Below are 56284 nucleotides of genomic sequence, written 5' to 3'. Positions count from 1 at the left end.
CTCGTACAGCAGCAGGGCCGCGACCAGCCCGGCGACGGCGGTCGGCAGCCCGGCCAGCATTGCCTTGCGGCCGGCGCTGCCGCCCGCCCTGCCCCGGGCCGTATCCTGGGTCATGCCCCGGGTCGCGCCTTCCGCCATCGGCCCTCTCCCCTCCCGTCCGGCCGCCGGTCCCCTGCCGCCGCCATGGCGGCCATCATGACGGAAGGGGCGGGCGGCCGGCTGTGCGAAGAGGGGCTATTCCCGCCTGCCGGCGCTCAGGCCAGCCCCTTCTCCATGGCGCTCGCCAGGCGGCGGGCGAAGGCGGCGGGGTCCGGCAGGCTTTCGCCCTCGACGATGCGGGCCTGATCGAGCAGCAGCCAGGCCGCATCCTCCAGCGCGTCGGTGGCGCCGGCCCCCGTGGCGCGCTCGGCCAGCCGCTTGATCAGCGCATGGGACGGGTTGATCTCCAGGATGCGCTTGCCGACCTCGCCGTTGAGCTGCTTGTGCTGCTTCAGCAGGCGCTCCAGGTGCATGTCCATGTCGTTGTCGTCGGCGACCAGGCAGACCGCGCTGTCGGTCAGGCGTTCGGACTTGCGGACATCCTTCACCGCGTCGGACAGCGTCAGCTTCAGCAGCGCCAGCAGGTCGGTCAGCTCGCCGTCCGCCGCCTTCTCCTCCGGCTTCTCGGCCTCCTCGCCCTTGATCTTGCCGAGGTCGGCGCCGCCGCGGGTCACCGACTTGAAGGGCTTGCCGTCATAGACGCCGACCGACGGCATCCAGAACTCGTCCACCGGGTCGGTCAACAGCAGCACCTCGACGCCCTTGGCCCGGAAGCCTTCGAGCTGCGGGCTGCGCAGCAGGGTGTCGATGTCGTCGCCGCTGATGGTGTAGATGGCGTCCTGGCCTTCCTTCATGCGGCCGACATACTGCTCCAGCGACACCAGATCCTCGCCGGCGGTGGTGCGGAAGCGCAGCAGCTTCAGGATGTCGTCCCGGTGCTCGTAGTCCTCGTAGAGGCCCTCCTTCAGCACCGCGCCGAAATTCTCCCAGAAGCTGTCGTATTCGGCGGTGTTCTCGGTATCCCTGGCCTTCTTGCCCAGTTCCGACAGGACGCGCCGCGTGATGCCGGCCTTGATCTTGGCCAGCATCGGGTTGTGCTGCAGCATCTCGCGGCTGATGTTCAGCGGCAGATCCTCGCTGTCGACCACGCCGCGCAGGAAGCGCAGGTAGGGCGGGATCAGCCCTTCCGCCGCGTCGGTGATGAAGACGCGCTTGACGTACAGCTTCACCCGGTGGGCGCGCTTGGGATCGAACAGGTCGAAGGGCTTGGTCGAGGGGACGAACAGCAGGTTGGTGTATTCCAGCGCCCCTTCGGCCCGCCAGTGCAGGGTCAGCCACGGCTCGTCGAAGGCGTGGCCGACATGGTGGTAGAATTCCTTGTACTGGTCGGCGGTGATCTCCGACTTCGACCGCGTCCACAGCGCCGACGCGCTGTTCAGCGCCTTGGCCTCGTCGCCCTCGCCGAACAGGATGGGAATGGCGATGTGGTCGGAATATTTGCGGACAATGCCGCCGAGCCGGGTCTCGTCCAGATACTCGTCGTCACCCTCGCGCAGGTGCAGGACGATCCTTGTGCCGCGCGACAGGCCGTCGGCCTCGGAAATCGTGAACTCGCCCTTGCCGTCGGACTCCCAGCGCCAGCCGGTGGCCTCGCCGGCCTTGCGGGTCAGCACGGTGACCTTGTCGGCGGCCATGAAGGCCGAATAGAAGCCGACGCCGAACTGGCCGATCAGGTTGACGTCCTTCTTGCCGTCGCCCTTCTCCGCACCCTCCAGCGACTTCATGAAGGCGGCGGTGCCGGACCGGGCGATGGTGCCGAGATTCTCGACCAGATCCTCGCGGTTCATGCCGATGCCGTTGTCGGCGACGGTCAGGGTCCGCGCGTCCTTGTCGACCAGCAGGCGGACCTTGAGGTTCGGATCCTCGGCCGAGAGTTCCGGCTGGGTCAGCGCCGCGTAGCGCAGGCGGTCGCAGGCGTCCGATGCGTTGGAGACCAGCTCGCGCAGGAACACTTCCTTCTCGCTGTAGAGCGAGTGGGCGACGATGTCGAGCAGGCGGCTGACCTCGGCCTGAAAACTGAGCCGTTCCTCGGTCATGGGTGGGCACCTTCGTTGGGTTTCACGGGTGATGGCGTCAAGACGGCGGAGATATGTGAAAGCACCCCCGCCGTTCAAGAGGCTTTATCCCGTGCAACCGCGGGCGGTGTACGCATGCCCGCCCGCGGTTGCCGCCCGCCCGTTACTTCTTGGTCTTCTTCGGCGGCTCGGCCGGGGGCTGCTCGACCGGGGCGGCCTCGGCGCCGCCTCCCAGCAGCGGGGTCATGTCGGCGCCGTTCAGCATGAACTGGCCGGCCTCGGTGACCTCGAACTTGTAGCTGCGCACGTCGGCGCCGCTGTCGTCCTTGCCCGCCTGGCCAAGCGCCTGCAGCATGGCGAGGCCGGCCATCAGGCTCTGGGCGTTGGGGTCGGCGTTCGGGTCGGGCTTGGCGCCCGGCTTCGGCTGCATCGCCTTGACCGCGGCGTCGATGCCCCGCAGCAGCACGGTGGCGCCGCCGGTGACGCCGAAGGCCGCCGGGGCGGCGACCGCCAGGGCTCCGGTGGCGGTGCCGGCGGTGGCTGGCGTGTCGATCGTCAGCAGGTCGAGGCGCATCTCCGTCCCGGCCTCGCTCATCGCCGCCATCGCCCGCTGCATGGCGAGTTCGGCGGGCGGCGGGGCGGGCGGCGCCTTGGCGGCCTTGGCGTTCGGCTTGGCGCCCTTCTTGGGCGGCGGCGCCTCCTCCTCGGCCTCGACCGCCTTGGCCAGGTCGGTGAAGGTGCTCCACAAGGCGGCGTTCGGCACCTTGGCCAGCGACAGCTTCATCTCCAGCTTGCGCGGGCTGAAGTCGGCCGGGATCGGCGACGGGGTCATCGCGAATCCGCTCGCCTCCATGCCGAAGCTGGCATTCGAGAGCGCCTGGTCGAGATCCAGGAGGCCCATCTGGAAGGCGAAGCGGCCCAGCGTGACCTTGGTCCCGTCCTCGGGGCTGACGGCGGCGAGGTTGGTCAGGCTCATCTTGCCGGTGAGGCCACCGAACAGGCCCTTCATCATCGGCAGCAGCTCGCCGCTGGTCGGGACGGTGCCCTTGGCGGCGGCCTGCTCGGACAGCCTCTGCAGGGCGATGATCTTGGTCAGGTCGATGCGGTTGTAACCGCCCTCGGCGGCGATGCCGCCGATCTTCAGCATCTCCCGGTTCTTCTCGTCCAGCACCGACAGGTTGCCGAGCGCGAAGGCGGCCGGGCCGCTCCACAGCGTGTTGCCGGCCGAGCCGGGCTCCGGCTTCAGGTCCTGGACCATGGTGAGGGTGGAAACCGCGACCTTGCCCTTGCCGTCGGCGGCGGTGACGGACAGATCGCCGAGCGCGGCGTCGAGCGTCAGCATCGTCTCCATCGCCCCCGACCAGGTGCCGGTGATCGCCTGCTTGCCGATCCCGATGGTGGCGGCGTCGGTGTACTCGTCGTTCTCGTCGAGGTTCTGCACCTTGAGGGCGCTCGGCAGAGTCACCGAAACCCCGTAGAGACCCTCGTCCTTCGGCGTCACCGTCAGCAGGATGGTGCCGATGTCGAAGAGCGTGCCCTCGGCATCCTCGGCGGACAGGCTGGGCAGCGCCACCTCGTAATGATCCCCGGACGGCTTGACCGTCGGTTCGCCCTCCCATTGGAAGCCGACGCCCTCGTTGTCCTCGGTCGGCGGCGGGAACCAGCGGGCGAGACCGCTCTTCAGCGTGGCGGCGAGCGAGCGGGCGCCGGCATCGTCGACCGCGGGCACGGCCGCCTGGGACGGCGACCAGGCGCCCACCAGCGCCAGCAGACCGCCGGCCAGCAGGGCCGGGCGCAGGGAACGGACCGGCAGGACCGGCAGGGACGAGGAACAACTTCTCAGAGGCATCGAGGATGAACTCCCAGGGACGTTTCGGCAGGCACGTTAAGCCTGATACGCGACACCGGTCCATCGCCCTAATGGATCTGGTGTGGCGGCGGCTTCAGAAATCCAGGTCCGCGTAGTGTTTTGGCGGCGGACAACCGGTGATGTTGTCGGCCAGCAGGGCGCGGAAGCTGGGCCGCGACTTCATCCGGGCGTACCAGTCCCTGGTTTCCGGGCTGCGGTCCCACGGCACGTTGTCGATGTAGTCGAGGCAGGAGAGCTGCACCGCGGCGGCGATGTCCGCCAGCGAGAAGGCCGATCCGGCCAGCCAGGACCGCCGCTCGGACAGGAAGGCGATGTAGTCGAGGTGGTAGGTGATGTTGGCCAGCCCGGCGCGAATCGCCGGGGCGAAGGGATGGCCCTGGCCGGACAGCCGCTTGACCAGCTTCTCGCCCACCAGGTTCTCGGTCACCTCGCGTTCGAACTTGCAGAGGAACCAGTCGGCGAGCCGGCGGACCTCCGCCCGCGCCGCCACTTCGCGCGGCAGCAGCGCGGTGTCGGGATAGGCCTCCTCCAGATACTCGATCACGGCGAGGCCGCCGGCCACGACCGTCCCGTCCTCCTCCACCAGCACCGGCACCTCGGCCGCCGGGTTCATCTTCAGGAAGTCGGTGCGCCGCTCCCACGGCTTCTCGATCACCGGCTCGAAGGGCAGGCCCTTCTCGGCGAGCATCACGCGGACGACGCGCGACAGGGCATGGATCGGATGATGGTACAGGGTTCGCATGGCGGCGGGACTGTACCGCAACGCCGCAAGCGAAAACAGCCCGTCCGGAGACAGCGGCCGGGTCTCGTTCGGATAGGACCGGTGGGGCCGGAACCCCCGGTCAGCCGGCGCTCGACAGGCGGTACAGCACCAGCGCCTCGGCATGGTCCGGCGCCAGCCCCACCGGCGTCCAGCCATTGCGCTCGTAGAAGGCGCGGGCGGCGGCGTTGCGGGCGGCGCAGGCCAGTTCGGCCGGCTGCGGGCCGCCGCGCAGCAGCAGCAGCGCCTCGCGCAGCAGGGCGGATCCGATGCCGCGCTTGTGCCAGCGGGGGTCGATGAACAGGTTGTGGATGACGCCGGCCTGGGGGTCGAGCGATATGAAGCCGGTCACCGCCCCGTCCAGTTCGGCGACCAGCACCGCGTCCTCGCGCACGCAGTCGTAATAGTCGTCCAGCCCGAAGCGGTCGGCCGGCTGCCAGGAGAAGGCATGGCGGCGCCCATGCAGGAAGATCTCGGCGCAACGCGCCGCGTCGGCGGCGCGGGCGGGCCGGATCGTGACGCGTTGTCCCTTGCCGGTCGGCATGCCTCCCCTCTCCTCGCCCCCCTCCGGTCCCAGCGTTCCGGTCCCAGCGCTCCGGTCCCAGCGTCCCGGTTTCAGGTGGCGGGCCGCCGGATGACACGGGCAGGCGATCCGGCGATCCGACTCGCCGGCCGGTCCGCAGAGCCGGTCGCCCAGCCTGTCGCCTGAGGGTATCAACCAGGGACGGACCGGAATATTCCGCCAGGATAAGCCGCCGGCGGGAAGGCAGGGAACGCTTCTTTGGTCGTGTGCGCGACCGGCGGACCGGACGGGGACCGGGCGGGGAGCGGGCCGTTCAGCGGGTCGCCTTGCCGGCGTCGGCGCCGGAGGGGGTGCCGGCCGCCGCCGGCTCACCCGGCCCGGCATCGGTCCGGCTGTCGGGCCGCCCGTCCGCCGGTTCGCCGCCTGGGCCACGGCCGGAGCCGGAACCGGGCTGGCCGGCCGGGTCGCGCGTCGGCTCGTTGGCGGCGCTGCCCAGCAGCCCGGCCTCGCGGTAGAAGCGCTCGGCCCCCGGATGCAGCGGCACCGAGACGTTGGCGATCGCCCGGGCGGGGTCGAAGCGGCGCCCCTGGGGATGGCCCTCGGCCAGGATGCGGCGGGTGTTCTCGTGCCAGAGCGCCCGGACGACGCCGTAGATCAGGTCGGGATCGCGGTCGGCGCGGGTCAGCATCTCCGCCCCCAGGCTGAGGGTCGGGGTCTGGGCGGTGCCGGGATAGGCGCCGGCCGGGACCTCGTCGGCGATGTAGAAGCGCTGGGTGCGCAGCAGCCGCTCGGCCGGTTCGCCGTCCAGCGGCACCAGCCGCACCGGTACCCGCGCGGCGACGTCGCTGACCGCCGACACCGGATAGCCGCCGACCATGAAGAAGCCGTCCAGCTCGCCCTTCGCCAGCCGGTCGGCCGCCGCCCCCGGCTTCAGGTAGAGGGGAGTGATCGAGCTCTCGGACAGGCCGTAGGCGTCCAGGATCAGCCGCGCCTCGACCAGCGTGCCGGAGCCCTGCTCGCCCAGCGCGATGCTGCGCCCCTTCAGGTCGGCCATGCGGTCGATGAAGCCGTCGGAGCGGACGACCACCTGGATCGCCTCGGCATAGAGCATGCCGAGCGAGCGCAGCTCGGCGAAGGGGCGCGTGCCGGTGAAGATGCCGGTGCCGCTGTAGGCCCAGTAGGCGACGTCGGCCTGGGCGAATCCCGCCTCGACCGACCCGCCGCGCAGCATCTCGATGTTCTCGACGGAGCCGTTGCTGGCCTGCGCCACCACGATCAGGCCGGGGATGCCACAGCTCCCGCCCTTCTCGCAGGGGCGGGCACCCGGCGGGTTGGAGATGGCGTTGGCGATCAGCCCGCCGATCGGGAAATAGGTGCCGGCGGTCGTGCCGGTGCCGATGCGGAAATAGCGCAGCTCCTGCGCCGCGGCGGGGCCGCTTCCCCCCAGCGACGCTCCGGCAGCCAGAAGCGACGCCCCGCCGGCCAGCCCGCCCAGCAGGCGGCGGCGCGACAGTCCGGACGGTTGCGCAGGCCGGCCGCCAGGATGCGCCGGCGAGCCCGGCGGCAGGTCAGGCAGCGGATCCGGCGAGGAGGAGCAGGCTTTGTCGGCTGCGCGGGGCACCGGATCATCCCATTCTTCTGGTTCGAAAAGGGCTTGCCCCCAAGATTTCCGCGCAACCCCTTCATTTCAAGGCACAACCGGTCAAATCACGCCGACGAAATCGAGAACCCCGGCGACTGCCACCGCACCGCCACACAGGCGGACGGCGCGCTCCGACTCGGCCTGCGTCACCGCCACCGACAAGCCGAGCCCGCCGCAGGCGACCAGCATCAGCCCGCTGGCGAACCCGGCCCAGTAGAGCGGCGGCCCCTGGTGGGCATGGCCGTGGAACACCGCGGCGACCGCGGCGACCAGGACCGCCAGCGCCGACGGCGCCCGCACCCCCAGCGCGACCAGGGCCCCCACCAGGACCAGCGAGGCCGACAGCCCCGGCCCGGCATAGGGCAGCCGCAGCCCCATCTGCGCGGCGATGCCGGCCGCCAGCGCCGCGGTCACGGCGGCGGCGGGCACCTGCCAGACCGCGGTGCCGCCCGACTGTCCGGCCCACATCCCGATGCCGAGGATACCGAGCAGGTGCTGCAGCACCCACACCGGCGTGGTCAGCCCGTTGCCGAAGGCCCCCGTCACCGTCGTCATGCGCGCGCCACCCCTGCCCGTCCATCCCTGACCCGTCCGGGTCCCGCGGCCGGTATGACGGCAGCGGCCCCTCGCGGTCAAGCGAAGCCCAGGCTGGACTGATGGACAGGTGGCATGGTCGAGGCGCGCAGGCGGGCGCCGGGGCGGAGGGTCAGTGGGCCGGCGCCAGAGATCGGCGTCAGCGGGCCAGCGGGTCGCCGTACTGGCGCAGGTCGTTCTCCCGCTTCATCAGGTCGCGCTGGCCGAACGGGTCGAGACGGCCGAGCGCGTCCTGCTCGCGCAGGCGCTGAACGTCCGGCTGCAGCAGGTCGCGCTTGAACGCGTCGGTCGTGCCCTGCGTCGACGGCGGGGGCGGCATCTGCACCGGCCTCGGCGGCTGCGGCAGCACCGCCGGATCCGGGGGTGGCGACGAACTGCCGCGGCGGCGCGGCGGCGGCTTCCGGGGCTGCTGCCCCGTCTCCTGCTCCTGCCGTCCCGCAGGGTCGGGCCGGCCGTCGTCGCGTGAGGCGGCCCTGGACGGGGAGGAGGCCCGCGACTGTTCCGCCTGGATCTCGCTCCACATCCGCCGCTCGCCGCCGGGGATCAGCGTCTGCGTGTGGACGGGGGGAAACGCCTGGGCGCGGCCGGGCGTCTCGTCACGGAGGTCCGGCGCCGCGCAGGCTCCCAGCACCAGCAGCGCGGCAAGCGGAACGGCGAGCGGAACGGCCAGTCGGATGGAGAGCGGCGGGGACGTTGTCATCGAGTCAATGTCGGCGCTCCCGGACGGTTCGGCAAGGTGCCCCCAAAGGAGGGGCTCGCGCAGCGGACAAGCTGACGCTAAAGTGTTCCTGATTTGTTCGAACCATGCCGAGCTCCCGCCCCCGATGTCCCGCCGCATCCTCTCCCTCTGGCTTCCGCGCCTGGCGACCGACGCCCGCGAACGCGGCGCGCCGGCGGAGACGCGGCGGCTGCCGCTGGTCCTGCTGCGGACGGAGCGGCGGCGCCGGATGGTGGTGGCGGTCAACCCGCCGGCGGCGGCGGCAGGCCTCCGGCCGGGACAGACCCTGGCGGACGCCCGTGCGCTGGAACCGGGGCTGGAGGCGGCGGAAGCGACGCCGGAGGCCGACGCCGCCCTGCTCGACCGCATCGCCGGCTGGGCGCGGCGCTACAGCCCCTGGACGGCCGCGGACGGCCCGGACGGGGTGGTGATCGACATCACCGGCTGCGCCCACCTGTTCGGCGGCGAGCCGGAACTCGCCGCCGACCTGACCGGCCGTCTCCGGGCCGCCGGCTTCGCCGCCCGCGCCGCGGTCGCCGCCACTCCCGCCGCCGCCTGGGGGCTGGCGCGCTTCGGCACCGCGGAGGATCTGCGGCACGAGCGGCTGGACGGCCTGCCGATGGCGGCGCTGCGGCTGCCGGCGGAGACGCTGGAGGCGCTGCACGCCGTCGGGCTGCGGCGGGTCGGCGACCTGCACGCCATGCCGCGCGCCGGGCTGGCCGCCCGTTACGGCACGCGGCTGCTGCAACGCTACGACCAGGCGTTCGGCCGGCTGGACGAGCCGATCTCGCCGCGCCTGCCGGTTCCCGCCCACCGCGAGCGCCTGGCCTTCGCCGAGCCCATCGCCACGCCCGAATCGATCGCCGGGGCGCTGCGCCATCTGCTCGGGCGGCTGTGCGCCGGGCTGGAGGCGGCCGGCCACGGGGCGAGGCGGCTGCGGCTGGAGGCGCACCGCACCGACCAGCGGCTGGAGGACGAGCCGCAGAGCCTGGCGCTCGGCACCAGCCGTCCGGCCCGCGACCCTGCGATGCTGGCGCGGCTGTTCGCCCCGCTGCTGGAGCGGATCGAGCCGGGGCCGGGACTGGAAACGCTGACCCTCTCCGCCACCGAGACGGCGCCGCTGGCGCCGGTGCAGACCGGCATCGACGGCGAGGATCCCGACGACGGCCTGGCCGAGCTGGTGGACCGGCTCGTCCTGCGGCTGGGGGAGCGGGCGGTGCTGCGGCTGGTGCCGCGGGAAAGCTGGCTGCCGGAACGCAGCGTCGCGCCGGCACGGCCGCTCGACCGCCTGTCCGGCCCGGCGGTCCCACCCGCCTGGCCCGCCGACCGGCTGCGCCCGCTGCGGCTGCTGACGCCGCCGGAACCGGTCGACGCCACCGCGCCGGTGCCCGACGACCCGCCGTTGCAGTTCCTGTGGCGCGGCGTGCGCCACCGGGTCCTCCGTGCCGAGGGACCGGAGCGGGTCGAATGCGAATGGTGGCGTCCGGAAGGCTCGCTGGGATGGGCCACCCGCGACTATTACCGGATCGAGGACGGCGACGGCCGCCGCTTCTGGCTGTTCCGCGCCGGCCTGTACCGGCCGGACGAGACCCCGCGCTGGTTCCTGCACGGGCTGCTGGGCTGAGGGGCCGGCGGGAGCCCCCCGCTCCTACACCCGCTCGGCCACCCAGATCACCGCCCGCGTGCCGGCCTTGATCGCCGCCGACAGCACCGGATAGGCGGGGGCGCGTTCCGCCTCGTTGACCAGGCCGATGTCGCGGTGCTCGACCTCCTCCGCCTGGAACTGGCGGATGCTGCCGGCGAGGTCCTGCTCCTCGGGGCCGAGATGCTTGAGCTGCTCCTCGTAGTGGCCCTCGATCACCTCTTCCACCGCCACGGTGCAGGCCATCGCCGCCCGTTCGCCGAGCAGGGCGGTGCCGGCGCCCAGCAGGAAGCCGGTGGCGTGCCACAGCGGTTGCAGCAGGGTCGGGCGGACCCGGCGCTTCACGAGCTGCTTCTCGAAATACTCCAGGTGCACCCGCTCCTGCTCGGCCATGTGGCGCAGCGTCTTGCCGTGACGGCCGCGCCCGATGACGGCGATCTGGCCCTCATAGATGCGCTTGGCGCCATATTCGCCGGCATGGTCGACGCGGACGACGCGGGCCAGCCGGTCGCGCGGCGGCGGGTCGCCGGGCAGCGCGCCGCGCATGAAGGGACGGTTGGAGGGATGGGAGGTGGCTTCGCTCACAATGCAGTCCTCGACACCGGGGTGCGGGTGTAGGCGGTCCGCGCCGAGACGAAGGCGTAGGCCGCCAGCCCCAGCGAGATGACCACGTTGTAGCCCGCCATCGAAATCCCGAACAGCGACCACGCGACTTCGTCGCAGCGGGTGACCGGGGCGGCCATCACCTGGGCGCGCAGCGCGTCCAGCGACGTGGCCGCGGCCGAGCCGCCGCAGGACGAGGTTCCCGCCCACCAGTGCTGCTCCACCCCGACATGATAGGCGGCGATGCCGGCCCCGGCCAGCAGCGCCAGCCCGCTGGCCACCAGCAGGGCGTCGCCGAGCCCCTTCCAGCGGCGGAACAGCCAGGTCGCCAGCGCGAACACCATCACGGCCACATAGGGCCAGCGCTGCATGATGCAGAGCACGCAGGGCTGGTAATCCAGCACGAACTGGAAGAACAGCGCGGCCAGCAGCACCCCGGCGCTGGCCAGCGCCAGCAGGAGGGAGGCGATGCGGGGATCCTCGAAGGCACGGGAAAGGAAGGGTCGGGTCGTCATGGCCGACAAGGTAGCGCGTGCGCGGCCGTTCGGCCAGCCGTCCGCGACATCCGCCCCGCCCCTGCGACGGCATGGCAGGGGCCGCCGCCCCGGCCGGGAATAAGCGCGACCTGCGCGGCGTCGCCGCCTCCCGCGACGGAACCCCGCGTTTTGCGCTTTGCGATTCCAGCAGGTTGCGCTAGAAGAGGCGTCGCTGCGGGCGTGGCGGAATTGGTAGACGCAGCGGACTCAAAATCCGCCGTCCTTACGGATATGTCGGTTCGAGTCCGACCGCCCGCACCACCTTTCCTCCGGGCCTCCCCGGATTTCGGCCTGCCCCCCGCGTGAACTGGTCGAAGGCTTCGACCGCCTGGGCGGCAGACATCACCGGCCGGCCGGCGCCCCTGTAGGCCGCCATCCCCACCGTCCCCATCACCTCCGCACGCGTGGCCCCCTGCCTCATCGCCGCCTCGGCATGGAAGGCGACGCAACCGTCGCAGCGGATCGCCACGGCGATGGCCGGCGCGATCGGTTCCTTGGTCCCGGGGTCGAGCGCATCGGGCTTCAACGCCGCCCGGGCCATGCCCGAGAACGCCCCCAGCACCCCGGGCGCGCTGCCTGGACGGTCGCGGATCGCGCCGGACAGTTCGCCGCTCATCTGCGGCCGGTTCCTGTGCGTGACGATCTCCGTTCTAGAAAATGGCGTTCAGCGGAAGGCGGCGCCGACCTGCCTCAGCACCATGGCCATCGGGCAGACCCCGGTGACGGCCGCCTGAAGCAGGCCGGCGCCGACGGCGGCGGTCAAGCAGAGCCAGAGCGGGCTGTGCAGGTGCGACAGGGCGAGGCTGGCGAGGACCAGCACGCCGGCGGCGGCCGGAAGGATGCGGTCGATGGTCATGGCGGTTCTCCCGAAGAGGATGCCCCCGGCATTGCGTTTCCCGGCGTCGAGGGCCAATCCCCACGCCGGTGCCGGGCATCCGTTGACAGTAGATTAGAATATGCTAATTTATTGGTCAGCAGCATCCCGCCGGACCGTTCGCCGGCGGGAGCGTCATCGACATGATCAGTCCGGAGGCACCCGTCCCATGTTCCTGTGCACCCTTGTCCGCCGCCTGTTTCCCGCCGCCCGTTCCGCGGACGGCGTCCCCCGGGACCGCTCGGCGGAGCCGGCGGGAGATGCAGCAGCGGGTCCGGGGAACGGGAATGGCGCCTCAGTCCGTCAGGTCGACGCCGAAACCGTCATGGGCTGGGCGGCGGCCGGAGAGGCGGTGATCGTCGACGTGCGCGAACCGCAGGAACACGCCGCCGGCCACGTCCCCGGCGCCGTCCTGAATCCGTTGTCGAGCTTCGACCCCGCAAGGGTGCCGGTGGAGCCGGGCAAGCACCTGGTCTTCCACTGCCAGGGCGGCATGCGCTGCGGACCGGCCGCCGAGCGCATGATGGCCGCCGGCTTCACCGGCACCATCAACCGCCTGCGCGGCGGCTTCGCCGCCTGGAGCCGGGCCGGCGGCGCCGTCGAGCATTGAGCGATCGGGGTCAGGCCTGGGAGCATTGAAGAGGGAAAAGGACCGGACAGTTGGTGCGGGCGGCGGGACTCGAACCCGCATACCGAGAGGTGAGGGATTTTAAGTCCCTTGCGTCTACCGATTCCGCCACGCCCGCGCCCTGGGCTGCCGCCATGACCCGGCAACGGCGACCGGATCGTGTCGGCAAAGCCATTGCCGTCCGGACCGGCCGCGGGCTGCCCGCGGGGATTGCATACCCGAGCACGCAACGCACCGTTCCGTGGCCATGACTTAGACAATCGCGGGACTGCGGGTCAAGGGATCTTCGCAACACCGGCGGCATTCCCATATCACGGGAAACGCAACCGCGGCAGAGCGGCCGCAAGCGGAGATCGGAAGGGAGACGGTGGCGTGGGGGAGACGGACTGGCTGGCGCTGGTGGCGCTGCTGATGGTGGCGGTCCTGGTGGTGCCGGCGGCATTGCGGCGGAACCGTGGGACCGTGCTGCGCAACGCCGCCCTGTGGCTGGCGGTGATCGTCGCGCTGGTCTGGATTTACGACCGTTTCGGGCCGTTCGGCACACGCTTCTGACCAGGCGGCGGGACATGGCCCGCCGCCTCTTTCATCCCGGCCCTGCCTGTCAGGGCCGCGTATCCTCGTTCAACGCCATGATGCCGATTCCCATCGACACGCTGCCGAAGGTCAGCATCAGCCCGGCATAGAGCATCACCGTGGCGGTGATGCCGTATTCGCTGCTGCCGATCAGCGTCGCCAGGCGGGCGACGTCGAACCACAGCAGCCCGGACGCCAGCACCACCGCGCCGGCGATGCCGGCCAGCAGGTGGCGAAGAAGGAACAGCAACGCCGCTTTTTCAAAGGATTTCATGGCGGGACGCTTTCGATGAATTCGGTCCGGAAGCCAATACCCTAATATGGGACGGGTCTGGTCCCGGACAATCGATCCATCGGCATAGCGTCCCTTCACCCTTTGGTGCCCACGGTGATCACCGGCGTGCCGCCCAGCCGCCGGAGGATCCCCGCCAACTCCTCCGCCGTCCCCGCCACCTCGGCCTCGTCGATGCCGCGCAGCACCAGGCTGACGCCGAAGAAGCCGTTGCGGAAATAGGGATAGCTGCCGATCTCCAGCTCCGGATGACGGTCCTGCAGCGCCGAAAGCTCGGCGGCGATCACCCCCTCGCCCAGTTCGCAGGCCACGGTGCGGGCATGCAGCGGCGGACCGCCCGCCAGCCGCGGCAGCAGGCCGTCCAGCATCGCCTGCATGATGTTGGGCACGCCCGCCATGACGAAGACGTTGCCGATCTGGAATCCCGGCGCCTGGCTGATCGGGTTGTCGATCAGGATGCCGCCGGCGGGGACGTTCGCCATGCGCAGCCGTGCCTCGTTCAACTGGCCGGCGGCGTAATGGCGCTCCAGCCGGGCCACCGCCTCCGGGTTGCGCTCCAGCGCCACGCCGAAGGCCTTGGCGACGCAGGCGGCGGTGATGTCGTCGTGGGTCGGGCCGATGCCGCCGGTGGTGAAGACGTAGGTGTAGCGGGCGCGCAGGGCGTTCACCGCGGCGACGATCTCCTCCTCGACGTCCGGCACCACGCGTGCCTCGCGCAGGCGGACGCCGATCCCCGTCAACTTCTCGGCGATATGCCCGAGGTTGGCGTCCTTGGTGCGGCCCGACAGGATTTCGTTGCCGATCACCAGGACGGCAGCGGTGGGGTTGGCGGCAGTCGGGTTGGCGGCAGCGGCGGAAGGCGCGGCAGCGGAAACGGTGGCGTGCTGACCGGAAACGGATTCTGACGTCATGGGGCAGGCATCTCCGATGGAACGCCCTTGAACGCCCTTGTCGAGCGGAAGGGCCGGCGGTAGCGTCGCCGCCAAGATGCGCTTTCCCTCCCCCCTTCTTCAAGGCCGCCTGATCCGCCGCTACAAGCGGTTCCTCGCCGACGTCGAGCTGGGCGGCGGCCCCTCCGGCGCCGCGATGGTGACCGCGCATGTGCCGAACTCCGGCAGCATGATCGGGCTGGACCTGCCGGGCTCCGCGGTGTGGCTGTCGCGCTCCGACAGGCCCGGCCGCAAGCTGCCCTACACGCTGGAACTGGTGGAGGCCGCCGCCCCCTGGGGCGAGGGGCTGGTCGGCGTCAACACCGGCCACCCCAACGCGCTGGTGGCCGCGGCGATCGCCGCCGGCACCATCCCCGAGCTGTCCGGCTACGCCCGCCTGCGCCGCGAGGTGAAGTACGGCCGCAACAGCCGCATCGACGTCCTGCTGGAAGACGACCCGGACCGGGACGGCGGCCGGCCGCCCTGCTATGTCGAGGTCAAGAACGTCCACCTGCGCCGTCCGGGCTCGGTCCACGCAACGGCGGCGGAATTTCCCGACTGCGTCACCGCCCGGGGGGCCAAGCACCTGGAGGAGATGGCCGCGATGGTGGCGCAGGGCTGCCGTGCGGTGATGCTCTATCTTGTCCAGCGCAGCGACTGCACCTATTTCCGCACGGCGGCCGATCTCGACCCGGCCTATGATGCCGGACTGCGCCATGCGCTGCAGGCAGGGGTCGAGGCGCTCTGTTGGTCTTGCGCGATCACCCCCGAATCGATTGAATTGGACAGGCCGCTGCCGATTCGGTTGTAGGATCGCGGCATGTTTGAGCCATTGGCATAAGGGCACTCGTCTTGGAACAGGATCACGTCGAATCCAACCGCGTCCGTCTCCATGGTCCGGAGGGATTCGAAGGCATGCGCAAGGCCGGCCGCCTGGCCGCGCTGACCTTGGACTTCATCGTCCCCTATGTGCAGCCGGGGATCACCACCGGCGAGCTGGACCGCCTGCTCGAGCAGTTCATCCGCGACCACGGCGCCGTTCCCGCCCCGCTCGGCTACCGCGGCTTCCCGCGCGCCAACTGCATCTCGGTCAACCATGTGGTCTGCCACGGCATCCCCGGCGACAAGCGGCTGCTCGACGGCGACATCCTGAACATCGACGTGACCCCGATCCTCGACGGCTGGTACGGAGACAGCAGCCGCATGTACCTGTGCGGCGACGTCGGCGTGAAGGCGCGCAAGCTGGTGGACGTCACCTATGACGCGCTGATGATCGGCATCGCCGCGGTGAAGCCGGGCGCGACGCTGGGCGACGTCGGCCACGCCATCCAGACCTTCGCCGAATCCCACCGCTTCTCGGTGGTGCGCGACTTCTGCGGCCACGGCCTCGGCCGCGTCTTCCACGAGCCGCCGTCGGTCCTGCATTACGGCAAGCCGGGACAGGGGATCACGCTGAGGGAAGGCATGATCTTCACCATCGAGCCGATGATCAACACCGGCCGCCCCGACGTGAAGATCCTGGGCGACGGCTGGACCGCGGTGACCAAGGACAAGTCGCTGTCCGCCCAGTTCGAGCATTCCATCGGCGTCACCGCCGACGGCGCCGAGATCTTCACCCTGTCGCCGGCCGGGCACACCAAGCCGCCCTACCCGGAAGCCTGACCACCGCCGGCCATGGCCGGAACCGCGACCGGACAACCAAGACCGGACACGGGCGCCGCATCTCCGGAGGCGGCGCCTTTTCTGTTTCAAGCCTCCGGCCCCGCTCGCGTCACTGGAGGCGCCGGCAGAAGGCGATGCGGTCGCGGCCGTGCGCGGTGTAGACGCCCTGGCCGTAGATGCGCCACGCCCCGCCGACCCGCACCCCGGTCACGAAGCCCAGGCCCTGGCCGTTGCCGAGGTTGCGGTAGTCGTTGCGCTGGAACGTGTGCTGGTAGCCGAAGGCCGACAGCGTGCCGGTCATCGCCTGGTGGTCGGTGCCGCCTGCGGCGTCCTGGATGTTGTGGTGGGCGACCTTGACCGTGCCGTTGGGGCCGGCGACGCAGCCGAAGGAGCAACCGTCCATCATCGCGTTTATGAAGAACTGCGCCTGGCCGCCAAGCACGATCGAATAGCCGAAATCCTCATTCCAGGGCAGGAAGCATCCCTGCGCCGCGCCGGACCCGTCCTCCACGATCTGATAGGAATGCCCGTCGGCGTTCCAGCCGCCGAAGAGGCCGTATTTCCCCGGAGAATAATACTCCACCTGGATGTCGTGCCGCCTGACCGTGAAATTGGACAGCGTCGGTGCGCTGACGGACGAGGGCGCACAAATCCAGTAGACGGCATTCCGCCTGAAGAATCCGTCCGGATCGCCCTGGATCAGCGTCAGGAACTGCTGGGCATCGACATCCACGTACATGCGTGTCTCCCCGGGAACGCCAGCGCCTCCCGTCCAAGGCGCCATACGCGACCTGCGCGAGGATCTTACCCGTGCACACCCCTTTGGTGAAGCAGGCTGGTGCCGTGGCTGCCGGAATGGCGCGGATGCCGCCCGGCCCAATCCCGGCGATCCTGGAAATGCGCCGGAACAGAAGAGGCATCGGAGGCGGCGGGGGCTCGGGCGAACGGGCCGGGGCACTTCGGGTCCGTGTTCCGAGTATCGGAAACCGCCGGATGAGACGAAGCGGGTCCCGGACATGCAAAGGCCCCGAAACGCGGTGCGCTTCAGGGCCTTTGAAACTGGTGCCGCAACAGGGATTTGAACCCCGGACCTACTGATTACGAATCAGTTGCTCTACCCCTGAGCTACTGCGGCGTCGTCGTGGCGCGGAACATAGCGATGTGCTTTTCAGGATGCAAGCGGTGAATTCGGGAAAAATCGCACCCCGGCGTCCGGCCGGCCATCGCATGCGAGGCCGGCCGGCCCAGGCTCAGCCATGCTCGCGGATCACATCCAGGAAGGCGTCGGCGTAGCGCTCCAGCTTGCGCCCCCCCACCCCCGGCAGGTGGGCGAAGGCGGCGCGGTCGAAGGGGCGCTGGGCCACCATCTCCAGCAGCGTGCTGTCGTGGAAGATCACATAGGGCGGCACGCCCTGGTCCTTGGCCAGCGCGGTGCGGCAATCGCGCAGCGCGTGCCACAGCCTGTCGTCCTCCGCCGACATCGCGCCGCGGGCGCCGGCGCGCGACACCGCGGTCCCGCCGCCGCCCTTGGCGGTGTGACGGCGCAGCGCGTCGTGGACGCCGCGGCGGCGCTCCTGCACCGGGTCCTTGCGCAGGCGCACCTCGCGCTGGTTCTTCAGCACCGCCACACCGGCGTCGGTCAGGCGGAAGCCGCCATAGCCCTCCAGGTCGACGGTCAGCAGGCCGGCCGCCACGAGCTGGCGGTAGACCGACTGCCATTCGGCCTTCGACAGGTCCTTGCCGACGCCGAAGGTCTTCAGCCGGTCATGCTGCTGCTGCGCCACCTTCTCGGTGGAGTTGCCGAGCAGCACGTCGATCAGGTGGCCGGCGCCATAGCGCTGGCCGGTGCGGTAGACCGCCGACAGCGCCTTCTGTGCCGCGACGGTGCCGTCCCAGGTCTCCACCGGCTCCAGGCAGGTGTCGCAGTTGCCGCATGGCTCCGGCAGCACCTCGTTGAAATAGTTCAGCAGCACCTGGCGGCGGCAGTCGGACGTCTCGCAGTAGCCGAGCATCGCCTCCAGCTTGCCGCGCTCCACCCGGCGGTGGCTGTCGCCGGCCTCCGACTGCTCCAGCATCTGCCGCAGCATCACCACGTCGGCCATGCCGTAGGCCATCCAGGCGTTGGCCGGCAGGCCGTCGCGGCCGGCGCGGCCGGTCTCCTGGTAATAGGCCTCCAGGCTCTTGGGCAGGTCGAGGTGGCAGACGAAACGGACGTTGGGCTTGTCGATGCCCATGCCGAAGGCCACCGTCGCCACCATCACCAGCCCCTCGCTCTTGATGAAGCGGTCCTGGTTGGCCTCGCGCACCTCGGCCGGCAGGCCGGCATGGTAGGGCAGCGCCTCGCGGCCTTGGCTGTTCAGCCAGGCCGCCACGTCCTCCACCTTGTTGCGCGACATGCAATAGATGATGCCGGCGTCTTCCGGGTGGTTCTCGCGCAGGAAGGCCAGCATCTGCTGGCGCTCGGTCTTCTTCGGCACCACGCGGTAGGTGATGTTGGGCCGGTCGAAGCTCGACAGGAAGACGCGGGCCTCCAGCAGGCCCAGCTTCTCCCTGATCTCGGCGCGTGTCTGCACGTCGGCGGTCGCGGTCAGCGCGATGCGCGGCACCATCGGGTGGCGTTCGTGCAGGATCGAGAGCTGGAGATATTCGGGGCGGAAGTCATGCCCCCATTGCGACACGCAATGCGCCTCGTCGAGCGCGAACAGCGCCAGCCTGGTGCGGTCGAGCAGGTCGAGGAAACGCGGCGTCACCAGCCGTTCCGGCGCGACATAGAGCAGGTCGAGGTCGCCCTGCACCATCGCCCGCTCCACCTCCCGCGCCTCCGCCGGCCCGAGCGAGGAGTTGAGGAAGGCGGCGCGCACGCCCAGCTCCCGCAGCGCCGTCACCTGGTCGCGCATCAGCGCGATCAGCGGCGACACCACCACCGTCACCCCATCGCGCACCAGCGCCGGGATCTGGTAGCACAGCGACTTGCCGCCGCCGGTCGGCATCAGGACCAGCGCGTCGCCGCCCTGCACCACATGGTCGATGATCTCGGCCTGCTGGCCGCGGAAGGAGTCGTAGCCGAACACCGTCCGCAGCGCGTCGAGCGCCGTGGCCGGCCTGTCGCCGAACCCGTCGCCGTCACTGCCGGCCGGGCCGCCGCCGCTGTAGGAAAACAACGAATCCACGCCGATGCGATTCAAGAAAGTGGTGTCAGGAAAGTGGTGCCGGAACCGGCTTGTCGTCTCAACCTCGCGCCACGGGGCGCCCCGCCCCACGGCTCCCCATCATGTGACACAGATCGCCCGCACGGCAAAGCCGCAAAGGAGCATGGCCGGGAACAAAGCTCGGACACCGGCAGCGCCCACACCTGCCGACAGGTCCACCGTCACATGCCGGTGCAAAGCCATAGCGCACGCTCATCCTCCGCGTGTAAAATGAAAACGGCGGGCGGAATAGGCCGCCCGCCGTTTCAGAAGGAGGAAGGTGGCATGAGCAAAATGCCCTTCTTCCTGGTGCTCCAGTGGCGCCGATGGCGGATTGAGATCCGCCTCACTCGTCGCTGGACACCGGGAGAGTGCCGGCGGGTGTTAGCGCACCCGCCGGCCACCTCCGTACACTATAGTCCCGTTTGGACTATTTTTCAACGCAGGGTCACAGCAGGTCGCGCAGCATCGCCACCAGCGGCACGTCGGCCGGCGGCATCGGGTAGTCGCCCATGCGGTTCGGATAGACCCAGGCGAGCCTCTGGCCCTCCTGCGGCATGACGTCGCCCTCCCACACCCGGCAGACATAGAGCGGCATCAGCAGGTGGAAGCGCTCGTAGCTGTGCGAGGCGAAGGTGAAGGGGGCGAGGCAGCTCGCCGCCGTGTCGATCCCCAGCTCCTCCTTGAGCTCGCGCACCAGGGCGGCTTCCGGCGTCTCCCCGGCGTCGACCTTGCCGCCGGGGAACTCCCACAGGCCGGCCAGCGACTTGCCCGGCGGGCGCTGCGCCAGCAGCACCCGCCCGTCGGCGTCGACCAGCGCCACCGCGACGACCAGCAGCGTCGGCAGCGTCCCCGGCGCCGGGGTGGAGGAGGGATCGAAGCAGGCGGTCACGGCCGGTCAGCTCCGGTAGCTGCCGTTGATGTCGATGTAGGCGTGGGTCAGGTCGCAGGTCCACACCTTGGCCGTGCCCTTGCCCAGCCCGAGGTCGATGTCGACGTCGATCTCCTTGCCCTTCATGTGGGCGGCGACCGGCGCCTCGTCATAGCCCGGCACCTCCATCCCCTCGGCGCAGATCAGGGTGCCGCCGACGGTGATCTTGATCAGGTCGCGGTCGGCGCGCTCGCCGGCGCGGCCGATGGCGGCGACGATGCGGCCCCAGTTGGCGTCCTCGCCGGCGATGGCGGTCTTGACCAGCGGCGAGTTCGCCACCGTCATGCCGATGCGCTTGGCGGCGGCGTCGCTGTCGGCGCCGCGCACGGTGATGGCGACGAACTTGGTCGCCCCCTCGCCGTCGCGCACGATCTGGAGGGCGAGGTCGAGCAGCAGATCCTCCAGCACGGCGCGGAACTCCGCCAGCTCGGCGGCGTCGGCGCTGGCCACCGGGGCGTTGCCGGCCTTGCCGGTGGCGAACATCAGCAGCGTGTCGCTGGTCGAGGTGTCGCCGTCCACGGTGATGGCGTTGAAGGTGCGCTCGGTGAACTCCGACAGCATGTCCTGCAGCGCGGTGGCGGCGATGGCGGCGTCGGTGAAGACGAAGCCCAGCATCGTCGCCATGTCCGGCGCGATCATCCCCGAGCCCTTGGCGAAGCCGGCGATGGTCACCGTGGTGCCGCCGATGGTCGCGGTGCGCACCGCGCCCTTGGGGAATGTGTCGGTCGTCATGATGGCGCGGGCGGCCTTCTCCCACGCCGCGGAATCGGCGGCGAGAGCCGGTGCCATCGGCGCCAGGCACTTGCCGATGGCGTCGGCGGCCAGCGGGATGCCGATCACGCCGGTGGAGGCGAGATAGACCTCGTCCGGGGCGCAGCCGGCCAGCCCGGCGGCGGCCTGGACGGTCGCCTGCACGGTGGCGTCGCCGGCCTTGCCGGTGAAGGCGTTGGCGTTGCCGGCATTCACCACCAGCGCGCGGGCCGAACCCTTGGGCAGGCTGTCGCGGCACCAGATCACCGGCGCCGAGCAGGTCAGCGACCGCGTCAGCACGCCCGCCACGCTGGTGCCGGGGTCCAGCACCGCCAGCAGCAGGTCGTCGCGGCCCTTGTATCGGATGCCGCTGTTCGCCGTGGCGAGGCGCACGCCGGCGATCGGCGGCAGCGTCGGGAAGCTGGCGGGAGCCAAGGGGGAAAGGGTCGTGGCCATGGACGGGTTCCCGTGATGGGGCGTGGTGGGGTGCTGACTTGAAAGGGCTTGCCCCGTCCCCCCTCCCCCGCTTTGCGGGAAAGGGGGGCTGCCGCCGCTCTGCCATAAGGCACCCTCCCCCGCTCACGCGGGAGAGGGGTGGGGAGGGGGCAGGAGGGGCTGGCCTCAGCCTTACTTCTTCGCCGGCTCCGCCGGGGCGGCGGGGGTGGCCGGAGCCGGGGCCGGGGTGGCCGCCGGCTCTTCCTTCGGCATCGGCGAGCCGTCGAGCTGGAAGGTCTCGATCTTCGCCTGACCGCGCAGCTCGTCGACCAGGGCGGTGACGAGATCCTTGGACAGGGTCTGCTCCAGCTCCGGCTTCACCTCGTCGAGGGTGGGCTGCGGCTGGGTGCGCTTGTCCTCGACCTTGATGATGTGCCAGCCGAACTGGGTCTTCACCGGCTCCTTGCTGACCTCGCCCGGCTTCATGGCGAAGGCGGCGTTGGCGAAGGGCTCGACCATCGCGTCCTTGGTGAAGTAGCCGAGGTCGCCGCCCTGGGCCGCCGCGGCGGCGTCCTTGGACTTCTCCTTGGCCAGCTTGGCGAAGTCGGCGCCCTTCTTGAGCTGGGCGATGATCGCCTTGGCCTCATCCTCCTTCTCGACCAGGATGTGGGCCGCCTTGACCTCTTCCTGCGCCGGGTTCTGCTTCAGGTAGTCCTGGTAGGCCTTCTGCAGGGCTTCGGGCGTGATGCGCGCCTTGATCTCCTTCTGGACATAGGCGCGCTGCACGGCACGCTCCTCGGCGCGCTTCAGCTCGTCCTTCACCTCGGGCGAATCGGCGAGCCCGGCCTTGTAGCCGGCCGACGCCACCAGCTTGCCGCTGACCAACTGGTCCAGCACCGCCGGATAGATCATCTCGATCGGCATCTGCTGCACCTGGGGCGGCAACTGCGCGACCATGCGGGTGACGTCGGACTTGTGCAGCTCTTCGCCGTTGATGCGGGCGACGACCGGGTCGGCGTCAGCGGCGGCGGGCGGCGGGGCCGCGGGGGCGGTGGCCGCGGGGGCCGGGGTCGCCGGCGCCTGGGGCGCCGGAGTCTGGGCCTGCGCGGCCAGCGCGATGCCGCAGGCGGCCACCGACAGGAGCGCGGTGCGGAACACTCGATTCACCATGGCGTGTCTTTTTCCTTCCGGCGGATGCATCGCAACATTGGGGCAATAGTGAAGGGCAACAAGGAGGTCTGTCGTCCGTTTCGCATGGCCTGCGGCAATCGGAGCCATCCGCCGCTCCGTGCCCGATTCCGCAGGGGATTAAGCATGGCTCGCCCGCACGGGGCAAGGGCCGCCGTCGTTCCCCTGCGGGAACGGCGCCCGCCCACCCGCCAATAGCAGCCCGGACCGCCCGCGCCAACCGCCTCCCCGTTTCCTGGACGCGATTTCATGGTCCGTCCATGCCGGTGCCGGCCGGCCGCCCCGGCATGACGGAGCATAAGGCTGAAGGCGCTCCGGCCGTCCCGGCGAAGGGGCTGGTCTCGTTGACACAGACAGTCCATAGGCCTATGTCAGACGCGTCGATAAGCTGGCCCACATTCCGCTTTACTCCCGAGGTTTTCATGTTCGGTGCTCTCGCCCGCAAGATTTTCGGCACCGCCAACACGCGCACGGTCAAGGCGCTGCACAAGACCGTCCAGCAGATCAACACGCTGGAGGCGTCGGTCGCAGCCCTGTCGGACGACGAGCTGAAGGCGCGCACCGGTTGGCTGCGCGAGCGGCTGGCCAAGGGCGAGACGCTGGACGACATCCTGCCCGACGCCTTCGCCACCGTGCGCGAGGCGGCCAGGCGCGTGCTCGGCCAGCGCCATTTCGACGTCCAGCTCATGGGCGGCATGGTGCTGCACGAGGGCAAGATCGCCGAGATGCGCACCGGCGAGGGCAAGACCCTGGTCGCCACGCTCGCCGTCTACCTCAACGCGCTGCAGGGCAAGGGCGTCCACGTCGTCACCGTGAACGACTACCTCGCCTCGCGCGACAGCGGCTGGATGAGCCGCATCTACGGCTTCCTCGGGCTGACCACCGGCTGCATCGTCCATGGGCTCGACGACGACGAGCGCCGCGCCGCCTACGCCGCCGACATCACCTACGGCACCAACAACGAGTTCGGCTTCGACTACCTGCGCGACAACATGAAGTTCCGCCAGGAGGAGCTGGTCCAGCGGCCCTTCAACTTCGCCATCGTCGACGAGGTCGACTCCATCCTGATCGACGAGGCGCGCACCCCGCTGATCATCTCCGGCCCCTCCACCGACTCCTCGGAGATGTATGTCCAGGTCGACCGGCTGATCCCGATGCTGGCCGCCGAGGACTACGAGAAGGACGAGAAGCACCGCACCGTCAGCTTCACCGAGGTCGGGCAGGAGCACATGGAGCAGTTGCTGGCCGAGGCCGGGCTGCTGAAGTCGGGCGGGCTCTACGACCTGCCGAACGTCGCGCTGGTCCACCACGCCCAGCAGGCGCTGCGCGCCCACATGCTGTTCCAGCGCGACAAGGACTACATCGTCAAGGACGACAAGGTCGTCATCATCGACGAGTTCACCGGCCGCATGATGGAAGGCCGCCGCTTCTCCGAGGGCCTGCACCAGGCGCTTGAGGCCAAGGAGAAGGTGACGATCCAGCGCGAGAACCAGACGCTGGCCTCCATCACCTTCCAGAACTATTTCCGCATGTACCCGAAGCTGGCCGGCATGACCGGCACGGCGCTGACCGAAGCGCCGGAATTCGCGGAGATCTACGGGCTGGAGGTGGTCGACATGCCGACCAACCTGCCGGTCAAGCGCGTCGACCACGACGACGAGGTCTACCGCACGGCCGCCGAGAAGTACCAGGCGATGGCCGACCTGATCGAGGACGCGCGCAAGCGCGGCCAGCCGGTGCTGGTCGGCACCACCTCGATCGAGAAGTCGGAGCTGTTGTCGGAGCTGCTCAACAAGCGCGGCGTCCCGCACAACGTCCTGAACGCCCGCCACCACGAGCAGGAAGCCTACATCGTCGCGCAGGCCGGCCGGCCGGGTGCCGTGACCGTCGCCACCAACATGGCCGGCCGCGGCACCGACATCCAGTTGGGCGGCAACGTGCAGATGCGGGTGGCGGTCGAGCTGGCCGAGCTGCCGGAGGGTCCGGAGCGCGACGCCCGCGCCAAGCAGATCGAGGACGAGGTCGCCGCGGCGCGCGAGCAGGTGAAGGCGGCTGGCGGCCTCTACGTCGTCGGCACCGAGCGGCACGAGAGCCGCCGCATCGACAACCAGTTGCGCGGCCGCTCCGGCCGCCAGGGCGATCCCGGCACCTCGAAGTTCTTCCTGTCGCTGGAAGACGACCTGATGCGCATCTTCGGGTCGGACCGGATGGACGGGATGCTGCAGCGCCTGGGCCTGAAGGAAGGCGAGGCGATCATCCATCCCTGGATCAACAAGGCGCTGGAGAAGGCCCAGCAGAAGGTCGAAGCCCACCACTTCGAGATCCGCAAGAACCTGCTGAAGTTCGACAACGTCATGAACGACCAGCGCAAGGTCGTCTACGAACAGCGCCGCGAGGTGATGGAGAGCGAGGACATCGCGGAGGAAATCCACGAGATGCGCCACCAGATCATCGCCAACATGGTCGCCGGCGCCATCCCCGCCAACAGCTACTCCGAGCAGTGGGACATCGACGGCCTGCACGAGGCGGTCAACCGCGTGCTGGGCATGGACCTGCCGGTCCGGGAATGGGCCAAGGAAGAGGGCATCGCCGAGCCCGAGATCGAGGAGCGCGTGCGCGAGGCCGCCGACCGCAGATATGCGGAGAAGGAGGAGGCCTACGGCGCCCAGACCATGCGGCATGTGGAGAAGAGCATCCTGCTCCAGGTCCTCGACCAGGAATGGAAGGACCACCTCCTCCAGCTCGACCACCTGCGCCAGGGCATCAACCTGCGTGCCTATGCGCAGAAGGACCCGCTGAACGAATACAAGCGCGAGGCCTTCGAACTGTTCGACGCCATGCTGATGGCGCTGCGCGAGCAGGTCACCAGCATCCTGATGCATGTCGAGGTCCGCATGGCCCCGTCGGCGGAGGAGCTCTACGCCCGCCAGATGCAGGAGATGCACGAGGGCCGCATGGATCCGGCCCTCGCCATGGCCGGGGGCGAGGAGCTTCCCGAGGGCATGGTGCGCGCCGCCTCCGCGGCCACCTCCCCGGCCACCTCCTCTGCCGACCTGTCGCTGGCCGGCACCCCGGAGGACCAGCCGCTGCCGGCCGAGGTGATGGAGAACACCCCGCGCAACGCCGCCTGCCCCTGCGGCTCCGGCAAGAAGTTCAAGCACTGCCACGGGCGGTTGGCGTAAGGAGACGATCCCCCGTCCCGCGGGCAGAGGTGCCGCCGCGGGACGGCGCTTTCCGGGCAAGCAGGCCCCGTCCCGGTGAAACCATCGCCGCCGCGCTCCGTTGACCCTTGGCACAACCGGGAGCGGGGCAGCATGTTCGAAGAGTTCAAGAAGTTCATCAGCCGTGGCAACGTCATCGAGCTTGCCGTCGGCATCATCGTGGGCGCCGCCTTCACCGGGATCGTCAACTCCCTGGTCAAGGACATGATCATGCCGCCGATCGGCTGGATCATGGGCGGCATCGACTTTTCCAATTATTTCTTCAGCCTGTCGGGCGGCCACTACGAGTCGTTGCAGGCGGCGGAGCAGGCCGGCGCCGCGACCATCAACTATGGCCGCTTCATCAACGCCTGCATCAATTTCCTGATCGTCTCCGGCGCCCTGTTCCTGATCGTGCGCCAGGTGAACCGCCTGCACGTCCTGCACAAGGAGGTGCCGAAGGCGCCGCCGCGGCAGGAGCAGTTGCTGGAGGAGATCCGCGATGCGCTGCGCGCCCAGGCGCACGGCGCCGCGCCGACCGACCGCAGGCCCTGACCCGCATCCGGGGAACGGCCGGCCCGCTGCGCCGCGCCCCGGCTCGTCCTGATGACCGGGCCATCGACCACCCGCTCACCCTGCCGGCTCATCCACCACCGCGTCATCGGGGCACCGCGGGAAGACGGTGCCGATCAGCATCGCCACCGCTTGCAGGCAGGCGCTGTCGGCCGGGCTCCAGTCGCGCCGCCATCCGGATTGCTCGCAGCACAGGATGCCGACCGGGACCGCCTCGCGCAGCACGATGAAGTCCAGCAGGCTGCGGACGTCGTTCTCCTTGAAATAGGTGTCGGCGAAACAGCGCGTCGCCGGGTGGAGCGGGGCATCGTCGGCGACGACGCGGGCGTTGTTGGTGATGGCGCGGAAATAGTCGGGATAGTCGGTGCGCAGCAGGATGGTGCCGCGGCTGTGCCGTCTCGGGCCGCCGTCGAACAGGTTCAGGCAGGTCAGGCTCTCCCGGTCGTCGGAAAAAGCCCACACGCCGGCGCGGGACACCGCGGCGCTTTCGACGATGTCCTCGCAGGCGGCCCTCCAGACATCCTCCACCGTCGCGTGCCCGATCCGCAGGCCAAACACCGCCGCCCGTGTCCTGTCCATTCGCCCGCTCCGCCCGTTCCCCCGGTCAACACTCTAAGCAGGTTTCCCGAGTCCGCCCATCCGTCAGCGGAGTTCGGAAACCCTGCTTCAGGCTCTGGCGATGCCGCCCGGGCCGACCCCATTCCACCGCCCCCGCCGCCGCACTCCATTCCGCTGCTCTTTCCATAGAGCGGCGCATTGCCGCAGCATGGCATTCGGGTTAGGCTGATCGGCAGAGGTACTGCCAGCCGCTATCCTCCGTCGCCCTCCTCGGCAAAGGCCACGCCCATGTCCGCGACTTGCCCGTGCCGGTCCCGATGATGCGCCCGGTGCCGCCCACCCGCAGGGCGGCGGCCCGCCGGCCGACATGGCCGGGGCTGGCCGCGGCCCGGTGGTTGGGGCTGGCGGCCCGCGTCGCCCCAGCCCTGGCGCTGCTGCTCGCCGCGTCGTCGACGGCGGCGATCGACCGCCCCGTCGCACCGTCCCCGGCGGCAACGGCGGCCATCCCGCCGGGTCCGCACCCGGACCGGATCCGCGTCACGCTGGACGACAATTATCCGCCCTACAGCTTCCGTGACGGAACCGGCGCGCATGTCGGGATCGTGAAGGATCTGTGGGCGCTGTGGTCGGAGAAGACCGGCATCCCGGTGCAGTTGATGCCGACCGACTGGTCCCTCGCCCGCGAGGCGATGGACAGCGGGGCCGCCGACGTCATCGAGACCATCTTCCGCAACGCCGCCCGCGACAGGACCTACGATTTCTCGAAGCCTTATGCCCGGGTCGACGTGCCGATCTGGTTCAGCAGCGACCTCAGCGGCATCACCGGGGTCGACTCGCTGCACGCCTTCACCGTCGGGGTCAAGGACGGCGATTTCTGCCTCGAATGGCTGAGCGATCACGGCATCACCGCCTTCCAGCGCTACGGCGGTTTCGAGGCGATGGTGGAGGCCGCCGCCCGCCGTGAGACCAGGGTCTTCTGCATGGACGACCCCTCGGCCAGCTATTACATGACCAGGCGCGGCGTCCAGGGCCGCTTCCGCTACACGGAGCCGCTCTACACCGGCGAACTGCATTGGGCCGTGCACAAGGGCGACACCGCGCTCTTCCGCCTGATCACCGACGGCTTCGCCCGCATCACGCCGCAGGAACGCCAGGCGGTCGACGACCGCTGGCTCGGACGCCGCATCACCGGCACCGTCAGCCCCGAGTTGATGGACCTGATGGTCAAGCTGCTGGGCGGCATGCTGCTGCTGGGCATCGGCGCGATGGTCTGGGTGGCCCTGCTGCGCCGGCAGGTGGAGCACAAGACCGAGAGCCTGCGCACCGCCGTCGCCGCCCTCACCGCCAGCGAGGAGCGGGTCCGCACCATCTTCGACGGCGTCACCGACGCCATCTTCATCCACGACCTCGACAGCGGCGCCATCCTGGAGGCGAACCGCCGGATGAGGGAGATGTACCGCCTCGGCGACACCCCGCTGAAGGCGGTCACGATCGCCGACCTCAGCGCCGGCGTTGCGCCCTACACCAGCGAGGATGCCGCCACCTGGATCCGGAAGGCCGCCGCCGGCGAGCCGCAGCTCTTCGAATGGCACGCCCGTACCCTGGACGGCACGCTGTTCTGGGTGGAGGTCAGCATGCGCCGCGCCACGCTGGACGGCACCGACCGCCGCCTGCTGGTGGTCGCCCGCGACATCACCGAACGCCGGACGGCGCAGGAACGGATGGAGTTCCTGTCGCGCCACGACGCGCTGACGCTGCTGCCCAACCGGCTTCTGGTGCAGGACCGGACCGAGCAGGCCCTGGCCCGGTCGGAGCGCAGCGGCCGGCTGGTCGCCCTGGTCGCCTGCGGTTTGGACCGCTTCAAGACGGTGAACGACAGCCTGGGCCACGCCGTCGGCGACGCGCTGTTGCGCGCGGTGGCGGAACGGCTCAAGGCCACGATGCACGAGACGGACACCGTCAGCCGCGGCGGCGGCGACGAGTTCATCCTGCTGCTGTCGAGCCTGCCCGACGCCGACGCGGTGGTGGAGACGGTGGCCTCCCTGCACGAGGCGATGGCGGAACCCTTCCTGGTGGAGGGGCGCGAGCTGACCGTCACCCTGTCCTCCGGCGTGGCGATGGCCCCGGCGGACGGCCGGGACTTCGCCACCCTGCTGCAGAACGCCGACACCGCCCTGCACCATGCCAAGGCCGCCGGCCGCGACACCCACCGCTTCTATGCCGAGGCGATGAACGCCGAGGCGGTCGTCCACCTCTCCACCCGCAGCGGCCTGCGCCGGGCCCTGGAGCGCAACGAGTTCCTGGTCCACTACCAGCCGCAGGTCAACCTGGAGAGCGGTGCCGTGACCGGGGCCGAGGCGCTGATCCGCTGGAACCATCCCGAACGGGGCATGGTGCCGCCCGGCTCCTTCATCCCCATCGCCGAGGACAGCGGCCTGATCGTCCCGATCGGCAACTGGGTCCTGGCGGAGGCCTGCCGGCAGGCGGCGCAATGGCGCGCGGCCGGGCTGTCGCTGTCGGTGGCGGTCAACCTGTCGGCGTTGCAGCTCCAGCGCAGCGACCTCGTGCGGACGGTGACGCAGGCGCTGGCGGACAGCGGGCTCGACCCGCTACTGCTCGAACTCGAACTGACCGAATCGATGCTGATCCAGAACACCGACCAGGTGATCGACAACCTGCGCCGGATCAAGGCGATGGGGGTCCAGGTGTCGATCGACGATTTCGGCACCGGCTATTCCAACCTGTCCTACATCGGCCGCCTCGCGGTGGACAAGCTGAAGATCGACCGCAGTTTCATCGCCGACCTGACCAGCAACCACGACAGCGCCAGGATCACCGCCGCCGTCATCCAGATGGCCCACAGCCTGAACCTGACCGCCGTCGCCGAGGGCGTGGAGGACGCCGGCACGCTGGAGGCGCTGCGCCAGCTCCGCTGCGACGTCGCCCAGGGCTATTTCCTCGGCCGTCCCGGTCCGGCCGAGGCGGTGGAGCGCGCCGCCCGGACGGCGATCCCATTCACGGTGGGGGCCTGAGCCGTCCGCATCGGGCCGAGACCGGGCCGCGGGTCGAACGCCGCAACGGCTGCGGCGGCAGCCGGCGCGCCCCGGCTTCGGCGCTCCAGACTTCGGCGCCCATGGTTGACGCCAAGTGCCGCCGGCCCTAGGGTCTTTGCCCTCATTCCTTGATTTATCTATCTGGTGTCGAAAGGGTCCGACGATGACCGGCGAACGGGATCTGGCGTTGCAGGCGAAGGCATGGCCGTTCGAGGAGGCACGCAAACTGGTTGCGCGCTTCGCGAAAGCGCCGCCCGCCAAAGGCTATGTCCTGTTCGAGACCGGCTATGGCCCCTCGGGACTGCCGCATCTCGGCACCTTCGGCGAGGTCGCGCGCACCAGCATGGTCCGCCACGCCTTCCAGACCATGAGCGACTTGCCCACCAAGCTCTTCTGCTTCTCCGACGACATGGACGGGCTGCGCAAGGTCCCCGACAACATCCCCAACAAGGAGATGGTGGCGGCCAACCTCGGCAAGCCGCTGACCCAGGTGCCCGATCCCTTCGGCACGCATGACAGCTTCGGCGCCCACAACAACGCCCGCCTGCGCGCCTTCCTCGACAGCTTCGGCTTCGAGTACGAGTTCCAGTCCTCCACCGACTGGTACAAGTCCGGCCGCTTCGACGAGGCGCTGCTCGGCATCCTGCGCCATTACGACGAGGTGATGGCGGTGATGCTGCCGACGCTCGGTGCGGAGCGCCAGGCCACCTACAGCCCCTTCCTGCCGGTTTCCCCCTCCACCGGGCGTGTGCTGCAGGTGCCGGTGCTTGAGCGCAATGTCGATGCCGGCACCATCGTCTTCCAGGACGAGGACGGGAAGAAGGTCGAGTTGCCGGTCACCGGCGGCCATGTGAAGCTGCAGTGGAAGCCCGACTGGGGCATGCGCTGGTACGGTCTGGGCGTCGATTACGAGATGTACGGCAAGGACCTGATCCCCTCGGCCGAACTGGCGGGGAAGATCTGCAAAATCCTCGGCGGCCAGCCGCCGGAGGGCTTCAACTACGAACTCTTCCTCGACGACAAGGGCCAGAAGATCTCCAAGTCCAAGGGCAACGGCCTGACCATGGAGGAGTGGCTGGCCTACGCGCCGCAGGAGAGCCTGGCGCTCTACATGTTCCAGAAGCCGAAATCGGCCAAGCGGCTGTATTTCGACGTCATTCCGCGCGCCGTCGACGAATATCTGACCTTCGTCGACAAGGTGCATGGCGAGGAGCCGGCGAAGAAGCTGGAGAACCCGGCCTGGCACATCCACAACGGCAAGCCGCCGGCGGTGCGCTCGGACGTGTCCTTCAACCTGCTGCTCAACCTGGCCGGTGCCGCCAACGCCGAAACCAAGGAGGCGATGTGGGGCTTCATCCGCCGCTATGCGCCCGAGGCGACGCCGGAGAACAGTCCGTTCCTCGACAGCCTGGTCGGCTATGCCGTGCGCTACTACCAGGATCTGGTCAAGCCGACCAAGCAGTTCCGCGCGCCCACCGACGCCGAGCGCGCGGCGTTGACCGACCTGCTGGCCAAGCTGGACGCGCTGCCGGCGGACGCCCGCGCCGACGCCATCCAGAACGAGGTGTTCGCGGTGGGCAAGGACCACGGCTTCACCGAACTGCGCGCCTGGTTCCAGGCGCTCTACGAGGTGCTGCTGGGCCAGACCACCGGCCCGCGCATGGGCTCCTTCATCCAGCTCTATGGCATCGAGGAAACCAAGGCGCTGATCCGCGGGAAGCTTGCCGCCTGACCAGCCCCCTCCCCTCGACGAAGGGGCGCCTCCGGGCGCCCCTTTTTCGTTTGCGAAAGCGCCCGCCGGCCATCATTTTCGGTTTCGACGATTGGTCCGACAATCATTCGCCAATCTGGCTAGGATTTGTGCATTTTCGGCCATTCGGCCTAACGGCTGGGCAAACCAAGTGTTAAACGAGCGAACGCCATGCGGATGCCGCACCGCACCAATTCGAAATCGGTGGTACCGCTAACACGGCCGTTTCCGTACACTCCGTCTCGTTACTGCATTTTGCAGTGCGTTTCCTCCCTAGACTGAAGGCCGCGCCCCACCGGGCTGCGGCCTTTTTTTTGCCAATCCCGTTGATTGGCGTTCTGCTGATGGACGTCGAACTCGGCGGCTCGGGAGCAGCCATCAGGCCAAGGCGATGATCGCCCGCCTCACCCGCGCCTTGGTTCGGCAAGGTTCCACCACCGGCTTCGCCTGACGGTCATGGGGATGATGCCACCTCTGCCAACCGAGGAGTGCGGAGCGTCGGAGCGATTGGCGGCAGCGAACCCGATCCACGCCCCGGTCCGGACAGTTACGTTTTCAAAAGATATGCTCTGGCCACGTAAGCACGTGGTCAGCCAGAATCATACTCAGAGCACTCTGATCGTTTGAGGAAGAGCAGCAAACGCCGTCACGGGAATTTTGGCGAAAGCGCCCAATTCACCCTCGCCTCTTCTCCAGGCTGTAGCTCTCCATCTGCTTGGCACAAGTTTCCGGTGCGGCAGCAACGACGCCGCCACGAGTCCGCTTGCCCTCAGTACCACTGTCCTCCACCTCAACGACATTCACTTGAATGATCCGGTCCACAACCTCACTCCCTGTTGGTCTCTTGGTGAAGGTGACGCTGATGCAAGCCGCGTCCTTGGGCTGGTTGCTGTCACGCGAAGCAAGGCAAGGGTCGACGCCGATAGCACCCGCCCCACTATCGGGTAGCGTCGAAGACAATACGTTCGAGCAACGTAGCTGCGGGCCATCATTTACGATGACAAATCCACCCTTGATGTAAACACGGCCTTCGGAGTTGCTCTTTTCCAAAGTAAAGCCGTTGCTGGATATTCGCGCCTCCGCCTCTGCACGAGAGGTACCTTCCGTAACGCCGATCACCTGAGCATTTGGATGATCAACTTGAGCATCAAACCAGAGTTTGAAAATGGCCAAGCCGACACCGGCGATGATCACCAAGGTGATGCCAGGACCTCTTCCCACTGCTGAATACTCCGATATGTAAATATTGAGTACGTATGCGCTTCCGCGCAAGCGTCTATAAGGTCGGCGAAAGCCATGGTCAATCCTCGTCCAGACCAAAGCGTTCACGATTCTCTTTCACTTACCGTGATACTAATGAAAGCCATCCAGCACCTCCCGGCATCCCGGCGCTGACCGCGATGCCGGCGCTGGTCGAGCATCGCCACCATTCCGGGCCGTTGCTGACGCAAATGCCCCTGAAGCAAGCCTTCACGTTGGAGTCGCCGTGCCGTCCGCTGTGGCTGGCGGTCGCCCGCCACAGCCTGATGGCGTCCGTGGACGCGGCAGAAAGGCGGGTTCGGATGATCCCAGGCGGGTGACGGCGTCATCGCCGCACGCAGCATGTCACGGACCAAGCCGCGGCCATATTAGCCTCCCGTTAACCGGGGCCGGGCTTCGATGGGAGTGAATGGCGTCAACACGCGTCCCGCGCTCCCGCACCGGAGCGCCGGGAGCGAACCCCGAGGTCCGTGATCCGGTGACAGTCCGGCGCTCCCCGTCCGATCCCCGCACCGCTCTCCCGCCGGAGACGGAGGGCGGCGTCGCGCCAGAACTGATGGACTACCTGTTCGCCGAACCGCAACCGGCCGCCGTCCGTTCCCCTGCCCGTCCCCCTGCCCCTGCCCCTGCCTCCACGGCCGGCCGCCCGTCCGGCACGCCGCGCGAGGTCGCCCGCCGGGTCGGCGACGCGCTGGTCGAGTCGCGGCTGGCCGGCATGGGCGATGCCGACGTGCGCTCCGCCCTGGCCCGCAAGCTCTGCCGCCTGCTGCCCGATCTTCCCCCCGGCGGCGCCGACACCGTCAGCACGGTGGCGCTGCGGGCGCTGGAGCAGTTGGCCCGCGACCACATCGTCCGCGTGCGCGAGGCGCTGGCCACCGCCATCAAGGACGTCGCCTGCGCCCCGCCGTCGGTGGTGGCGGCGCTGGCCCGCGACGTCGAGCGCTCGGTGGCCGAGCCGGTGCTGCGCTGCTGCGCCGCCCTCGGCGACGAGGATCTGCTGGACATCGTCGCCTCGGCGCCCGCCGGCTGGGCGCTGTCGGCCATCGCCCGCCGCCGCCGCATCGGCGAGGCGCTGTCCGGCGCCATCGCCGGGGCCGGGCACCCGGAGGCCACCGGCATCCTGCTGGACAACACCGGCGCAGTGATCGCCGAGCCGACGCTCGACCGGCTGGTGGAGGAGGCCGCCCGCCATCCGGACTGGCAGGAGAAGCTGGCCCGCCGCCCCGCCCTGCCGCGCCGGCTGGCGCTGCGGCTGGCCGATTTCGTCGATCTGGCGGTGGTGGACATCCTGCGCGGGCGTACCGACTTCGACGACGCCACCGTGGCCGACATCGCCGCCACCACCCGCCGCCGCATCGACTGGGCCGAATCGGCCGACCACGGCGAGACGCCGGAACGCCGCGCGGTGCGCCTGCATCGCCAGGGCCGGCTGGACGAGGCGGCGCTGGGCGACGCGCTGTCGTGGAACGAGACCGGTTTCCTGCGGGCGGCGCTGACCCTGCGCGCCCGCGTGGCGCCCGAGGTGGTGGAGCTGATCCTCGATTCCCACGACGCCGCCGCCGTCACCGCGCTGGTCTGGCGGGCCGGCCTGTCGATGCGCTGTGCCATGCAGGTCCAGGCGCGGGCCGCCGGCATCCACCCGCGGGCCATGCTGAACGCCCGGCAGGGCAGCGGCTTCCCGCTGTCCTCCGCCGAGATGGCCCGCCACCTGGAACGCTACGGCGTCGGGCCCTGACCGCCCGGCCTCAGAAGGGCTGCTGGGCGTTGCCGCGCGGCATCGGCTGGCGCGGGGTGGCGCGGCCGGTGTGCGGGACCGGGGCGTCCGGCGAGACGTCGCGATAGTAGGGGCCGCGGTCGGTCGGGCCTTCCATCGCCTCCGCCGGGGTGACGATCTGCTCGCCGGTGCCGGCGTCGAAGGCGATGACCGGCTGCTGGCGCACGGTGTTGCAGGAGACCCGCTTCTGGGCGATCTCCGGCGTCTGCGAACCGCTGACGGTCACCAGCGGCAGCGCCCATTTGACGCGCTGGTCGGCGGGGATCGAGGTGAAGACGTAGTTGGTCAGCGGCGCGCAATAGGCGACGCTGTCCGGGGAAACGGGGTCGGTGATCGGCGCGGCCTCGATGGCGGCATTATAGTCGCCGGCCGTCTGGGCGTGGGCGAGGCCGCCGGCCAGCACGAGCGGCAGGGACACCGACAGGCAGGGAATGATACGGGCCACGAATGAGGCCATGGACGCTCTCCTTCGACCATCGAAAACAGGGCAGCGGGTAACAGGACATCGAGTAACGGGCATCGGGAAACGGGCGGCACGCCGGTCCCGAAACATACGTATAGAGCCGAACGGCTCATGGCTGGGAATGGATCATCGGAGGTGCGACGCAAAGCTGCAATGCCCGTTTATGGCTGGGCTTGCGGTCATGCTTGCCCTCCGCGACAAAACGCGCTACCTACGCTTCCGAAATCTCGGGGCGCTGGATCCCTAAGACGTTAGAATGACCAACGGTTCTAGTCTCCCGCTGAATGGGGGACGCTCAACGTTTTAGGGAACGCTCCATGGCTCGCAAGAAGATTGCGCTCGTCGGTGCCGGCCAGATCGGCGGCACGCTGGCTCTGCTCGCTGCTCAGAAGGAACTGGGCGACGTCGTCCTGTTCGACATCGCCGAAGGCATGCCGGCCGGCAAGGCGCTGGATCTCGCCGAGACCGCCCCGGTCGAGGGCTTCAACGCCAGCCTGACCGGCGGCAACGACTACTCGGTCATCGAGGGCGCCGACGTCGTGATCGTCACCGCCGGCATCCCGCGCAAGCCGGGCATGAGCCGTGACGACCTGATCGGCATCAACAGCGGCGTCTGCAAGACCGTCGGCGAAGCCATCGGCAAGTACGCCCCCAACGCCTTCGTCATCGTCATCACCAACCCGCTCGACGTGATGGTGTGGGTGCTGCAGCAGGCGTCCGGCCTGCCGCCGGAGCGCGTGGTCGGCATGGCCGGCGTGCTCGACTCGGCCCGCTTCCGCTTCTTCCTGGCCGAAGAGTTCGGCGTCTCGGTCGAGGACGTCACCGCCTTCGTTCTGGGCGGCCACGGCGACACCATGGTCCCGCTGGTGCGCTATTCCACCGTCGCCGGCATCCCGCTGCCCGACCTGGTCAAGATGGGCTGGACCTCCCAGGAGAAGCTCGACCAGATCGTCCAGCGCACCCGCGACGGCGGTGCGGAGATCGTCAAGCTGCTGAAGACCGGCTCGGCCTTCTACGCCCCGGCCGCCTCCGCCATCCAGATGGCCGAGTCCTACCTGAAGGACCAGAAGCGCGTCCTGCCGGTCGCCGCCCATCTGACCGGCCAGTACGGCCAGGACGACCTCTACGTCGGCGTCCCGGTGGTCATCGGCGCCAAGGGCGTCGAGAAGATCATCGAGATCGAGCTGAACGACGACGAAAAGGCGATGTTCCAGAACTCGGTCGACGCGGTGAAGACGCTGGTCGACGTCGTCAAGAAGCAGGAAGCCGAGAAGTCCGCCTCCTAAGGCGGATCGCGCGGTCTCCGATGCCGTCCGGGTCCCTGGCCGATCCGGACGGCGCCGGTGGTGCGCCCGTCCTGTCCGAAAGTCGACCGTTCCCGTCAGCCGAACCAAAAAACAGATGGACGCCCGATGAACATCCATGAATATCAGGCGAAAGGCCTGCTGAAGAAGTACGGTGTCGCGGTTCCCCGCGGCGGCGTTGCCTACACCCCGCAGGAGGCCGAGACGGTCGCCCGCGAGCTGGGCGGCCCGGTCTGGGTGGTGAAGTCCCAGATCCATGCCGGCGGCCGCGGCGCCGGCCGCTTCCAGGGCAACCCCGACGGCAAGGGCGGCGTCCGCGTCGTCAAGTCGATCGAGGAAGTCGGCAAGAACGCCGCCGAGATGCTGAACCACGTGCTGGTCACCAAGCAGACCGGCGCCGAGGGCCGCGAGGTCAAGCGCCTCTATGTCGAGGAAGGCGCCGACATCAAGCGCGAGCTGTATCTCGGCCTGCTGACCGACCGCGCCTCGGGCCGCGTCACCATCATCGCCTCCACCGAAGGCGGCATGGAGATCGAGGAGGTCGCCCACAACACGCCGGAGCGGATCGTCAAGGTCGCCGTCGACCCGGTCACCGGCATCCAGGGCTACCACACCCGCAAGGTCGCCTTCGCGCTCGGTCTGGAAGGCAAGCAGGTCTCGGCCGCCGCCAAGTTCATCACCGCCGCCTACAAGGCGTTCGTGGAGCTGGACTGCCAGATCGTCGAGATCAACCCGCTGATCGTCACCGGTTCGGGCGACATCCTGGCGCTCGACGCCAAGATGAGCTTCGACGACAACGCCCTGTTCCGCCACAAGGACGTGGAGGAGCTGCGCGACGAGGCCGAGGAGGATCCGGCGGAGATCGAGGCGGCCAAGCACAGCCTCAACTACGTCAAGCTCGACGGCAACATCGGCTGCATGGTCAACGGCGCCGGCCTGGCGATGGCCACCATGGACATCATCAAGCTGTACGGCGGCGAGCCGGCCAACTTCCTCGACGTCGGCGGCGGCGCCACCAAGGAGCGCGTCACCGCGGCCTTCAAGCTGATCCTGTCGGACAGCAACGTCGAAGGCATCCTGGTCAACATCTTCGGCGGCATCATGCGCTGCGACGTGATCGCCGAGGGCGTGGTCGCCGCGGCCCGCGAAGTGCACCTGCACGTTCCGCTGGTGGTGCGCCTGGAAGGCACCAACGTCGATCTGGGCAAGAAGATCCTGGCCGAATCCGGCCTGCCGATCCTCTCGGCCGACAACCTCGCCGATGCCGCCGAGAAGGTGGTCAAGGCCGTGAAGGAGGCCGCGTAACATGGCTGTTCTCGTCGACAAGAACACGAAGGTGATCTGCCAGGGCTTCACCGGAGCCCAGGGCACCTTCCATTCCGAGCAGGCCATCGCCTACGGCACCAAGATGGTCGGCGGCGTCACCCCGGGTAAGGGCGGCAGCAAGCACCTCGACCTGCCGGTGTTCGACACCGTGGCCGACGCCGTGGAGAAGACCGGCGCCAACGCCTCCGTGATCTACGTGCCGCCGCCGTTTGCCGCCGACGCCATCCTGGAGGCGATCGACGCCGAGATCCCGCTGGTGGTCTGCATCACCGAAGGCATCCCGGTGCTCGACATGGTCCGCGTCAAGCGGGCGCTCGACGGCTCCGCCACCCGCCTGATCGGTCCGAACTGCCCCGGCATCATCACGCCGGACGAGTGCAAGATCGGCATCATGCCGGGCCACATCCACAAGCGCGGCAAGATCGGCATCGTGTCGCGCTCGGGCACGCTGACCTACGAGGCGGTGGCGCAGACCACGGCGGCCGGGCTGGGGCAGACCACCTGCATCGGCATCGGCGGCGACCCGGTCAACGGCACCAACTTCGTCGACGCGCTCGAGCTGTTCGTGAATGACCCGGAGACCGAGGGCATCATCATGATCGGCGAGATCGGCGGCGACGCCGAGGTCAAGGGTGCGGAGTTCATCAAGGCGTCGGGCACGAAGAAGCCGGTCGTCGGCTTCATCGCCGGCCGCACCGCCCCTCCGGGCCGCCGCATGGGCCATGCCGGCGCGGTGATCTCCGGTGGCAACGACACCGCCGACTTCAAGATCGAGTTCATGAAGTCGGTCGGCATCGCGGTCGCCGACAGCCCGGCCAGCCTGGGCTCCACCATGCTGAAGGTGTTCAAGGGCTGATCGGGGCGGCGGGCGGCGCCATGCCGCCCGCCTCCGGCAGGCACCTTGGAAGGAAGACGGGCGGGACGCAGCGGCGCCCCGCCCGCCACCCCTTCGGACAGCCCCGATGGACGACCTCCATCGGAGGGCTTCCACTGGACGGATGATCCTGGGAACCCATATGCAGGCATCGGCGATGCGTCCCGCATCCCGCCGGCACCCCCCGCCGGTTCCTGCACATGGGTCTCCATCGATCCCCGTCGCCTTCACCCTTCAAGTTCATCTCCCACAGGGACCCGGGCATACGGCCCGAGGTGAAACCATGTCGGCAAATCTGGAACAGACCTCGTTCCTGTTCGGCTCGAACGCCGGTTACGTCGCCGAACTCTATGCCCGCTTCCTCTCCGATCCGGCCGCCGTGGATCAGAGCTGGAGCGGCTTCTTCCAGGACCTCGATGACGATTCGCGCGCCGTCCTGGACGAGCTGCGCGGCGCCTCCTGGACCGTGACCGATCTGGAAGACCCCAAGGCCAAGCGCGACCCGGTCGCCGAGAGCTTCGTCGTCAACGGCGCCGCTCCCGCCGGCAGCCCCAATGGCGCCAACGGCGCCGCCGCCATGCTGGAAGGCCCGGGCAACGGCGCCATGCTGTCCCATGCCCAGCAGGTCTATGGCGGCATCAGCCACCAGCAGCTCCGCGCCGCGACGCTCGACAGCATCCGCGCCCTGATGCTGATCCGCGTCTTCCGCGTCCGCGGCCACATGAACGCGCATTTCGACCCGCTGGGGCTGGAAAAGCGCGAGCCGCACCCGGAACTGGACCCGGCGACCTACGGCTTCGGCCCCGGCGACCTCGACCGGCCGATCTTCCTGAACTACTCGCTCGGCCTGGAATCGGCGACGCTGCGCCAGATCCTCGACATCCTGCACAAGACCTACTGCGGGACGATCGGCGTCGAGTTCATGCACATCCAGGACCCGGAAGAGAAGGCCTGGATCCAGGAGCGCATCGAGGGCGGCCGCAACCACACCGACTTCACGGTGAACGGCAAGCGCGCCATCCTGGAGCGCCTGACCGCGGCCGAGGGCTTCGAGAAGTTCCTGCAGCTCAAATACACCGGCACCAAGCGCTTCGGCCTTGAGGGCGGCGAGTCGATGATCCCGGCGCTGGAGCAGATCCTCAAGCGCGGCGGCCAGCTCGGCCTCCGGGAAGTCGTCGTCGGCATGGCCCACCGCGGCCGCCTGAACGTGCTGACCAACTTCATGGGCAAGCCCTTCTCCGCCGTCTTCTCGGAGTTCCAGGGCAACCCGTCGAGCCCCGAGGACGTCCAGGGCTCGGGCGACGTGAAGTACCATCTCGGCACCTCGTCGGACCGCGACTTCAACGGCAACATCCTCCACCTGTCGCTGACCGCCAACCCGTCCCACCTGGAATGGGTCAACCCGGTCGTGCTCGGCAAGGTCCGCGCCAAGCAGCAGCAGCGCCGCGACCTCGAGCGCGAGCAGGTGATGGGCATCCTGATCCACGGCGACGCCGCCTTCGCCGGCCAGGGCATCGTGGCCGAGACGCTCGGCCTGTCGGAGCTGCGCGGCTACCGCACCGGCGGCACCATGCACTTCATCATCAACAACCAGATCGGCTTCACCACCAACCCGACCTATTCGCGCTCGGGCGTGTACTGCTCCGACATGGCCAAGATGGTGCAGGCGCCGATCTTCCACGTGAACGGCGACGACCCCGAATCGGTGGTCCATGTCAGCCGCATCGCCATCGAGTATCGCCAGAAGTTCAAGCGGGACGTCGTGGTCGACATGGTGTGCTACCGCCGCCACGGCCACAACGAGGGCGACGAGCCGGGCTTCACCCAGCCCATCATGTACAAGAAGATCCGCGCCCACGCGACCACGCGCGAGCTGTATGCCAAGCAGCTCGTCGACGAGAACGTGATCACCCAGGCCGAGGGCGACCAGATCGCCCAGGACTTCATGAAGAAGCTGGAGGGCGAGTTCGAGGCGTCCAGCACCTACAAGCCGAACAAGGCCGACTGGCTGGAAGGCAAGTGGGCCGGCCTGCAGGCGCAGAGCGCCAGCTCCCCGCACCGCGGCGAGACCGGCGTCGAGCTGGCCAGGCTGAAGGAGATCGGGCTCAAGCTCTGCGAGTACCCGAAGGACTTCGCGATCAACTCCAAGATCGCGCGCCAGCTCGAAGCCAAGAAGAAGACGCTGGAGACCGGCGAGGGCATCGACTGGGCGACCGCCGAGGCGCTGGCCTACGGCACGCTGGTCGCCGAGGGCACCGGCGTGCGCCTGTCCGGCCAGGACTCCGGCCGCGGCACCTTCTCGCACCGCCATGCGGTGATGTACGACCAGAACACCGAAGAGAAGTACGTCCCGCTCTGCCACGTCAGCCCCAACCAGGCGACCTTCGAGGTCCATGACAGCCCGCTGTCGGAAGCCGCCGTCGTCGGCTACGAGTACGGCTACTCGCTGGCCGAGCCGCACAACCTGGTCCTGTGGGAGGCGCAGTTCGGCGACTTCGCCAACACCGCGCAGACCATCATCGACCAGTTCATCTCGTCGGGCGAGTCCAAGTGGCTGCGCCTGTCGGGCCTGGTGATGCTGCTGCCGCACGGCTACGAGGGCCAGGGTCCGGAACACTCCTCGGCCCGTCCGGAACGCTTCCTGCAGATGTGCGCCGAGGACAACTGGCAGATCTGCAACGTCACGACGCCGGCCAACCTGTTCCACGTCTTCCGCCGCCAGATCCACCGCAGCTTCCGCAAGCCGCTGGTCCTGCTGACGCCGAAGTCGCTGCTGCGCCACAAGCTGTGCATCTCCGACCTGTCGGAGATGGGGCCGGGCACCAGCTTCCACCGCGTGCTGGGCGAGACCGCCAACGATCTGGCCGCCAACGACAAGATCCGCCGCATCGTGGTGTGCTCCGGCAAGGTCTATTACGACCTGCTGCAGGAGCGCATGAGCCGCGGCATCAAGGACGTCGTCATCCTGCGCCTGGAGCAGCTCTACCCGTTCCCGAAGGACACGCTGGCGGCCGAGTTCGCCAAGTATCCGAACGCCGAGCTGGTCTGGTGCCAGGAGGAGCCGGAGAACCAGGGTGCCTGGCACTTCGCCGACCGCCGCCTGGAAGCCGTGCTGAAGGACATCGGCCACAAGGCCGGCCGCCCGTCCTACGTCGGCCGCCCGCCGGCCGCCTCGCCCGCCACGGGCCTGCTGAAGCGCCACAACCAGGAGCAGGCCAAGCTGCTGGACGGCGCTCTCACCGTCCGCTGACCGGCCACCCGAGCGCAAAAAGAAGACGAACGAGGATAAGAAATGGCTACCGACATCAAGGTCCCCACGCTGGGTGAGTCCGTCTCCGAGGCGACGGTCGCCCGCTGGCTGAAGAAGGCCGGCGAGGCCGTCGCCATGGACGAGGCGCTGGTCGAGCTGGAGACCGACAAGGTCACGCTTGAGGTGAACGCCCCGACCGCCGGCGTGCTGGCGGAGATCGTCGCCGCCGACGGCGCCAACGTCGAGGTCGGCGCCCTGCTGGGCGTCATCAACGAGGGCGCCAGCGCCGGTGCCGCCCCGGCCGCCGCCGCTCCGGCCGCCGCTCCGGCTCCGGCCGCCGCCCCCGCTCCGGCGGCCGCCCCGGCCGCCCCGGCCGCCGCTCCGGGCAACCTGGCCGCCTCCGGCCCGGCCGCCCGCAAGCTGGCCGAGGAGAAGGGCGTCGACGCCGCGACCATCGCCGGTTCGGGCAAGGACGGCCGCATCACCAAGGGCGACGTGCTCGCCGCCCCGGCCGCCGGCGCCGCTCCGGCCAAGCCGGCCGCGGCCCCGGCCGCCGCCCCGGCCAAGTACCAGTGGACCGCCGGCACCCAGGGCGACCGTCCGCGCGCCGCGCAGGAAGAGCGCGTCCGCATGACCCGCCTGCGCCAGCGCATCGCCGAGCGCCTGAAGGAGGCGCAGAACAGCGCCGCCATGCTGACCACCTTCAACGAGGTGGACATGTCGGCGGCGATCGCGCTGCGCGCCGAGTACAAGGACTACTTCGAGAAGCGCCACAAGGTGCGGCTCGGCTTCATGTCCTTCTTCGTCAAGGCCGCCGTCCAGGCCCTGAAGGAGATCCCGGCCGTCAACGCCGAGATCGACGGCACCGACCTCGTCTACAAGAACTACTATGACATCGGCGTCGCCGTCGGCACGCCGCAGGGCCTGGTGGTTCCGGTGGTCCGCGATGCCGACAAGCTCGACTTCGCCGGCGTCGAGGGCACCATCGCCGCGCTCGGCAAGAAGGGCCGCGACGGCAAGCTGTCGATGGACGAGCTCACCGGGGGCACCTTCACCATCTCCAACGGCGGCGTCTACGGCTCGCTGATGTCGACCCCGATCATCAACCCGCCGCAGTCGGCCATCCTCGGCATGCACAAGACGATGGACCGCGCGGTCGTCGTCGGCGGCAAGATCGAGGTCCGCCCGATGATGTACCTGGCGCTGTCCTACGACCACCGCATCATCGACGGCAAGGAAGCGGTCACCTTCCTCGTCCGCATCAAGGAGCTGATCGAGGATCCGCGCCGCCTGCTGCTGGACGTCTGAGGCCAAGGAGGCGGGGGAAGGCTCCACCCTCCCCCGCTCCATCCGCCGGGGACCGCCGGTCCCCGGTACCCTGGAAGGGCGCCGCGAGGCGCCCTTTTCTTTTCGGGACGGCTTTCGGGCCGGGGGCAAGGGGGCGAGGCATCCTGCAACCGGAAAACGGGCGCGACCCTCGATAACAATCGTTCCGGTTTGTTGACAATCCGCTACCCATAGGGTTGGCTCGGCTACCCACAATTCGACGCAGGGCGCCCTCATGCCGGTCAACATCCTCGATCTGGCCGTTGCCGCGAACACCGTCTACAATTTCCAGAAAGGCCGCGGCAACGACAGGTCCGCGTTCGACAAGGCGGAAGGGGCGCGGCGCTCCCCGCCCGGCTCCCAGGTGCTTTTCACGCAGGAGGACACCGACGTCGGTTTCTTCGGCGCCGTCTACCAGGAAAAGCACTCCGACCAGTACATCGTCGCCTACCGCGGCACGGCGGTGGGCAGCAGCACGTCGGGCCAGATGGCCGGAACCAAGAACCTGAAGACCGACATCGCCCTCTACACCATCGAGAGCCTGCCCGCCGGCATCCGCGCCGCCCATCTGCTGCTGGAACAGGCGAAGATGCTGCTGGGCGCCGACCGGCCGATCCTCTGCGGCCATTCGCTGGGCGGCGCCATCGCCACCATCGTCGCGGTCGAAGCCGGGCTGCCCTGCTGCGCCTTCAACGCGCCGACCGTCTCGAAGATGGTCCGCGGCGGAATCATCCACGGACCCTATGTCCGGGTGAAGCAGGAGAACCTGCCGGCCATCGAGAAGCAGATCATCAACTTCAACCTGCAATGGGACCCGATCAGCAAGTCGTCCAAGGCGGTCGGCAAGGTGATCAAGCTGCCGGCGACCATGATGACCGGCGGGCATTCGCAGGACAAGGTGGTCGCCAACATCAAGAGCAGCAGGTACGCGTCGATGCCCTTCTTCGACCTCGTCGGGTGACCGCTCAGTTGAAGGAGATGCTCTGCACGACGAACTCCTTCACCTTGTAGTCGACCACCGACTTGTCCCGCTTCACGACGTTGCGGTACTGGCCGACCAGTCCGGTGAACAGGTCGGCGATGCTGCCGCTGGACGCCTTGTACTCGCCGAAGTTGGGATCGAAGAAATACCGGTGCGATCCCAACCCGAACGCCTTGCCCCCCGATTTGTAGCAGCAGGTGGCGTGCGCCGAAGCCGGCCTGCGCCATCGCCTGCCTGCGTGAGCCGAGCTGCGCGGACGGCAGGTCGATGTCGTCGTGCAGTTCGGCCCCGTACAGGCGCTGCTTGATGCTGGCGTGCAGGATCGTGTTGTCCAGGTCGATGTAGGCGATGCGCGCCGCCGAGGTTTCGCCCTTGTGCGCGCGGTGGCGCGCGATCCACTCCAGGCTGAGGCCGAAGCAGATTCCGCTGTTCACCTCGTGGTCCTTGGGAAACAGCCGCTGGATCGGCAGGCGGTGCTTGAAGGGCGCCACACACTGGCTGTCGAACGCGGCCATCCCGGTCCCCCTCCCTTCCAAATGCCTGCCGGCTGCCGGCATCGGCGCCGCCGCGCGACATTCCGCCGGATAACCGTTCGGATACAATAAACCCGAAATCCGGACGATCGCGGCGGGCGCCGACCGGCGGCCCGGTTTCGCGGTTGGGGGAAAACGGCGGCTGCGCACCGGCAATCTGTTCGCGGCCAGGACAATTTGCGGCGCTCTCAAATCCTCTTGCACCGGTAATGGTATCTGGTATACCGTATCGATAATGTCAGTGTGGTTCCGGTTCAGGGCCGGGCCGCACCGGCTCCCCCGGCGCCCAATCCAAGAGGGGGCGAGCGCCAAGGAGATCGACATGGAACCGAAAGCAGCAGCGGGCACCCCCGCGGTTGTGGATTGCGAACAGTTGGTGGCGGTGATCGGCGATGCCGTCATCGTGTCGGACCCGGCCGGCGCCATCACCCTGTGGAACGCGGCGGCGGAGCGGATGTTCGGCTTCACCGCCGGCGAGGCGATGGGCAAGTCGCTCGACATCATCATTCCGGAGCGCCAGCGCCAGCGTCATTGGGACGGCTACGAGAAGACCATGGCCACGGGCGAGACCCGCTACGGCCATGACCTGCTGCGGGTGCCCGCCGTCCACAAGGACGGGCACAGCCTGTCGATCGCCTTCACCGTCGCGCTCCTGCGCGGGACAGACGGTGCGGTGACCGGGATCGTCGCCGTGGTGCGGGACGAAACCGCCCGCTGGACCGAAGAGCGGAAAGTGCGCCGCCGTCTCGCCGAACTCGAAGCGGCCACCACGGCCGCCGGCTGACGGCCGGTCCGGCCGGCGGCCAACAGGGCGGCGACCAGAACGGCGGCGAGAATCGAATCCCGGCCGGCCAACGACCTTGGCGCCCGCGATCCGCGGGCGTCGGGCCGGCCGGACTGATGAGCAGTCCAAGAGACAAACCGAAACAACGCGAATAAGGGAGTGTTGCAGTCATGACCAAGCCGCTCGAAGGCATCAAGATCATCGACTTCACCCACGTGCAGGCCGGCCCCGCCTGCACGCAGCTTCTGGCCTGGTACGGCGCGGACGTCATCAAGGTCGAACGTCCGGGCGCCGGCGACGTCACCCGCAGCCAACTGCGCGACATCCCGGATGCCGACGCGCTCTACTTCACCATGCTGAACAGCAACAAGCGCTCCCTGACGCTGGACACCAAGACCGCCGAGGGCAAGGAGGTCCTGACCCGCCTGATCAAGGAATCGGACGTCCTGGTCGAGAATTTCGGCCCCGGCGCGCTGGACCGCATGGGCTTTAGCTGGGACAGGATCCGCGAGCTGAACCCCGGCATGATCGTCGCCTCGGTCAAGGGCTTCAGCGACGGCCACCATTACCAGGACCTGAAGGTCTATGAGAACGTCGCCCAGTGCGCCGGCGGCGCGGCCTCGACCACCGGCTTCTGGGACGGCCCGCCGACCGTGTCGGCCGCGGCGCTCGGCGACAGCAACACCGGCATGCACCTCGCCATCGGTATCCTGACCGCCCTGATGGCCCGCACCAAGACCGGCAAGGGCCAGAAGGTCGCCGTGTCGATGCAGGACAGCGTGCTCAACCTCTGCCGCGTCAAGCTGCGCGACCAGCAGCGCCTCGACCGCGTCGGCTACCTGGAGGAATACCCGCAGTACCCGCACGGCAAGTTCACCGACGTGGTTCCGCGCGGCGGCAACGCCGGCGGCGGCGGCCAGCCCGGCTGGGTGCTGAAGTGCAAGGGCTGGGAGACCGATCCCAACGCCTACATCTATTTCACCATCCAGGGCCATGCCTGGGCGCCGATCTGCAAGGCGCTGGGCCGCGAGGAGTGGATCGACGACCCGGCCTACAACACCGCGCTGGCCCGCCAGGACAAGATCTTCGACATCTTCGCGATCATCGAGGACTGGCTGAAGGACAAGACCAAGTTCGAGGCCGTCGACATCCTGCGCAAGTACGACATCCCGTGCTCGCCGGTGCTGTCGATGAAGGAGATCGCCAACGACCCGTCGCTGCGCGCCAGCGGCACCGTCGTCGAGGTCGACCACAAGCAGCGCGGCAAGTACCTGACCGTCGGCAGCCCGATCAAGTTCTCCGACATGTCGGTCGAGATCACCGGGTCGCCGCTGCTCGGCGAGCACACCGACGAGGTGCTGGCCCAGCTCGGCTACAGCAAGGACCAGATCGCCGCCATGCACGACGCCAAGGTGGTCTGAGCAGAGCAGGCCTTCGGTTCCCTCCGCCGGCCCCGGCCAACCGGGGCCGGCGGGGGAAGCCCCAAACGGAAACGGCGCCCCGCAAGGGCGCCGTTTCCGTTTTCCGTCGCGTCCGCCCGCCGGCCTTCAGGGCCTCAGCTTGCCGCGCCGGTGGAGGTCGACCAGCATGGCGCCGGCACGGCTGGTCAGCGTGTCTGCCAGGCGGTCGTAGCGGCTGTTGCCGGTGGCCGCGGCCTGGCGGGCCGCCTCGACTCCCAGCCGGGCCAGTTCGCGCGCGATCTTGTGATAGTCGGGCACCCCGTCCCGCAATTCGAAAGCGGTCCGAGGTTCGAAGCTTGGCCGCGCTTCGAAATCGGCGCGCCGGTTGGCCGGAGGATCGAACGATGCCACAACCGCTCCATACGCTGCTGCCATCTCAGGCTGCATGCTGGCACGGCAACATTCGAAGGCCAACGGCTCATATGGCAGGGTCGCCGCAGCCTTTGGACACGGGCGAACCCGACCGAACCGGATAGGACGGCGGCGCGGGGCCGCCCCGCGGGCGGTCAGTCGATCAGCAGGTCGAGCGTGGAGCGGACGACCTGGACGATCTCGGCGCCATGGGGGGCCGCGGTCTGGCCGCGGGCGCCGAGGATGATCGACAGCTCATGCTCCGTCGTCGGGGCGAAGCGGGCGATCTCGGACACCACGTCGTCGGACAGCATCGCCTCGCGCGGCTGGCCGGCCTGGGCGGCGGCCTTGTCGCGCCAGCCGTTCAGCGCCGCGGCGATGGCCGCCTCGATCTGCAGCGACTCCTCCTTGCGGCGCAGGTCGGTGAACAGCACCAGCACCCGCCACGCGCCGTCGGCATAGGCGGTGTCGATGCGCTGGACCTCGACCGTCCGCAGGAAGGAGGACAGTTGCGCCTGCCCCTCCTCGGCGGTGGCGTCCGGAATGATGAAGGTGCGGATTTCGGTGCTCATCGCCAGCCCCTGCTGTCGGCCTTCCAGTCTGCGGGGGAGCCTACACACAAACGGCGCATTCGGCAAACCGCGACCCGGCTTCCGGGGCGTTCCGGGACCTTAGGGATACCCCTGATTTTCGCGGGACGGATCACCCCCCTCGTGCGTTGTGGGAGTCGCCGGATGCGCCTCCCCTCTCGGCGGTAGCGCCCGGCCGCCGTCCCCACCCGCCCTGGAGACCGCCGATGCCTGGCCCGGAACAGCACCCCCACACCCCGCAAGCTCCCACCCGGCAGGATGCCGCCGCACCGATCCTTGCCGCACCGGGTCCCGTCACACCGGACGCCGTCGCACCGAGCCCCATAGCACCGGGCCGGGCCGATCCCGGCCATGACCGGCCGGACTCCGGGACGCCGGCCGGCCGTCGGCGCCGTTCGGCATGGCGGCTCGCGGCCGGGCTGGTCCTGGTGCCGCTGTCGCTGGCCGTCCTGGGCGTGCTGACCGTGCTGTGGACGGGGTCCCGGCTCTACGACCAGCCCTTCGTCTGGTACAACCTGAACCGCATCGGCGCGGTTGCCGAACGGGCGGCCCGCCATCCCGGCTCGGTGACGGTTGTGGCGCTGGGGGACACCGCGCTCCGCGACGCGACGCTGGACGAGCCCGGGATGACCGAGATCGCCGCCAGGCGCGGGGTACCGAACCTCCAGTTCCTGCGCATCGTCCACCGGCAGGCCCAGTTCGCCGATTTCGAGCCGCTGCTCGACAGGCTGATCGCCATCAAGCCGACCATGATCCTGATCGACCGCAAGCTGCTGACCTCCAGCCGCGGTACGTTGGACGAACTGCAGCGCTACGGCCATGGCCTGATGCGGCTCTACAGCGGCCGCCCCTATGTCCAGGACCAGGTGGCCATGCAGTACCGCCGCACCTGCGGTCCCACCCCGGCGGCCTGGCTGACCGGCGGCACCGCCGGGTCGGTCACCGGCGACGATGCCACCGCGCAACGGGTGCGCGCCTTCATCGACCGCGCCTGGGGCGCCGGCATCCGCGTCGCCCTGATCGAGGTCCAGCCCCGCTCCACCCAGCCGTCCCGCGGCCTGATCGCCACCGCCCAGGCGGCGGAGGTCACCAACTCGTCCGGCGCCAACCTGCCGCTGTGGAACTATGCCGACCTGGGGGACGAGGATGGCGACGGGGTGGTGGCCGACAACGGCTGCGCCGACGGCACCGCCACCGCCGGCGGCCGCACCGCCTTCTCGACCTGGCTTGCGGGCGGCATCGCCGGCGCGGTCGCCGGGGCGGAGCCGGACCGGATGCCGGGGCGCATCGTCACGGCCACGCAGAAGGCGCCGGCCGGCCGCAACGCCCCGACCGAGGCCGCGTCGCTTCCCTGACGCCCCCTGGCCATGGTGCCCTGTCCCCTGTGACGCCCCTTCTTGACGGCCCTTCGCGGCGGTCATGCTCCCGTCCTGTTGCGGTGCCGTTCATTCCGCCTTCCGATTAAGCCATTTTTTGTTTATGGTCTTTCGGTCGGGCGTTTTGAAACAGGAGACGGATGCATGGCTTCCATCATGATCAAGAAGGCCGGCGAAGGGCTGGTCAGCAAGGCCCACCGCAGCGCCGACGTCGGCCCGACCAGCGGCAGCTCGGTCGTCTACGAAATCCAGAACGTGCCCGCCGACGTCAGCGAGGACGACGTGATCGCCGCCTTCAAGACCTACAAGCCGGTCGACAAGGTGTACGAGATCGAGTGGGCGGAGCTGTCGAAGTAAGCGCCAGTCCCCCGGCATCCGCCTGCCGTCCCTTCACGCATTTTGCCCCCACCCCAACCCTCCCCCGTCCCTGGCGGTGGAGGGGACTGCCGCCGCTTCGCGACAGGCACCCTCTCCCGCCAAAGGCGGGGGAGGGCCGGGGTGGGGGCAACTGGCCGGTGGGGGCAAGTGGCTGATGGGGCAACATGCTATCGGGGCAAAGCGCCCCACCGCTCCCTTACGCCTGCAGTGCCGGATAGCGCTTCGCCCACAGCTCGAGCTGGGCAACATGCTCGGCCTCTTCGGCGGCGAACTCCTCCGCCATCATGCGGACCTCGGCGTCGGTGGTGGTCTTCGCCACCTCGGCGTAGAAACCCTGGCCGCGCCGCTCGCTGTCGAGCGCCAGTTCCAGCGCGTATTCCACCGTCATCAGGTAATGCGAGCCTTCCATGGAGGCTGCCTCCGGGCTCTCCCCGTCCGGCCACTGGAAGTCTTCCGGTGCAAGGTCCGGGATCTTGCGGAAGCCCGACCGTTCCCGCGCCTCGGCCAGATGCAGGCGCGAGAATGTCGCCATCTGGCCGAAGAAGGCCGCGACCTCCTGGTTGCCATAGGTCTTCATCGCCTCCGACAGGTCGGCGAAACGAGTGGCGGCGTCCTCCTCCAGCGCGCAGGCGTGGGCAAGGAACAGGGCGGCGTCGTGGATATCGGTCATGGAATCCTGCGAATGCGAATAAGCCCGACGACGCTAAAACCATAACGATTTTGAGGTCATCGGTCGCCCTCCTCGGCGGGGACCTCCGGGGCTGCGACCTTTTGGCGCGCTTCGTCTCTCCGGGTCCTGGAAAACCATTGCCTTTCGCGGCGGATCGCGGCAGCAGACTCCCCCTCATGAGCAAGCCCGCCGTCCCCGTCTTCCCGCCCCTTCCGATAGACCCCGTCCTGCCCGCCCTGCTGGAGGCGCTGGACCGCCGCGGCACCGCCGTGCTCCAGGCGCCGCCGGGTGCGGGCAAGACGACGCGGGTGCCGCTGGCCCTGCTCGACGCCGCCTGGCTGAAGGGCCGCAAGATCCTGGTGCTGGAGCCGCGGCGCCTCGCCGCCCGCGCCGCCGCCCGCCGGATGGCGTCGATGCTGGGCGAGGCGGTGGGCGAGACGGTGGGCTACCGCGTCCGCCTCGACACCAAGGTCGGCCCGAGGACGCGGATCGAGGTGGTGACCGACGGCCTGTTCCTGCGCCAACTGCAAGAGGACCCGGAGCTTCCCGCCGTCGGCGCCGTCCTGTTCGACGAGTTCCACGAGCGCGGCATCGACAGCGACCTCGCCCTTGCCCTGGTGCAGGAGGCGCGCGGGGCGCTGCGCGACGATTTGCGCCTCGTCGTGATGTCGGCGACGCTGGACGCCGCCCCGGTCGCCACCCTGCTGGCCGATGCCGACGGCCCCGCCGCGATGGTGACCAGCGAGGGCCGCGCCTACCCCGTCGAGACCCGCCACCTCGACGCCCCGGCGCCCACAGGAAGAATGGATGGCACCCGCATCGAGGACGCGGTGGCCGCCGCCGTCCGCCGCGCCCTGCGCGAGGAGCCCGGCAACGCGCTGGTCTTCCTGCCCGGCGTCGGCGAGATCCGCCGCGTCCAGTCCCTGCTCGACCAGTCCGACCTGGGGCCGAACGTCACCCTCGCCCCGCTCTATGGCGACCTGTCGGCCGAGGCGCAGGACCGCGCCATCGCTCCCACCCCGCCCGGCCAGCGCAAGATCGTGCTGGCGACCTCCATCGCCGAGACCAGCCTGACCATCGAGGGCATCCGCATCGTGGTCGACAGCGGGCTGATGCGGGTTCCGCGGTTCGACCCGCGCGGCGGCATGACCCGTCTGGCGACGGTGAAGGTCAGCCAAGCCTCGGCCGAGCAGCGCCGCGGCCGCGCCGGCCGCCTGGAGCCCGGCGTCTGCTACCGCCTGTGGCCGGAGGCGACGCACAAGGCGCTGGCCCCCTTCACCACGCCGGAGATCATGGACGCCGACCTTGCCCCGCTGGCGCTGGAGCTTGCGGTGTGGGGAGTCTCCGACCCCGCCGGCCTGTCCTGGCTCGACCACCCGCCGGCCGCGGCGATGGCCCAGGCACGCGAGCTGCTGACCGGCCTCGGCGCGCTCGACCGAACCGATCAGAAAGATGGCAAGGCGGGTGCCATCACCCCGCACGGCCGCCGCATGGCCGGATTCGGCGTGCATCCGCGTCTGGCCCACATGATGCTGGCCGGCAAGGCGATGGGCCAGGGCGCGCTCGCCTGTCTGGTCGCGGCCCTGCTGGGTGAGCGCGACATCGTCCGCAGCCAACCCGGTTTCCGCGACGCCGACCTGCGCCTGCGCGTCGACCTGCTGCGCGGCGAGGAGCGCGGCGGCCAGGGTGCCGCGCGCGGCCTCAGCGTCGACCGCGGCGGCGCCCAGCAGGCGGTGAAGCAGGCGCGGCAGTGGCGCCGCCAGCTCGGCGTGCGCGACGACGACGCGATGGACTCCAACGCCGTCGGCCTTCTGGTGGCGCTGGCATATCCCGACCGCATCGGCCAGCGCCGCCCCGGAGGCCAGCCCGGCGGAGTTGCGGCGCAGTATCGCCTGTCGGGCGGGCGCGGCGCCTATTTCCAGGATGCCGAGCCGCTGTCGGCCGAGGAGTGGCTCGCCATCGCCGACCTCGACGGCGCCGCCCGCGAATCGCGCATCTTCCTTGCCGCCCCGGTCACGCTGGACGATCTGGAGGAGAGCTTCGCCGACGACATCCGCAGCGAGACCATCGTCGCCTGGGACGCGCGCGAGCAGATGGTGCTGGCGCGCCGCCGCCGCATGCTGTTCGCCCTGATCCTGAAGGACGAGAAGCTGGCCAAACCGCCGGCCGAGGCGATGACCGCCGCGATGATCGAGGGCATCCGCGCGCTGGGCCCCGCCTGCCTGCCCTGGACCGACGAGCTGCGCAAATGGCGCACCCGCGTGATGTTCCTGCGCGCCCGCGAGGGCGATGCCCACGGCTGGCCCGACCTGTCCGACGCGGCCCTGATGGACGGTCTGGAGGAGTGGCTGGCCCCCTTCCTCGACGGCGTGTCGCGCCGTGCCCATCTGGAGCGCGTCGACCTGTCGAGCGCCTTGCGCGCCCTGCTGCCCTGGGAGTTGCGGACCCGCCTGGACGCCGAGGCCCCGACCCATGTCGAGGTGCCGAGCGGCTCCCGCATCCCCATCGACTATGACGGCGAGGAGCCGGTGCTGGCGGTTCGCCTGCAGGAGATGTTCGGCTTGGCCCAGACCCCGCGCATCGCCGGCGGCCGGGTTCCGCTTCTGCTGCACCTGCTGTCCCCCGCCCGCCGCCCGGTGCAGGTCACCCGCGACCTCGCGAGCTTCTGGGCCAACGCCTACAAGGCGGTGAAGGCGGATTTGAAGGGCCAGTACCCGAAACACTACTGGCCCGACAACCCGCTGGAAGCCGAGCCGACCGCCAGGGCGAAGCCGAGGGGTCGGTAACGGCCGGCCCCCGCCCCGCCCCTCCGCAAACTTCCCCTCTCCCCCCTGGGGAGAGGGTCAGGGTGAGGGGGCCGCAAAGGCACCAGCCTTTGCCAGGGGATTGCGAAGGGGCAGCATGCCCCTTGGCGGCGCGCCAAAGCGCGCCCGTCCACCCCCCACAACTCCGCCGCCACGTGGCGACAATCCCCCTCTCCCGCCCCGGGAGAGGGAAGGGTCCCATGCGGAGCATGGGAAGGGGGAGGGGTGTCCCAAGGCTCCCGAACCGCATGGTCCCTGCACCTCCAGCCAAAGCCGGGCGCAAATGCGGTAGCCGCACCCCCTCGCCAAGCGCATATTAGATGCTCTTCACCGACCACCGCGCCGAAGACACCAGGGAGCCCGACCATGCGGACCTTGCATGATTTGCGCGACGAGATGCTGGCAGTCGCCCAGGGCACCCGCCCGATTCCCCCGGTGCGGTCGGTAACGGATGACGAGTCGGTCTCCGGCCTTCTCGGCGTGCTGACCCCGGCCAACCGGGCGTTGATGCAACTGATCGCCACCGAACGCCCGGAGACGGTTTCCAAACTTCTCGGTCTCGCTAACAGCGCTCAGCCCAAGCCTCATAAAGCGTGGGAGACATAACATCTACTCAAGATCGATATACCTTTCCCGCTCCAGGCGAATTTTCCTAATTTTTGTCTGTTCTTGATATGTTCATCTTCACGATCTTGGAAATCGCGAGTACAAGAGTTTCATTAAGACGATATTCCTCTCAAGATAATGAAGATCGCCGGAATCGCATGCGAATTAGATGTGTTTTTCGCTTGAATGGTGTTTCCATTTAACCTACTCTGGTTAAGAAGCAAGCCGCAGTACGATAACAATAAGCTTTAGGAAACGCGCCCACTCTCGGGGAGTCTCAGATGCAGCTCACACCATTCGGAAAGGCCCTCAGAAAGCTGCGAATTGATCGCAGTCTACTGCTCGCCGACATGGCTGAAGAGCTAGAAGTCTCGGCAGCCTTTTTGTCAGGTATTGAGACTGGAAAAAAATCAATACCAGGAAACTTGATTACGAAACTGGTAAGCATATACAGATTAAGTGACGAAGAGATAAACTCTCTTCAAGATGCAGCAGACGCCTCCGCAAGGACGATTACATTACGCCCGACATCTACAGAACAATCTCGATTTATGACAGCTTTAGCTCGCCGCTTTAATGAGCTTGATGAAAATGAGTTTGCTCGTTTGAGGGAGTCAATCGAAAAGGTGAAGCGATGAGTACCTTATCGTATATGGCGGCCCCAATGAGTCGGGCAACGATTCGGCATACTGCATCAGAAGTCAGAAAGCTGTTTGGCTTCTCAGAAACGCCTCGCTTTCCTCTATTACACGTGATCGAGAATCTTTTACCTCAATTGATACCTGACGCAGTATTCGAAGTGGTTGATTCCGATGAAATGAAAGGTGTATATGCAGAAGCACTTCCAGCGATGGCGCTAATAAGAGTGCGACTCGACGTGTACATGAGAGCGCGGCTAGGAAATCCACGCGATAATTTTACCTTAGCACACGAGTTAGGCCATCTTGTTCTGCACACAGATCACAGATTACAAAGAATCGCGACGCCAGCAAAAGTAAAGCCATATCTAGATCCAGAATGGCAGGCAAACGCCTTCGCAGGAGAGTTACTTGTACCGCTTGAGTTGTTTAAAAAATTAAAGCACTCCGAAGATGCTTGCAACATCTTCGGAGTGTCGAAAAAAGCTCTTGATGTCCAAACCAAAGCTTGGAGACAAGAGGGCGTTCTATAAAAGTTTCTTGCGATCTGGATCGCGAGTCCAGAACACAAGATGTTCCGGAAACGGCTTGCGACCACTGTTCCGGCTTGCGTCAACGTGTGCTACGGGGCGTAGTTTATATCTCGCCCACGCGGAAGACGCAAGGTTTTTGGCTCGCGCAAACTAAGGAGCAATCCATGAAGCGTAAGCTCGTGGCACCGCCTGGTAAGCGCTACGTTTTCCGCCCGTATAAGGATGATCCCCGCACCGGCCAACGACTGTGGGCTCGCCACTATGGGATCAAGGCTTGGCCGATCTTGGTAGATGAGTAACAAGCCATCTACCAGACAATCCACAATGCGGGAACGGATTTTCCGCTTCCCGCATTTCCTCAAGCTGTTTCCCAATGAGGCGCCGCTATGAGATCTAATCGCACGCCAAGCCGACGCATCCACCCATCCGATGTTCCTAGCATCAAAAAGTGCATTTACGCAGAAGAGTTTTTGCATCGGATTGCGGCAGACTATGATGTCAATCCTGGCCGCATATCGGAAATCAAGACCGGAAGGAAATTTTCAGAAATCCCGCCGGAACCTTGATAGGAACGCCTGATAATTAGCGGAGATACGGATTGCCGCGCCTCCGCTAATTAATTTCTGACACTCAACCTATTCGGTAAAAAGCCGAGTTGGCTGGACCAACCCACGCTCACCGCATATATTCACTGACGGAGGTGCCCCATGGCCGAACCCGCGACCGCTTTCGAACCGACCGATGACGATGCGCTGACACGCGCCGTTGCCGAGGCGCGGGCACAGGTTGCCGCTGGTCAAACGATTCCTCTGCGCGACGTTGCCGTCTGGCTCGACAGTTGGGGCACGGCGGACGAGCGTCCTGCTCCGTCGTGGAAGTAATCTTCGCTCCGGCCGCCATTGCCGATCTGATCGCGATCCGCAACTATATCGGCCATTTCAATCCCGCGGCCGCCCGGCGCATGGCGCTCCGTCTCAGAAATACTGCGGAAAGCCTCGCTGACTTCCCTGACCGTGGCCGCCTTCGGCGAGATGGAGCGCGGGAACTGGTGGCGGTCCACCCCTATGTGATCGTCTATGACGTGACGCCGCCCAGCGTCACCATTCTGCGCATTTGGCACGGGGCACAGAACCGCCCCTGACGCAGCCCCCCAGTGGCAAGCCGCCACGCCTTTCCCACGCCCCCTTACCGCCAACCATCATCCATGGTAGGACTATAAGCCTCAATTACCCGAGGAGTGTCCTGCATGCATCGCCACTGGTGCCACGCCCCCTTATGCCCATCCTCCCGCGCACCCGCCGGATGGAACAGTGAACAGCCCCCTGGAGTGCCCCCCGAAACTGAGACAGAGTTAAAGTGTTCCGGTTCTCTGATGGAGAGGACCGATGGGAGAGAAGCGAAGTTTGGAGTTCAAGG

Annotated in this window: 51 protein-coding genes, 3 tRNA genes and 1 pseudogene (1 of these 55 cut by a window edge); 27 read left to right on the top strand and 28 right to left on the bottom strand. The window is 68.6% G+C overall.

Annotated elements, in window-relative coordinates; all coding sequences use genetic code 11:
- From J2850_RS20785 to J2850_RS20750, 8 genes are all read right to left on the bottom strand, one after another.
- On the bottom strand, positions 1 to 114 hold the 5' end (the start) of the coding sequence (locus tag J2850_RS20785; RefSeq protein WP_209985678.1) for an RNA-binding protein. It extends 1059 nt beyond the left edge of the window; 114 of the gene's 1173 nt are visible here — the first part of the coding sequence; the start codon lies at positions 112 to 114; its stop codon lies off the left edge, out of view.
- Positions 115 to 254: 140 nt separating this feature from the next.
- A complete protein-coding gene (gene htpG / locus J2850_RS20780; protein WP_209985675.1) occupies positions 255 to 2135 on the bottom strand; it encodes a molecular chaperone HtpG in 1881 nt (626 codons plus the stop codon).
- 142 nt (positions 2136 to 2277) lie between these two features.
- Positions 2278 to 3963: a hypothetical protein gene (locus J2850_RS20775; RefSeq protein WP_209985672.1), complete on the bottom strand. Its 1686-nt coding sequence runs from the start codon at positions 3961 to 3963 to the stop codon at positions 2278 to 2280.
- 94 nt (positions 3964 to 4057) lie between these two features.
- On the bottom strand, positions 4058 to 4726 hold the full coding sequence (locus J2850_RS20770; protein ID WP_209985669.1) for a glutathione S-transferase family protein: 669 nt from the start codon (positions 4724 to 4726) through the stop codon (positions 4058 to 4060).
- 100 nt (positions 4727 to 4826) lie between these two features.
- Positions 4827 to 5288 carry a GNAT family N-acetyltransferase gene (locus tag J2850_RS20765; protein ID WP_209985666.1) on the bottom strand — a complete coding sequence of 154 codons (462 nt, stop codon included), beginning with the start codon at positions 5286 to 5288 and terminating at the stop codon, positions 4827 to 4829.
- 292 nt (positions 5289 to 5580) lie between these two features.
- Positions 5581 to 6888 (bottom strand): TAXI family TRAP transporter solute-binding subunit, encoded by a 1308-nt coding sequence (locus J2850_RS20760; protein ID WP_307354501.1) that lies wholly within the window; start codon positions 6886 to 6888, stop codon positions 5581 to 5583.
- Between the two features lie 81 nt (positions 6889 to 6969).
- Positions 6970 to 7464, bottom strand: coding sequence for a HupE/UreJ family protein (locus J2850_RS20755; RefSeq protein ID WP_209985663.1), 495 nt, complete (start codon positions 7462 to 7464; stop codon positions 6970 to 6972).
- A gap of 178 nt (positions 7465 to 7642) precedes the next feature.
- A complete protein-coding gene (locus tag J2850_RS20750; RefSeq protein ID WP_209985660.1) occupies positions 7643 to 8203 on the bottom strand; it encodes a hypothetical protein in 561 nt (186 codons plus the stop codon).
- A gap of 124 nt (positions 8204 to 8327) precedes the next feature.
- On the opposite strand from J2850_RS20750, the gene J2850_RS20745 reads away from it, so the two are divergent.
- Positions 8328 to 9845 (top strand): Y-family DNA polymerase, encoded by a 1518-nt coding sequence (locus J2850_RS20745; RefSeq protein WP_209985657.1) that lies wholly within the window; start codon positions 8328 to 8330, stop codon positions 9843 to 9845.
- Positions 9846 to 9869: 24 nt separating this feature from the next.
- On the opposite strand, the gene J2850_RS20740 is transcribed toward J2850_RS20745, so the two are convergent.
- Positions 9870 to 10448: a demethoxyubiquinone hydroxylase family protein gene (locus J2850_RS20740; RefSeq protein ID WP_417281589.1), complete on the bottom strand. Its 579-nt coding sequence runs from the start codon at positions 10446 to 10448 to the stop codon at positions 9870 to 9872.
- Entirely contained in the window at positions 10445 to 10981 is a 537-nt protein-coding gene (locus J2850_RS20735) for a disulfide bond formation protein B (RefSeq protein ID WP_209985654.1), read from the bottom strand. The genes J2850_RS20740 and J2850_RS20735 overlap by 4 nt, the downstream gene beginning before the upstream one ends.
- Positions 10982 to 11176: 195 nt before the next feature.
- Between J2850_RS20735 and J2850_RS20730 the strand changes: the two genes are divergently transcribed.
- Positions 11177 to 11263: transfer RNA gene (locus tag J2850_RS20730), tRNA-Leu, on the top strand.
- Here J2850_RS20730 and J2850_RS20725 read toward each other — a convergent pair.
- Together J2850_RS20725 and J2850_RS20720 are read right to left on the bottom strand one after the other, a co-directional pair.
- Positions 11226 to 11618: a carboxymuconolactone decarboxylase family protein gene (locus tag J2850_RS20725; RefSeq protein WP_209985651.1), complete on the bottom strand. Its 393-nt coding sequence runs from the start codon at positions 11616 to 11618 to the stop codon at positions 11226 to 11228. The genes J2850_RS20730 and J2850_RS20725 overlap by 38 nt on opposite strands.
- Before the next feature lie 48 nt (positions 11619 to 11666).
- Entirely contained in the window at positions 11667 to 11858 is a 192-nt protein-coding gene (locus tag J2850_RS20720; protein WP_209985648.1) for a YgaP family membrane protein, read from the bottom strand.
- Positions 11859 to 12045: 187 nt separating this feature from the next.
- Here J2850_RS20720 and J2850_RS20715 point away from each other — a divergent pair, with 187 nt between their 5' ends.
- Complete coding sequence (locus J2850_RS20715; RefSeq protein WP_209985645.1) at positions 12046 to 12486, top strand: rhodanese-like domain-containing protein; 441 nt, start codon at positions 12046 to 12048, stop codon at positions 12484 to 12486.
- Between the two features lie 51 nt (positions 12487 to 12537).
- On the opposite strand, the gene J2850_RS20710 is transcribed toward J2850_RS20715, so the two are convergent.
- Positions 12538 to 12622, bottom strand: a tRNA-Leu gene (locus J2850_RS20710).
- A gap of 254 nt (positions 12623 to 12876) precedes the next feature.
- On the opposite strand from J2850_RS20710, the gene J2850_RS20705 reads away from it, so the two are divergent.
- Entirely contained in the window at positions 12877 to 13056 is a 180-nt protein-coding gene (locus J2850_RS20705) for a hypothetical protein (RefSeq protein ID WP_209985642.1), read from the top strand.
- 49 nt (positions 13057 to 13105) lie between these two features.
- Here J2850_RS20705 and J2850_RS20700 read toward each other — a convergent pair whose 3' ends face one another.
- Together J2850_RS20700 and J2850_RS20695 are read right to left on the bottom strand one after the other, a co-directional pair.
- Entirely contained in the window at positions 13106 to 13351 is a 246-nt protein-coding gene (locus J2850_RS20700) for a hypothetical protein (RefSeq protein ID WP_209985639.1), read from the bottom strand.
- Positions 13352 to 13446: 95 nt separating this feature from the next.
- Positions 13447 to 14280, bottom strand: a complete 834-nt coding sequence (locus tag J2850_RS20695; protein WP_246513302.1) for a competence/damage-inducible protein A — start codon at positions 14278 to 14280, stop codon at positions 13447 to 13449.
- A 76-nt stretch (positions 14281 to 14356) separates the two neighbouring features.
- Between J2850_RS20695 and sfsA the strand changes: the two genes are divergently transcribed.
- Complete coding sequence (gene sfsA, locus J2850_RS20690) at positions 14357 to 15109, top strand: DNA/RNA nuclease SfsA (RefSeq protein WP_209986029.1); 753 nt, start codon at positions 14357 to 14359, stop codon at positions 15107 to 15109.
- 41 nt (positions 15110 to 15150) lie between these two features.
- A complete protein-coding gene (gene map / locus J2850_RS20685) occupies positions 15151 to 15960 on the top strand; it encodes a type I methionyl aminopeptidase (protein WP_209985637.1) in 810 nt (269 codons plus the stop codon).
- Positions 15961 to 16069: 109 nt separating this feature from the next.
- On the opposite strand, the gene J2850_RS20680 is transcribed toward map, so the two are convergent.
- The 6 genes from J2850_RS20680 to J2850_RS20655 form a co-directional block, all read right to left on the bottom strand.
- Positions 16070 to 16699, bottom strand: a complete 630-nt coding sequence (locus tag J2850_RS20680) for a hypothetical protein (protein ID WP_209985635.1) — start codon at positions 16697 to 16699, stop codon at positions 16070 to 16072.
- Positions 16700 to 17020: 321 nt separating this feature from the next.
- Positions 17021 to 17095: transfer RNA gene (locus tag J2850_RS20675), tRNA-Thr, on the bottom strand.
- 115 nt (positions 17096 to 17210) lie between these two features.
- A complete protein-coding gene (recQ, locus tag J2850_RS20670) occupies positions 17211 to 19130 on the bottom strand; it encodes a DNA helicase RecQ (RefSeq protein WP_209985633.1) in 1920 nt (639 codons plus the stop codon).
- Positions 19131 to 19596: 466 nt separating this feature from the next.
- Complete coding sequence (locus J2850_RS20665; protein WP_209985631.1) at positions 19597 to 20040, bottom strand: (deoxy)nucleoside triphosphate pyrophosphohydrolase; 444 nt, start codon at positions 20038 to 20040, stop codon at positions 19597 to 19599.
- Between the two features lie 6 nt (positions 20041 to 20046).
- Positions 20047 to 21285: a bifunctional glutamate N-acetyltransferase/amino-acid acetyltransferase ArgJ gene (gene argJ, locus J2850_RS20660; RefSeq protein ID WP_209985629.1), complete on the bottom strand. Its 1239-nt coding sequence runs from the start codon at positions 21283 to 21285 to the stop codon at positions 20047 to 20049.
- Positions 21286 to 21456: 171 nt separating this feature from the next.
- Positions 21457 to 22434 (bottom strand): peptidylprolyl isomerase, encoded by a 978-nt coding sequence (locus tag J2850_RS20655; protein WP_209985625.1) that lies wholly within the window; start codon positions 22432 to 22434, stop codon positions 21457 to 21459.
- A gap of 440 nt (positions 22435 to 22874) precedes the next feature.
- Between J2850_RS20655 and secA the strand changes: the two genes are divergently transcribed.
- Positions 22875 to 25634 (top strand): preprotein translocase subunit SecA, encoded by a 2760-nt coding sequence (secA, locus tag J2850_RS20650; protein WP_209985621.1) that lies wholly within the window; start codon positions 22875 to 22877, stop codon positions 25632 to 25634.
- A gap of 132 nt (positions 25635 to 25766) precedes the next feature.
- Entirely contained in the window at positions 25767 to 26207 is a 441-nt protein-coding gene (gene mscL, locus J2850_RS20645; RefSeq protein ID WP_209985618.1) for a large conductance mechanosensitive channel protein MscL, read from the top strand.
- A gap of 75 nt (positions 26208 to 26282) precedes the next feature.
- On the opposite strand, the gene J2850_RS20640 is transcribed toward mscL, so the two are convergent.
- Complete coding sequence (locus J2850_RS20640; RefSeq protein WP_209985615.1) at positions 26283 to 26804, bottom strand: GAF domain-containing protein; 522 nt, start codon at positions 26802 to 26804, stop codon at positions 26283 to 26285.
- Positions 26805 to 27103: 299 nt separating this feature from the next.
- On the opposite strand from J2850_RS20640, the gene J2850_RS20635 reads away from it, so the two are divergent.
- Positions 27104 to 29815 (top strand): EAL domain-containing protein, encoded by a 2712-nt coding sequence (locus J2850_RS20635; RefSeq protein WP_370878961.1) that lies wholly within the window; start codon positions 27104 to 27106, stop codon positions 29813 to 29815.
- 184 nt (positions 29816 to 29999) lie between these two features.
- Positions 30000 to 31568 (top strand): lysine--tRNA ligase, encoded by a 1569-nt coding sequence (locus J2850_RS20630; protein WP_209985613.1) that lies wholly within the window; start codon positions 30000 to 30002, stop codon positions 31566 to 31568.
- Positions 31569 to 32261: 693 nt separating this feature from the next.
- On the opposite strand, the gene J2850_RS20625 is transcribed toward J2850_RS20630, so the two are convergent.
- Complete coding sequence (locus J2850_RS20625; RefSeq protein WP_209985610.1) at positions 32262 to 32783, bottom strand: hypothetical protein; 522 nt, start codon at positions 32781 to 32783, stop codon at positions 32262 to 32264.
- A gap of 472 nt (positions 32784 to 33255) precedes the next feature.
- Here J2850_RS20625 and J2850_RS20620 point away from each other — a divergent pair, with 472 nt between their 5' ends.
- Positions 33256 to 34581, top strand: coding sequence for a DUF2336 domain-containing protein (locus J2850_RS20620; RefSeq protein ID WP_246513300.1), 1326 nt, complete (start codon positions 33256 to 33258; stop codon positions 34579 to 34581).
- 10 nt (positions 34582 to 34591) lie between these two features.
- Here the strand turns inward: J2850_RS20620 and J2850_RS20615 are convergent, their stop codons facing one another.
- Positions 34592 to 35077 carry a hypothetical protein gene (locus tag J2850_RS20615; protein ID WP_209985607.1) on the bottom strand — a complete coding sequence of 162 codons (486 nt, stop codon included), beginning with the start codon at positions 35075 to 35077 and terminating at the stop codon, positions 34592 to 34594.
- A 323-nt stretch (positions 35078 to 35400) separates the two neighbouring features.
- On the opposite strand from J2850_RS20615, the gene mdh reads away from it, so the two are divergent.
- The 6 genes from mdh to J2850_RS20585 all read left to right on the top strand — a co-directional run bounded on the left by mdh (position 35401) and on the right by J2850_RS20585 (position 44124).
- Complete coding sequence (mdh, locus tag J2850_RS20610) at positions 35401 to 36369, top strand: malate dehydrogenase (RefSeq protein ID WP_209985605.1); 969 nt, start codon at positions 35401 to 35403, stop codon at positions 36367 to 36369.
- A 126-nt stretch (positions 36370 to 36495) separates the two neighbouring features.
- Positions 36496 to 37692, top strand: a complete 1197-nt coding sequence (gene sucC, locus J2850_RS20605; protein ID WP_209985602.1) for an ADP-forming succinate--CoA ligase subunit beta — start codon at positions 36496 to 36498, stop codon at positions 37690 to 37692.
- A gap of 1 nt (position 37693) precedes the next feature.
- Positions 37694 to 38569 (top strand): succinate--CoA ligase subunit alpha, encoded by an 876-nt coding sequence (gene sucD, locus J2850_RS20600; RefSeq protein WP_209985599.1) that lies wholly within the window; start codon positions 37694 to 37696, stop codon positions 38567 to 38569.
- Between the two features lie 301 nt (positions 38570 to 38870).
- Complete coding sequence (locus tag J2850_RS20595) at positions 38871 to 41837, top strand: 2-oxoglutarate dehydrogenase E1 component (protein WP_209985597.1); 2967 nt, start codon at positions 38871 to 38873, stop codon at positions 41835 to 41837.
- 42 nt (positions 41838 to 41879) lie between these two features.
- Positions 41880 to 43145 (top strand): 2-oxoglutarate dehydrogenase complex dihydrolipoyllysine-residue succinyltransferase, encoded by a 1266-nt coding sequence (odhB, locus tag J2850_RS20590; RefSeq protein ID WP_209985594.1) that lies wholly within the window; start codon positions 41880 to 41882, stop codon positions 43143 to 43145.
- 253 nt (positions 43146 to 43398) lie between these two features.
- A complete protein-coding gene (locus J2850_RS20585) occupies positions 43399 to 44124 on the top strand; it encodes a Tle-like phospholipase domain-containing protein (RefSeq protein ID WP_209985589.1) in 726 nt (241 codons plus the stop codon).
- Between the two features lie 4 nt (positions 44125 to 44128).
- On the opposite strand, the pseudogene J2850_RS20580 reads toward J2850_RS20585, so the two are convergent.
- Positions 44129 to 44344: pseudogene (locus J2850_RS20580) on the bottom strand (YopT-type cysteine protease domain-containing protein); the annotation flags it as partial.
- Positions 44345 to 45000: 656 nt separating this feature from the next.
- Between J2850_RS20580 and J2850_RS20575 the strand changes: the two are divergent.
- A complete protein-coding gene (locus J2850_RS20575; protein WP_209985586.1) occupies positions 45001 to 45462 on the top strand; it encodes a PAS domain-containing protein in 462 nt (153 codons plus the stop codon).
- 170 nt (positions 45463 to 45632) lie between these two features.
- Entirely contained in the window at positions 45633 to 46883 is a 1251-nt protein-coding gene (gene frc, locus J2850_RS20570) for a formyl-CoA transferase (RefSeq protein ID WP_209985583.1), read from the top strand.
- A 126-nt stretch (positions 46884 to 47009) separates the two neighbouring features.
- On the opposite strand, the gene J2850_RS20565 is transcribed toward frc, so the two are convergent.
- Together J2850_RS20565 and J2850_RS20560 are read right to left on the bottom strand one after the other, a co-directional pair.
- Positions 47010 to 47273: a hypothetical protein gene (locus tag J2850_RS20565; RefSeq protein WP_343206891.1), complete on the bottom strand. Its 264-nt coding sequence runs from the start codon at positions 47271 to 47273 to the stop codon at positions 47010 to 47012.
- Between the two features lie 155 nt (positions 47274 to 47428).
- Positions 47429 to 47845, bottom strand: coding sequence for an HRDC domain-containing protein (locus J2850_RS20560; protein WP_209985579.1), 417 nt, complete (start codon positions 47843 to 47845; stop codon positions 47429 to 47431).
- Positions 47846 to 48069: 224 nt separating this feature from the next.
- Here J2850_RS20560 and J2850_RS20555 point away from each other — a divergent pair, with 224 nt between their 5' ends.
- Both J2850_RS20555 and J2850_RS20550 read left to right on the top strand, forming a co-directional pair.
- Positions 48070 to 49218 carry a hypothetical protein gene (locus tag J2850_RS20555; RefSeq protein WP_209985576.1) on the top strand — a complete coding sequence of 383 codons (1149 nt, stop codon included), beginning with the start codon at positions 48070 to 48072 and terminating at the stop codon, positions 49216 to 49218.
- 165 nt (positions 49219 to 49383) lie between these two features.
- On the top strand, positions 49384 to 49596 hold the full coding sequence (locus J2850_RS20550; protein ID WP_209985573.1) for a hypothetical protein: 213 nt from the start codon (positions 49384 to 49386) through the stop codon (positions 49594 to 49596).
- Between the two features lie 217 nt (positions 49597 to 49813).
- On the opposite strand, the gene J2850_RS20545 is transcribed toward J2850_RS20550, so the two are convergent.
- Complete coding sequence (locus tag J2850_RS20545; RefSeq protein WP_209985570.1) at positions 49814 to 50287, bottom strand: ferritin family protein; 474 nt, start codon at positions 50285 to 50287, stop codon at positions 49814 to 49816.
- A 176-nt stretch (positions 50288 to 50463) separates the two neighbouring features.
- Here J2850_RS20545 and hrpB point away from each other — a divergent pair, with 176 nt between their 5' ends.
- The 6 genes from hrpB (at position 50464) to J2850_RS20515 (ending at position 56009) form a co-directional block, all read left to right on the top strand.
- A complete protein-coding gene (hrpB, locus tag J2850_RS20540) occupies positions 50464 to 53073 on the top strand; it encodes an ATP-dependent helicase HrpB (protein ID WP_209985567.1) in 2610 nt (869 codons plus the stop codon).
- A gap of 384 nt (positions 53074 to 53457) precedes the next feature.
- Entirely contained in the window at positions 53458 to 53697 is a 240-nt protein-coding gene (locus J2850_RS20535; RefSeq protein ID WP_246513296.1) for a hypothetical protein, read from the top strand.
- A gap of 281 nt (positions 53698 to 53978) precedes the next feature.
- The gene (locus J2850_RS20530) at positions 53979 to 54335 is read left to right on the top strand and encodes a helix-turn-helix domain-containing protein (protein ID WP_209985564.1); all 357 of its coding nucleotides are present in this window, start codon (positions 53979 to 53981) and stop codon (positions 54333 to 54335) included.
- Positions 54332 to 54868 (top strand): ImmA/IrrE family metallo-endopeptidase, encoded by a 537-nt coding sequence (locus J2850_RS20525; protein WP_209985561.1) that lies wholly within the window; start codon positions 54332 to 54334, stop codon positions 54866 to 54868. The genes J2850_RS20530 and J2850_RS20525 overlap by 4 nt, the downstream gene beginning before the upstream one ends.
- Positions 54869 to 55575: 707 nt before the next feature.
- Positions 55576 to 55749 carry a CopG family transcriptional regulator gene (locus J2850_RS20520; protein ID WP_209985558.1) on the top strand — a complete coding sequence of 58 codons (174 nt, stop codon included), beginning with the start codon at positions 55576 to 55578 and terminating at the stop codon, positions 55747 to 55749.
- Positions 55740 to 56009, top strand: a complete 270-nt coding sequence (locus tag J2850_RS20515; RefSeq protein ID WP_209985554.1) for a type II toxin-antitoxin system RelE/ParE family toxin — start codon at positions 55740 to 55742, stop codon at positions 56007 to 56009. Before J2850_RS20520 ends, J2850_RS20515 begins: the two co-directional genes overlap by 10 nt.
- Positions 56010 to 56284: the final 275 nt, after the last annotated feature.

The organism is Azospirillum picis (assembly GCF_017876115.1).
GTDB lineage: Bacteria > Pseudomonadota > Alphaproteobacteria > Azospirillales > Azospirillaceae > Azospirillum > Azospirillum picis.
The sequence above is the reverse complement of the archived record's forward strand: the minus strand, read 5'-3'. Positions and strand labels throughout refer to the sequence as shown.

Excerpts from the sequence above, each read along its gene's own strand:
- J2850_RS20680 (WP_209985635.1), bottom strand. The coding sequence starts at position 16,699 with ATGTACGTGGATGTCGATGCCCAGCAGTTCCTGACGCTGATCCAGGGC.
- J2850_RS20640 (WP_209985615.1), bottom strand. The coding sequence starts at position 26,804 with ATGGACAGGACACGGGCGGCGGTGTTTGGCCTGCGGATCGGGCACGCG.
- J2850_RS20595 (WP_209985597.1), top strand. The coding sequence starts at position 38,871 with ATGTCGGCAAATCTGGAACAGACCTCGTTCCTGTTCGGCTCGAACGCC.
- J2850_RS20525 (WP_209985561.1), top strand. The coding sequence starts at position 54,332 with ATGAGTACCTTATCGTATATGGCGGCCCCAATGAGTCGGGCAACGATT.
- J2850_RS20535 (WP_246513296.1), top strand. The coding sequence starts at position 53,458 with ATGCGGACCTTGCATGATTTGCGCGACGAGATGCTGGCAGTCGCCCAG.
- J2850_RS20630 (WP_209985613.1), top strand. The coding sequence starts at position 30,000 with ATGACCGGCGAACGGGATCTGGCGTTGCAGGCGAAGGCATGGCCGTTC.
- J2850_RS20695 (WP_246513302.1), bottom strand. The coding sequence starts at position 14,280 with ATGACGTCAGAATCCGTTTCCGGTCAGCACGCCACCGTTTCCGCTGCC.
- J2850_RS20745 (WP_209985657.1), top strand. The coding sequence starts at position 8,328 with ATGTCCCGCCGCATCCTCTCCCTCTGGCTTCCGCGCCTGGCGACCGAC.
- secA (WP_209985621.1), top strand. The coding sequence starts at position 22,875 with ATGTTCGGTGCTCTCGCCCGCAAGATTTTCGGCACCGCCAACACGCGC.
- sucD (WP_209985599.1), top strand. The coding sequence starts at position 37,694 with ATGGCTGTTCTCGTCGACAAGAACACGAAGGTGATCTGCCAGGGCTTC.
- J2850_RS20735 (WP_209985654.1), bottom strand. The coding sequence starts at position 10,981 with ATGACGACCCGACCCTTCCTTTCCCGTGCCTTCGAGGATCCCCGCATC.
- J2850_RS20720 (WP_209985648.1), bottom strand. The coding sequence starts at position 11,858 with ATGACCATCGACCGCATCCTTCCGGCCGCCGCCGGCGTGCTGGTCCTC.
- J2850_RS20755 (WP_209985663.1), bottom strand. The coding sequence starts at position 7,464 with ATGACGACGGTGACGGGGGCCTTCGGCAACGGGCTGACCACGCCGGTG.
- J2850_RS20520 (WP_209985558.1), top strand. The coding sequence starts at position 55,576 with ATGGCCGAACCCGCGACCGCTTTCGAACCGACCGATGACGATGCGCTG.
- sfsA (WP_209986029.1), top strand. The coding sequence starts at position 14,357 with ATGCGCTTTCCCTCCCCCCTTCTTCAAGGCCGCCTGATCCGCCGCTAC.
- J2850_RS20725 (WP_209985651.1), bottom strand. The coding sequence starts at position 11,618 with ATGAGCGGCGAACTGTCCGGCGCGATCCGCGACCGTCCAGGCAGCGCG.
- htpG (WP_209985675.1), bottom strand. The coding sequence starts at position 2,135 with ATGACCGAGGAACGGCTCAGTTTTCAGGCCGAGGTCAGCCGCCTGCTC.
- odhB (WP_209985594.1), top strand. The coding sequence starts at position 41,880 with ATGGCTACCGACATCAAGGTCCCCACGCTGGGTGAGTCCGTCTCCGAG.
- J2850_RS20775 (WP_209985672.1), bottom strand. The coding sequence starts at position 3,963 with ATGCCTCTGAGAAGTTGTTCCTCGTCCCTGCCGGTCCTGCCGGTCCGT.
- mdh (WP_209985605.1), top strand. The coding sequence starts at position 35,401 with ATGGCTCGCAAGAAGATTGCGCTCGTCGGTGCCGGCCAGATCGGCGGC.
- J2850_RS20555 (WP_209985576.1), top strand. The coding sequence starts at position 48,070 with ATGCCTGGCCCGGAACAGCACCCCCACACCCCGCAAGCTCCCACCCGG.
- J2850_RS20655 (WP_209985625.1), bottom strand. The coding sequence starts at position 22,434 with ATGGTGAATCGAGTGTTCCGCACCGCGCTCCTGTCGGTGGCCGCCTGC.
- J2850_RS20770 (WP_209985669.1), bottom strand. The coding sequence starts at position 4,726 with ATGCGAACCCTGTACCATCATCCGATCCATGCCCTGTCGCGCGTCGTC.
- J2850_RS20765 (WP_209985666.1), bottom strand. The coding sequence starts at position 5,288 with ATGCCGACCGGCAAGGGACAACGCGTCACGATCCGGCCCGCCCGCGCC.
- J2850_RS20575 (WP_209985586.1), top strand. The coding sequence starts at position 45,001 with ATGGAACCGAAAGCAGCAGCGGGCACCCCCGCGGTTGTGGATTGCGAA.
- mscL (WP_209985618.1), top strand. The coding sequence starts at position 25,767 with ATGTTCGAAGAGTTCAAGAAGTTCATCAGCCGTGGCAACGTCATCGAG.
- J2850_RS20635 (WP_370878961.1), top strand. The coding sequence starts at position 27,104 with ATGCGCCCGGTGCCGCCCACCCGCAGGGCGGCGGCCCGCCGGCCGACA.
- frc (WP_209985583.1), top strand. The coding sequence starts at position 45,633 with ATGACCAAGCCGCTCGAAGGCATCAAGATCATCGACTTCACCCACGTG.
- hrpB (WP_209985567.1), top strand. The coding sequence starts at position 50,464 with ATGAGCAAGCCCGCCGTCCCCGTCTTCCCGCCCCTTCCGATAGACCCC.
- J2850_RS20560 (WP_209985579.1), bottom strand. The coding sequence starts at position 47,845 with ATGAGCACCGAAATCCGCACCTTCATCATTCCGGACGCCACCGCCGAG.
- J2850_RS20530 (WP_209985564.1), top strand. The coding sequence starts at position 53,979 with ATGCAGCTCACACCATTCGGAAAGGCCCTCAGAAAGCTGCGAATTGAT.
- J2850_RS20615 (WP_209985607.1), bottom strand. The coding sequence starts at position 35,077 with ATGGCCTCATTCGTGGCCCGTATCATTCCCTGCCTGTCGGTGTCCCTG.
- sucC (WP_209985602.1), top strand. The coding sequence starts at position 36,496 with ATGAACATCCATGAATATCAGGCGAAAGGCCTGCTGAAGAAGTACGGT.
- J2850_RS20620 (WP_246513300.1), top strand. The coding sequence starts at position 33,256 with ATGGCGTCAACACGCGTCCCGCGCTCCCGCACCGGAGCGCCGGGAGCG.
- J2850_RS20715 (WP_209985645.1), top strand. The coding sequence starts at position 12,046 with ATGTTCCTGTGCACCCTTGTCCGCCGCCTGTTTCCCGCCGCCCGTTCC.
- J2850_RS20550 (WP_209985573.1), top strand. The coding sequence starts at position 49,384 with ATGGCTTCCATCATGATCAAGAAGGCCGGCGAAGGGCTGGTCAGCAAG.
- J2850_RS20545 (WP_209985570.1), bottom strand. The coding sequence starts at position 50,287 with ATGACCGATATCCACGACGCCGCCCTGTTCCTTGCCCACGCCTGCGCG.
- J2850_RS20750 (WP_209985660.1), bottom strand. The coding sequence starts at position 8,203 with ATGACAACGTCCCCGCCGCTCTCCATCCGACTGGCCGTTCCGCTCGCC.
- J2850_RS20700 (WP_209985639.1), bottom strand. The coding sequence starts at position 13,351 with ATGAAATCCTTTGAAAAAGCGGCGTTGCTGTTCCTTCTTCGCCACCTG.
- argJ (WP_209985629.1), bottom strand. The coding sequence starts at position 21,285 with ATGGCCACGACCCTTTCCCCCTTGGCTCCCGCCAGCTTCCCGACGCTG.
- J2850_RS20585 (WP_209985589.1), top strand. The coding sequence starts at position 43,399 with ATGCCGGTCAACATCCTCGATCTGGCCGTTGCCGCGAACACCGTCTAC.